The 54,898-nt window shown below is 70.7% G+C and carries 55 protein-coding genes (2 of these 55 cut by a window edge); 24 read left to right on the top strand and 31 right to left on the bottom strand.

Annotated elements, in window-relative coordinates; genetic code table 11:
* The 4 genes in view from K8625_RS03590 to K8625_RS03575 are tightly spaced (at most 59 nt apart) and all read left to right on the top strand, a layout consistent with a single transcriptional unit that may run on beyond the window.
* On the top strand, positions 1-690 hold the 3' portion of the coding sequence (locus K8625_RS03590) for a CarD family transcriptional regulator (RefSeq protein ID WP_223781827.1). Its footprint begins 279 nt before the window's first position; 690 of the gene's 969 nt are visible here — the last part of the coding sequence; its start codon lies beyond the left edge, outside the window; its stop codon occupies positions 688-690.
* Positions 691-749: 59 nt separating this feature from the next.
* A complete protein-coding gene (locus K8625_RS03585) occupies positions 750-1,262 on the top strand; it encodes a hypothetical protein (protein WP_046715518.1) in 513 nt (170 codons plus the stop codon).
* The gene (locus K8625_RS03580; protein WP_223781826.1) at positions 1,249-2,199 is read left to right on the top strand and encodes a hypothetical protein; all 951 of its coding nucleotides are present in this window, start codon (positions 1,249-1,251) and stop codon (positions 2,197-2,199) included. Before K8625_RS03585 ends, K8625_RS03580 begins: the two co-directional genes overlap by 14 nt.
* Positions 2,196-4,040, top strand: a complete 1,845-nt coding sequence (locus K8625_RS03575) for a glycosyltransferase family 39 protein (RefSeq protein ID WP_223748262.1) — start codon at positions 2,196-2,198, stop codon at positions 4,038-4,040. Before K8625_RS03580 ends, K8625_RS03575 begins: the two co-directional genes overlap by 4 nt.
* A gap of 58 nt (positions 4,041-4,098) precedes the next feature.
* Here K8625_RS03575 and K8625_RS03570 read toward each other — a convergent pair whose 3' ends face one another.
* Both K8625_RS03570 and K8625_RS03565 read right to left on the bottom strand, forming a co-directional pair.
* Entirely contained in the window at positions 4,099-4,575 is a 477-nt protein-coding gene (locus K8625_RS03570) for a hypothetical protein (protein ID WP_223748261.1), read from the bottom strand.
* Positions 4,576-4,721: 146 nt separating this feature from the next.
* Positions 4,722-5,450 carry an HAD family phosphatase gene (locus K8625_RS03565; protein ID WP_223748260.1) on the bottom strand — a complete coding sequence of 243 codons (729 nt, stop codon included), beginning with the start codon at positions 5,448-5,450 and terminating at the stop codon, positions 4,722-4,724.
* A 331-nt stretch (positions 5,451-5,781) separates the two neighbouring features.
* Between K8625_RS03565 and K8625_RS03560 the strand changes: the two genes are divergently transcribed.
* Positions 5,782-6,432, top strand: a complete 651-nt coding sequence (locus K8625_RS03560) for a hypothetical protein (RefSeq protein ID WP_223748259.1) — start codon at positions 5,782-5,784, stop codon at positions 6,430-6,432.
* 13 nt (positions 6,433-6,445) lie between these two features.
* On the opposite strand, the gene K8625_RS03555 is transcribed toward K8625_RS03560, so the two are convergent.
* Positions 6,446-7,057, bottom strand: coding sequence for a TetR/AcrR family transcriptional regulator (locus K8625_RS03555; RefSeq protein ID WP_223748258.1), 612 nt, complete (start codon positions 7,055-7,057; stop codon positions 6,446-6,448).
* 118 nt (positions 7,058-7,175) lie between these two features.
* Between K8625_RS03555 and K8625_RS03550 the strand changes: the two genes are divergently transcribed.
* From K8625_RS03550 to K8625_RS03535, 4 genes are all read left to right on the top strand, one after another.
* On the top strand, positions 7,176-8,372 hold the full coding sequence (locus tag K8625_RS03550) for a macrolide family glycosyltransferase (protein ID WP_223781825.1): 1,197 nt from the start codon (positions 7,176-7,178) through the stop codon (positions 8,370-8,372).
* 74 nt (positions 8,373-8,446) lie between these two features.
* Complete coding sequence (locus tag K8625_RS03545; protein WP_223748256.1) at positions 8,447-8,941, top strand: hypothetical protein; 495 nt, start codon at positions 8,447-8,449, stop codon at positions 8,939-8,941.
* 17 nt (positions 8,942-8,958) lie between these two features.
* Positions 8,959-10,239 carry an Nramp family divalent metal transporter gene (locus K8625_RS03540; RefSeq protein ID WP_223781824.1) on the top strand — a complete coding sequence of 427 codons (1,281 nt, stop codon included), beginning with the start codon at positions 8,959-8,961 and terminating at the stop codon, positions 10,237-10,239.
* Positions 10,240-10,432: 193 nt separating this feature from the next.
* Complete coding sequence (locus tag K8625_RS03535; protein WP_223748254.1) at positions 10,433-11,029, top strand: hypothetical protein; 597 nt, start codon at positions 10,433-10,435, stop codon at positions 11,027-11,029.
* Between the two features lie 180 nt (positions 11,030-11,209).
* Here the strand turns inward: K8625_RS03535 and K8625_RS03530 are convergent, their stop codons facing one another.
* Genes K8625_RS03530 through K8625_RS03520 form a run of 3 tightly spaced genes read right to left on the bottom strand, consistent with a single transcriptional unit; the run spans position 11,210 to position 15,406 of the window.
* Positions 11,210-12,394, bottom strand: coding sequence for an iron-containing alcohol dehydrogenase (locus tag K8625_RS03530; RefSeq protein ID WP_141325637.1), 1,185 nt, complete (start codon positions 12,392-12,394; stop codon positions 11,210-11,212).
* Positions 12,395-12,417: 23 nt separating this feature from the next.
* On the bottom strand, positions 12,418-13,884 hold the full coding sequence (locus tag K8625_RS03525; RefSeq protein WP_223781823.1) for a glutamine synthetase family protein: 1,467 nt from the start codon (positions 13,882-13,884) through the stop codon (positions 12,418-12,420).
* 31 nt (positions 13,885-13,915) lie between these two features.
* The gene (locus K8625_RS03520) at positions 13,916-15,406 is read right to left on the bottom strand and encodes an aldehyde dehydrogenase family protein (RefSeq protein WP_223748252.1); all 1,491 of its coding nucleotides are present in this window, start codon (positions 15,404-15,406) and stop codon (positions 13,916-13,918) included.
* Between the two features lie 106 nt (positions 15,407-15,512).
* Between K8625_RS03520 and K8625_RS03515 the strand changes: the two genes are divergently transcribed.
* The 5 genes from K8625_RS03515 to K8625_RS03495 all read left to right on the top strand — a co-directional run bounded on the left by K8625_RS03515 (position 15,513) and on the right by K8625_RS03495 (position 19,506).
* Positions 15,513-16,250: a glutamine amidotransferase gene (locus tag K8625_RS03515; protein WP_223782055.1), complete on the top strand. Its 738-nt coding sequence runs from the start codon at positions 15,513-15,515 to the stop codon at positions 16,248-16,250.
* Between the two features lie 20 nt (positions 16,251-16,270).
* A complete protein-coding gene (locus K8625_RS03510; protein WP_223748251.1) occupies positions 16,271-16,756 on the top strand; it encodes a hypothetical protein in 486 nt (161 codons plus the stop codon).
* 105 nt (positions 16,757-16,861) lie between these two features.
* Positions 16,862-17,653: an alpha/beta fold hydrolase gene (locus tag K8625_RS03505; protein WP_223781822.1), complete on the top strand. Its 792-nt coding sequence runs from the start codon at positions 16,862-16,864 to the stop codon at positions 17,651-17,653.
* A 14-nt stretch (positions 17,654-17,667) separates the two neighbouring features.
* Complete coding sequence (locus tag K8625_RS03500; RefSeq protein WP_046715531.1) at positions 17,668-18,123, top strand: hypothetical protein; 456 nt, start codon at positions 17,668-17,670, stop codon at positions 18,121-18,123.
* Positions 18,124-18,261: 138 nt separating this feature from the next.
* Positions 18,262-19,506 carry an AI-2E family transporter gene (locus K8625_RS03495; RefSeq protein ID WP_223748248.1) on the top strand — a complete coding sequence of 415 codons (1,245 nt, stop codon included), beginning with the start codon at positions 18,262-18,264 and terminating at the stop codon, positions 19,504-19,506.
* A gap of 15 nt (positions 19,507-19,521) precedes the next feature.
* Here the strand turns inward: K8625_RS03495 and K8625_RS03490 are convergent, their stop codons facing one another.
* Together K8625_RS03490 and rho are read right to left on the bottom strand one after the other, a co-directional pair.
* A complete protein-coding gene (locus K8625_RS03490; protein WP_046715533.1) occupies positions 19,522-19,833 on the bottom strand; it encodes a hypothetical protein in 312 nt (103 codons plus the stop codon).
* 27 nt (positions 19,834-19,860) lie between these two features.
* Complete coding sequence (rho, locus tag K8625_RS03485) at positions 19,861-21,495, bottom strand: transcription termination factor Rho (RefSeq protein ID WP_223781821.1); 1,635 nt, start codon at positions 21,493-21,495, stop codon at positions 19,861-19,863.
* 595 nt (positions 21,496-22,090) lie between these two features.
* Between rho and ligA the strand changes: the two genes are divergently transcribed.
* The 6 genes from ligA (at position 22,091) to K8625_RS03455 (ending at position 30,745) form a co-directional block, all read left to right on the top strand.
* Positions 22,091-24,109, top strand: a complete 2,019-nt coding sequence (gene ligA, locus K8625_RS03480) for an NAD-dependent DNA ligase LigA (protein ID WP_223781820.1) — start codon at positions 22,091-22,093, stop codon at positions 24,107-24,109.
* 19 nt (positions 24,110-24,128) lie between these two features.
* Positions 24,129-24,416: an acylphosphatase gene (locus K8625_RS03475; protein ID WP_223748245.1), complete on the top strand. Its 288-nt coding sequence runs from the start codon at positions 24,129-24,131 to the stop codon at positions 24,414-24,416.
* Complete coding sequence (locus tag K8625_RS03470; protein ID WP_046715536.1) at positions 24,413-24,856, top strand: DUF3052 family protein; 444 nt, start codon at positions 24,413-24,415, stop codon at positions 24,854-24,856. Before K8625_RS03475 ends, K8625_RS03470 begins: the two co-directional genes overlap by 4 nt.
* Before the next feature lie 553 nt (positions 24,857-25,409).
* The gene (locus K8625_RS03465; RefSeq protein WP_223781819.1) at positions 25,410-28,268 is read left to right on the top strand and encodes an Rne/Rng family ribonuclease; all 2,859 of its coding nucleotides are present in this window, start codon (positions 25,410-25,412) and stop codon (positions 28,266-28,268) included.
* 612 nt (positions 28,269-28,880) lie between these two features.
* Positions 28,881-30,269, top strand: coding sequence for a YhjD/YihY/BrkB family envelope integrity protein (locus tag K8625_RS03460; protein WP_370640359.1), 1,389 nt, complete (start codon positions 28,881-28,883; stop codon positions 30,267-30,269).
* Between the two features lie 125 nt (positions 30,270-30,394).
* On the top strand, positions 30,395-30,745 hold the full coding sequence (locus K8625_RS03455; protein WP_046715538.1) for an HU family DNA-binding protein: 351 nt from the start codon (positions 30,395-30,397) through the stop codon (positions 30,743-30,745).
* 7 nt (positions 30,746-30,752) lie between these two features.
* Here the strand turns inward: K8625_RS03455 and K8625_RS03450 are convergent, their stop codons facing one another.
* The 11 genes from K8625_RS03450 to K8625_RS03400 all read right to left on the bottom strand — a co-directional run bounded on the left by K8625_RS03450 (position 30,753) and on the right by K8625_RS03400 (position 39,676).
* Positions 30,753-32,828 carry a flagellar biosynthesis protein FlhA gene (locus K8625_RS03450; RefSeq protein ID WP_223781818.1) on the bottom strand — a complete coding sequence of 692 codons (2,076 nt, stop codon included), beginning with the start codon at positions 32,826-32,828 and terminating at the stop codon, positions 30,753-30,755.
* The gene (locus K8625_RS03445) at positions 32,825-33,874 is read right to left on the bottom strand and encodes a flagellar biosynthesis protein FlhB (protein ID WP_223781817.1); all 1,050 of its coding nucleotides are present in this window, start codon (positions 33,872-33,874) and stop codon (positions 32,825-32,827) included. Before K8625_RS03445 ends, K8625_RS03450 begins: the two co-directional genes overlap by 4 nt.
* On the bottom strand, positions 33,871-34,665 hold the full coding sequence (locus K8625_RS03440; protein ID WP_223781816.1) for an EscT/YscT/HrcT family type III secretion system export apparatus protein: 795 nt from the start codon (positions 34,663-34,665) through the stop codon (positions 33,871-33,873). Before K8625_RS03440 ends, K8625_RS03445 begins: the two co-directional genes overlap by 4 nt.
* A complete protein-coding gene (locus K8625_RS03435) occupies positions 34,662-34,931 on the bottom strand; it encodes a flagellar biosynthetic protein FliQ (protein WP_223748240.1) in 270 nt (89 codons plus the stop codon). The genes K8625_RS03440 and K8625_RS03435 overlap by 4 nt, the downstream gene beginning before the upstream one ends.
* Positions 34,932-34,935: 4 nt before the next feature.
* Positions 34,936-35,661 carry a type III secretion system export apparatus subunit SctR gene (sctR, locus tag K8625_RS03430; protein WP_223781815.1) on the bottom strand — a complete coding sequence of 242 codons (726 nt, stop codon included), beginning with the start codon at positions 35,659-35,661 and terminating at the stop codon, positions 34,936-34,938.
* Positions 35,658-36,071, bottom strand: a complete 414-nt coding sequence (locus tag K8625_RS03425; protein ID WP_223748238.1) for a flagellar biosynthetic protein FliO — start codon at positions 36,069-36,071, stop codon at positions 35,658-35,660. Before K8625_RS03425 ends, sctR begins: the two co-directional genes overlap by 4 nt.
* A gap of 8 nt (positions 36,072-36,079) precedes the next feature.
* Entirely contained in the window at positions 36,080-37,228 is a 1,149-nt protein-coding gene (gene sctQ, locus K8625_RS03420) for a type III secretion system cytoplasmic ring protein SctQ (protein WP_223781814.1), read from the bottom strand.
* A gap of 141 nt (positions 37,229-37,369) precedes the next feature.
* Positions 37,370-37,855 (bottom strand): hypothetical protein, encoded by a 486-nt coding sequence (locus K8625_RS03415; protein ID WP_223748236.1) that lies wholly within the window; start codon positions 37,853-37,855, stop codon positions 37,370-37,372.
* A gap of 17 nt (positions 37,856-37,872) precedes the next feature.
* Positions 37,873-38,676, bottom strand: coding sequence for a flagellar M-ring protein FliF (locus tag K8625_RS03410; protein ID WP_223781813.1), 804 nt, complete (start codon positions 38,674-38,676; stop codon positions 37,873-37,875).
* Between the two features lie 7 nt (positions 38,677-38,683).
* Complete coding sequence (locus K8625_RS03405) at positions 38,684-39,166, bottom strand: ATP-dependent helicase HrpB (RefSeq protein ID WP_223781812.1); 483 nt, start codon at positions 39,164-39,166, stop codon at positions 38,684-38,686.
* Positions 39,167-39,181: 15 nt separating this feature from the next.
* Positions 39,182-39,676, bottom strand: coding sequence for a hypothetical protein (locus K8625_RS03400; RefSeq protein WP_223781811.1), 495 nt, complete (start codon positions 39,674-39,676; stop codon positions 39,182-39,184).
* 207 nt (positions 39,677-39,883) lie between these two features.
* On the opposite strand from K8625_RS03400, the gene K8625_RS03395 reads away from it, so the two are divergent.
* A complete protein-coding gene (locus K8625_RS03395) occupies positions 39,884-40,210 on the top strand; it encodes a PilZ domain-containing protein (protein ID WP_223748232.1) in 327 nt (108 codons plus the stop codon).
* 3 nt (positions 40,211-40,213) lie between these two features.
* Here the strand turns inward: K8625_RS03395 and K8625_RS03390 are convergent, their stop codons facing one another.
* On the bottom strand, positions 40,214-40,621 hold the full coding sequence (locus tag K8625_RS03390) for a response regulator (protein WP_223748231.1): 408 nt from the start codon (positions 40,619-40,621) through the stop codon (positions 40,214-40,216).
* A gap of 385 nt (positions 40,622-41,006) precedes the next feature.
* On the opposite strand from K8625_RS03390, the gene K8625_RS03385 reads away from it, so the two are divergent.
* A complete protein-coding gene (locus tag K8625_RS03385; protein ID WP_223781810.1) occupies positions 41,007-42,476 on the top strand; it encodes a tetratricopeptide repeat protein in 1,470 nt (489 codons plus the stop codon).
* A 12-nt stretch (positions 42,477-42,488) separates the two neighbouring features.
* Here the strand turns inward: K8625_RS03385 and K8625_RS03380 are convergent, their stop codons facing one another.
* The 9 genes from K8625_RS03380 to K8625_RS03340 form a co-directional block, all read right to left on the bottom strand.
* Positions 42,489-42,857, bottom strand: a complete 369-nt coding sequence (locus K8625_RS03380) for a hypothetical protein (protein ID WP_046715551.1) — start codon at positions 42,855-42,857, stop codon at positions 42,489-42,491.
* A gap of 96 nt (positions 42,858-42,953) precedes the next feature.
* Positions 42,954-43,664: an SH3 domain-containing protein gene (locus tag K8625_RS03375; protein ID WP_223781809.1), complete on the bottom strand. Its 711-nt coding sequence runs from the start codon at positions 43,662-43,664 to the stop codon at positions 42,954-42,956.
* On the bottom strand, positions 43,661-45,529 hold the full coding sequence (locus K8625_RS03370; protein WP_223781808.1) for a BatD family protein: 1,869 nt from the start codon (positions 45,527-45,529) through the stop codon (positions 43,661-43,663). Before K8625_RS03370 ends, K8625_RS03375 begins: the two co-directional genes overlap by 4 nt.
* A complete protein-coding gene (locus tag K8625_RS03365) occupies positions 45,513-46,493 on the bottom strand; it encodes a tetratricopeptide repeat protein (protein WP_223748227.1) in 981 nt (326 codons plus the stop codon). The genes K8625_RS03370 and K8625_RS03365 overlap by 17 nt, the downstream gene beginning before the upstream one ends.
* Positions 46,490-47,551 (bottom strand): VWA domain-containing protein, encoded by a 1,062-nt coding sequence (locus tag K8625_RS03360; RefSeq protein WP_223748226.1) that lies wholly within the window; start codon positions 47,549-47,551, stop codon positions 46,490-46,492. The genes K8625_RS03365 and K8625_RS03360 overlap by 4 nt, the downstream gene beginning before the upstream one ends.
* On the bottom strand, positions 47,548-48,558 hold the full coding sequence (locus K8625_RS03355) for a VWA domain-containing protein (RefSeq protein WP_223748225.1): 1,011 nt from the start codon (positions 48,556-48,558) through the stop codon (positions 47,548-47,550). The genes K8625_RS03360 and K8625_RS03355 overlap by 4 nt, the downstream gene beginning before the upstream one ends.
* Positions 48,533-49,564 (bottom strand): BatD family protein, encoded by a 1,032-nt coding sequence (locus tag K8625_RS03350; protein WP_223781807.1) that lies wholly within the window; start codon positions 49,562-49,564, stop codon positions 48,533-48,535. The genes K8625_RS03355 and K8625_RS03350 overlap by 26 nt, the downstream gene beginning before the upstream one ends.
* Entirely contained in the window at positions 49,561-50,442 is an 882-nt protein-coding gene (locus tag K8625_RS03345) for a DUF58 domain-containing protein (RefSeq protein WP_141330729.1), read from the bottom strand. The genes K8625_RS03350 and K8625_RS03345 overlap by 4 nt, the downstream gene beginning before the upstream one ends.
* 18 nt (positions 50,443-50,460) lie before the next feature.
* Positions 50,461-51,450, bottom strand: coding sequence for a MoxR family ATPase (locus tag K8625_RS03340; protein WP_223781806.1), 990 nt, complete (start codon positions 51,448-51,450; stop codon positions 50,461-50,463).
* A gap of 183 nt (positions 51,451-51,633) precedes the next feature.
* Here K8625_RS03340 and K8625_RS03335 point away from each other — a divergent pair, with 183 nt between their 5' ends.
* Positions 51,634-52,542: an alpha/beta fold hydrolase gene (locus K8625_RS03335; RefSeq protein ID WP_223781805.1), complete on the top strand. Its 909-nt coding sequence runs from the start codon at positions 51,634-51,636 to the stop codon at positions 52,540-52,542.
* A gap of 140 nt (positions 52,543-52,682) precedes the next feature.
* On the opposite strand, the gene K8625_RS03330 is transcribed toward K8625_RS03335, so the two are convergent.
* Together K8625_RS03330 and K8625_RS03325 are read right to left on the bottom strand one after the other, a co-directional pair.
* On the bottom strand, positions 52,683-53,981 hold the full coding sequence (locus K8625_RS03330) for a M14 metallopeptidase family protein (RefSeq protein ID WP_223781804.1): 1,299 nt from the start codon (positions 53,979-53,981) through the stop codon (positions 52,683-52,685).
* Positions 53,982-54,110: 129 nt separating this feature from the next.
* Positions 54,111-54,548, bottom strand: coding sequence for a tol-pal system YbgF family protein (locus K8625_RS03325; protein ID WP_223748220.1), 438 nt, complete (start codon positions 54,546-54,548; stop codon positions 54,111-54,113).
* A gap of 169 nt (positions 54,549-54,717) precedes the next feature.
* Between K8625_RS03325 and K8625_RS03320 the strand changes: the two genes are divergently transcribed.
* Positions 54,718-54,898, top strand: the 5' portion of a protein-coding gene (locus K8625_RS03320) for a DUF2157 domain-containing protein (RefSeq protein ID WP_223781803.1). Its footprint extends 827 nt past the window's final position; the window shows 181 of its 1,008 coding nt (coding positions 1-181); its start codon is at positions 54,718-54,720; the stop codon falls past the right edge of the window.

Genomic DNA, 54,898 nt, shown 5'->3' with positions numbered 1-54,898 from the left:
AAGCAGCGCGCACGCACCAACCAGGAGCGCATGACCCAGGGCGGAATCCTGGGGCTCGCCGAGGTGGTCAAGGACCTCCAGGTCCTGAGCGAGCTGCGCCCCCTGCCGACCAAGGAGCGTGAGCTGTACGACAACGCCCGGCACCTGTTGGTGTCGGAGGTCGCCACCGCGCTCGGCACCGCCGAGGTCAACGCGGAGGACGCCATCGACCTGGTCCTCTTCCCGCCCGGCCGCGAGCGCCCCAAGCGCACCGCCGCCGAGTTCGCGAAGGGCGACGAGGACGACCTGGGGCTCGACGGAGACCTGCTGGGGCTCGACGGAGACCTGGACCTGCCCTCCGACGAGGAGCCGCAGTCCGAGTCCGACGAGGAGAGCTCCTCCGAGGAGGAGGGCGAGGAGTCGTCCGAGGAGAAGGGCGACGAGGAGTCCTCCGCGCCCAAGAAGCGCGGCCGTCCGCCCAAGGCCAAGCCCGCGGAGGCCGAGGGCGCCGAGCCCGCCGCGCCCAAGAAGCGCGGCCGTCCTCCCAAGCCGAAGCCGGAGGCGCCCCCCGAGGGCGCCGAGCCCGCCGCGCCCAAGAAGCGCGGCCGTCCTCCCAAGCCGAAGCCGCCCGAAGTGGAGGGAGCGGCGCCCGCCGCGCCCAAGAAGCGCGGCCGTCCGCCCAAGGCCAAGCCCGCCGACAGCGAGGACTGACCGCCAACACCATCCAGGGGGCCCTGACGCGGGCCCTCTTCGCGCCGAGGTGATTCCCCGTGATTCGCGTCGTGACGTTGGACCCCTTCGACGACAAGCAGCTCGCCAAGCTCAACCGCACGCTCTACACGGCGTTCGGCGTGGGCAGCGAGCACTCCGGCAGCGCCGAAATCCCCCCGGGGCTGGGCGAGCCGCTGGACGCCGAGAAGCTGCTGGACCAGGTGAAGGGCATCCGCGCCTATCAGGACGACAAGGTGCTGCTGCTCACCACGCGCAAGCTCAAGGAGCGCGAGCTGCCCAGCGGCGTGGCCCCCACCCCGGGCTTCGCGCGCCAGGGCAAGGACCGCTCCATCATCTCGCTGCAGCCGCACAAGGACCTGGAGACGGGCTTCAAGCCCGTGGCGCGGCAGGCGCTGCACCAGCTCGGCCACCTGTGGGAGCTGCACCACTGCCTGGACCCGCGGTGCTCGATGTATCCGCCCTGGACGCCGTCGTTCTCCCAGGGTGAGCCCATCTTCTGCACCTTCTGCCGGGAAAAGAGCGAGCAGAAGATTCGTCTTGCGAAGTCCTAGCCTCCCACGCGCGCTGCCCCTCCTGGAGCTGGGGGGCCTGCTGCTCGTCGCGCTCCTGTGCCTGCTCTTCCACCTGCGGCTGCCGGGCAAGCTCCCCACCGAGGAGGGCTATCGCGCGGTGGCCCGGCGGCTCCAGTCGCAGGCCCGCCCCGGTGACGCGGTGCTGCTGTTCCCCTGGTGGACGGAGCGCGCGCGCCTGTTCGTGCCTCCGGGCCTGCCCGTCTACGGCTACCTGGGCTCGGACACCGACGACCTGTCCGCGCACCCGCGCGTCTGGGTGCTGGGACAGCCGGAGCTGCCGCGCTCGGACGAGGCGGCCTTCCTGAAGGACTTCCTGCCGGAGCGCCGCGCCGTGGGTGAGCCCGAGCGCGAGGGCCCGCTGACGCTGACGCTCTACGAGAACGGGCGCCACCGGCCGCGCCGCTTCACCGCCTCTGACGTCGTCTCCCGCGCGCGCGTGTACCTGGAGTCGGACGACGGCGCGCGGCAGGCGTGCCCGTTCAGCGGCTCGGCGCACCGCTGCCCCGGCCAGGGCAATATCTACGTGGCCACCGAGTGGCACGAGGTCCTCTACGAGCCGCGCCACTGCCTGTGGATGCCCGCGCCGCCGGGAGACCAGAAGCTGGTGGCGGAGTTCGACGGCGTGCCCGGCGACGTGAGTCTCAGGCTCGAGGGCGGCATCATCTTCGAGTACGCCTTCCCCAAGGACGCGCAGCTGACGACGGCGCTGCTGGGCGTGGACGACGCGGCGAGCGGCGAGCGACTGCTGGACGTGGCGATCGCGCCGGGCCAGGAGGGCGTGAAGAAGGCCGAGGTGCGGCTGCCCCCGGGCGCGCCGCGCACGGTGAAGGTGTGGGTCCGCTCGCGCAATCCGGACCGGCGGCAGGTGTGTCTGGACGTGCTGGCGGTGGAGCCGGCGGTGGGAGTGAAGGGATGACGGGCAGGCCGGCGACCCGCGAGGAGAAGCGCTGGGCGTGGGCGCTGTGGGCCCTGGCCTTCGTGGCGCTGTGGTGGACCGAAGGCCACGTGGGCTTCACGCGCGACGAGAGCGTCTACTTCGCCGCGGCGGAGGGGTACGCGGGCTGGTTCCGCCAGCTGTTCCAGTCGCCGACGCGGGCGCTGACGGACGCGGCCATCGTCCGCGCGTGGGACTACAACCACGAGCACCCCGTCCTGATGAAGACGCTGTTCGGGCTGAGCCACCTGCTCTTCCACGACACGCTGGGGTGGATGCGCTCGGCCGCCGCGTTCCGGCTGCCGGCGTTCGCGCTGGCGGCGCTGGTGCCCGCGCTGAGCTTCCTGTTCGGCAGCGCGCTGTACGGCCGCGCCGCGGGCCTGTTCGCCGCGCTCGCGTTCATGCTGGTGCCGCGCCAGTACTTCAACGCGGAGCTGGCGTGCTTCGACGTGCCGGTGGCGGCGCTGTGGCTGCTGGTCGTGTACTGCTTCTGGCGCGCGCTGGAGGACGTGCGCTGGGGCGTGGCGTGCGGCGTGGCCTTCGGCCTGGCGCTGACGGCCAAGCACAACGCGCTGTTCCTCCCCTTCGTGCTGACGCCCTTCGCGCTGTGGCGCGCGTGGGAGGCGAGCGAGGCGGAGCCCCAGGCGCGCGGGTGGCTGCTGCGCTTCGTCGGCCTGTTCGCCTCGGTGGCGGTGCTCTACGGGCTGCTCATCCTGTCGCTGGGCGGCGGCGAGGGCTTCCAGCGGAAGTTCTTCCTGCTCAGCCCCCACACGCTGTTGTTCATGGGGCTGGCCGTCGGCGGCACGTGGCTGCTCAAGGGCGTGGAGAAGGTGAACGCGCAGGTGACGCGGGCGCTCGTCCCCATCGCGGCGATGGCGGTGCTCGGGCCCGTCATCTTCTACCTGCACTGGCCCTACCTCTGGCACCACCCGGTGGACCGCACCGCGTGGTACCTGGCCTTCCACGCCAAGCACAACCACTACGCCTGGTTCTACCTGGGCACGCTCTTGCGCGAGCCGCCCTTCCCGCTCGCGTACGTGCTGGTGAAGACGGCGCTCACGGTGCCCACCAGCCTCTTCGCGCCCATGGTGACGGGCTTCCTCGCGCTCGCGGGCCGCGGCGTGCTGGGGCAGATGGAGCGCACGCGCGCGTGGGTGCGGCCGGTGACGATGGTGGAGGCGCTGGTGGGAGTGAACGCGGTGACGTCCATCCTCATCATCAGCCACCCCCAGGTGCCGCACTTCGGCGGGGTGAAGCACTGGTTTCCGTCCATGGTGTTCCTGGGCCTGCTCGCGGGACAGGCGGTGTCGCGCGGCTCGACGGCGCTCCTGGAGCGGCTGCGCGAGAAGAAGCCCTCGGTGCCCGCGCTCGCCGTGCTCGCGCCCGTGTTCGCGGTGCTGCTGGCGCCCGCGCTGGTGTACTCGGCGCGCGTGTTCCCCTACGGGACGGCGGCGTACTCGGAGCTGGCCGGAGGGCTGCCCGGCGCGGCGACGCTGGGGATGCAGCGGCAGTTCTGGTCCAGCCACGTCACCGGCGTGCTGCCGTGGATCAACGAGCACGCGAAGCCGAACGCGCGGCTGTTCCTGCATGAGGTGCACGGCGGCTCGTTCCGCGACTACCAGCGCAACGGGATGCTCCGGCCGGACCTGCGAGCGGTGGGCAGCCCCTTCGAGGCGGACATCGTCGCGTACCAGTACCACCAGGAGTTCCGCGAGTACGAGTTCCAGACGTGGCAGGCGTTCAACACGCGCACGCCGGCGACGGGGCTGTACCTGGACGAGACGCCGCAGGTCATCGTCTACGTGCGGCCCGAGCCTCGCTGAGCCGCGACGAGGCCCCCGTGATGACCCACGGGGCCCTCGCTCACGGGTGACGCGGGCGCTACGGAGTCAGACACCCCGGGCCCGCCGAGCAATCCGAGCACCAGGCGCTGGACTCGTAGGACGATTGGCAGACGCCGTCGCCGCAGTAGCCACTGTACGGACAGTCCTCGGGACAGGACTGCGGCTCCAGCCGGAAGCACAGGCCGTTACCACAGACATCGATGAGCCCCTCCGGCTCACTTGGCCGCGCGGCCTCCGGCGCCAGACACCCCGGGCCCGCCGAGCAATCCGAGCACCAGGCGCTGGACTCGTAGGACGATTGGCAGATGCCGTCGCCGCAGTAGCCACTGTACGGACAGTCCTCGGGACAGGACTGCGGCTCCAGCCGGAAACACAGGCCGTTACCACAGACATCGATGCGGGCCTCCTGCTCCCCCAGTTCCTGCTCCAGCGGAGCCTGCGCATCCACACCACCACAGGCCGACAACACCGCGAACGACACCACGGCCATCCAGACACGAGTCCATCGCTTCATTCGACGCTCCTCGGGGTGAAGGGAAACAGTCCATCCTAACCATTGGACCAAGGACGACCGCAAACCCTCACACCCACGCCCGAAGCGCCTCCTCACCTCCAGCACAAACATCCAACCCGGATGCAAAAGCAACCCGGGAACACCCCTCACGCACTGGGCACACCTTCCCCACCCTGCTCCCCCGCGAGGAGCACCGGGAGCACATGCAGCACATCGTGCCGGTCGACCTGGCTCCACCCGCGAGTCACCGCCAGGTCGGCCAGCTCCGGTGAGGGCTCGAACGCCAGGGGGAAGCCCACCAGCGCGAGGATCTCCCCGTCGGAGAGGGAGTTGCCCATCGCGAGGGAGCGCTCCAGCGAGGCGCGGTGGAGCGACGCCAGCTCCTGGAGGATGCCCGGCTTGCCCCCGCTGCGGCCAGGCCCCTGGAGCACCTGTCCCGTATAGCGATTGCGTTGGATGGCCATCTGCGCGCCCCGGTACACGTCGATGCCCAGGTCCTCCGCGACCAGATGGACCATCTCGATAGGCCCTCCGGAGACCAGAGCCACCAGGAACCCCTCGGCCTCGAGCATCCGGAGCAGCGGCCGGACGAACCCGAACAGGTGACCTCGCGCCTGGGCCCAGACATCCTCCGCGGCGCGCTCGACGCTGGGGACCGCCACACCCGCGAAGAGCCGCTCCCAGCCCCGGTAGACATCCGCGACGGCGTCGAAGAAGTCCTGTCCGCCCACGTCATGGCGTTCGACCGCCGCCAGGAGTTCGCGCACGACCGTCCCATCACAGACACCGCGCGCCGTCAGCTCACGCACCAGCAAGGCCCCGAGCGTGTCCGGGGTGAGCGTCCCATCCAGGTCGAGCACCGCGAGCCTTCTCATACACAATCCTTCCTGTCGGGCAGGGCCCCTGTCGGAGTCCCTGGCTCCTCCACGAACCAGGACGGAGGACCTCCTCCCCTGGATGTCGGCTCGGAGCGCGGCGTGTTGCGCATCCGACGAGCAGCCCCGTCGAACACCGTCCTGGCGTCCGCGAGTCATCACCTGAGGCCTCCCAGGTGTCGCCCGGCACGATGCTGCGTCCCCTCGAGGATGGAACCCCCGTCTCCAGGGCGGGGCGGGCGACCCGGGCGCGGTGGGGACGACGTTGGCGGCCTCCGCCCCCCTGTCCACCTTCCGCGAGTCGGGCTCTCGCCCGGAGGGGGACATCCACATGCAGCTGTTCAGGCTTCCGTCGATTCTCGCCGTGTCCGCGGCGCTGTGTTTCTCGGTCGGCTGTTCCAAGCGGGGCTCGCAGTCCCAGGGCGCCGAGCCCCAGGCCAGCACGCAGCCTCCGGCCCCACCCCAGCCGCCACCTTCGATGGCGCAGGGCGCGCCGCCGCCCGACGACGCCCACGGCAAGCACCATGGCAAACACCACAAGGGCGTCTCCGAGGCCAACTGCCCCATGGCCGTCCCCGGCGCGGTGGCCCGGGCCGAGGACGTGCCCGAGGGCGTGGCGCTGGTCCTCAGCACGCCGGAGCCCACGCAGGTGGCGGAGCTGCAGCAGCGCAGCCGCCGCATGCTGCACGAGCAGGCCGCCAGCACCCAGCGCGCGCAGGAGACCTCCGTCCTGGACGAGGTGCAGCGCGAGGACCTGGGCGACAGCGACACCGAGGAGCAGTACGGCCGCGATGACAGCGGCACGGGAGGCGCCGGCATGGCGGGCGCGCCGACGATGCCCTCCAGCGCGAGCGTCCAGGACACGCCGGATGGCGTGGTCATCGTCTACACGGCGATGGACCCGTCCCAGCAGCAGCAGCTCAGCAGCGAGGTCCACCAGACGGCGAACGAGATGAAGCCCGGCCAGTGCCCGGGCATGTGAGCCGCGCCTTCTGTCAGCCCCTGCCCCCCGGCGACTTCCGGGGGCGCAGCGCGGCCAGGGCGTAGTCCACCACCGTGTCCGCGTAGGACTCGGAGAGCGGCGCGGTGCGCAAGAGCCAACGGTGGAACAGCGGGCCGAAGAACAGCTCCACGGCGACGTCCAGGTCCACGTCCCGGGCCACCTGCCCCGCCTTCTGCGCCGCGCGCAGCCGCTCCTTGGTGACCTCCAGGTTCGGCCGCAGCAGCGTGTCCACGAACTGCTTCGCCAGCGTCGGGTCCATCTGCGACTCCGCGGTGAGCGCGCGCGAGGGCACCTCGAAGCGCGGTGAGCCCAGCTCGGCGACGGTGGCCCGAATCACGCCCTTCAGGTCCGCCACCACGTCGCCCGTGTCCGGCAGCGGCGCGACGTCCCCGATGAGCGCGGCGAAGGCGTCCAGCACCAGCGCGCCCTTGGTCGGCCACCAGCGATAGATGGTCTGCTTGCCCACCCCCGCCCGCGCGGCGATGGCCTCGATGGTCAGCCGCGTGTAGCCCTGCTCCCCCACCAGCTCCACCACCGCCTTCAGGATGGCCTGGTGCGAGCGCTCACTGCGCCGCCCCGTGTCCGGCGTCTTCGCCTCACTCATGGGGCACACGCTAGCGGGGCGGTGGCGATACGCAACGTCTCGTCTTGACAACAAGCACCCCGGGCCTCATGGTGGCCAAACGAGACGGACCGTCTCGTCTCAATCCAGGAGCCCTTCCATGAAGCGACGCGCCCATATCGCGATGGTCAGCATCCCCGCGCACGGCCATGTGAACCCGAGCCTGGAGGTCTTGCGAGAGCTGGTGGCCCGGGGCCATCGCGTGAGCTACGCCAACGACGCCTCCTTCGCGGAGCCCATCGAACAGACGGGCGCGAAGCTGGTGCCCTATCCGTCGACGCTGCCGCGAGAAGGCGTCGCGGACCGGCAGTGGCCGGAGGACACGATTGGTCAGCTGGAGGTGTTCCTGAAGGACGCGAAGGAGCAGTTGCCCAGGCTGCGCGCGGCCTGGGAGCAGGACCGGCCGGACCTGTTCCTCTACGACATCGCGGGCTACACGGCGCGCATCCTCGCGGAGAACTGGGGGAAGCCCGCCCTCCAGCTCTCCCCCACGTTCGTCGCGTGGGAGGGCTACACCGAGGAGATGGCGCCGATGATGGAGGCGCTGCGCGCGGCCCCGGGTGGCGCGGACTACTACCGTCGCTTCTCCGAGTGGCTGAGGGACTGCGGCGTGGCGGAGACGGACTCCACGCTGTTCGTCGGTCTGCCGCCGCGCTCGCTCGTGCTCATCCCGCGCGCGATGCAGCCGAACGCGGACCGCGTGGACACGCGGCGCTTCACCTTCGTGGGACCGTGTCTGGACGAGCAGCGCGCCCACCAGGGGACGTGGAGCAGGCCCGCGCACGCGAAGAAGGTGCTGCTCATCTCGCTGGGGTCCACGTTCACGAACCAGCCCGCGTTCTATCGCCAGTGCATGGCGGCGTTCGGAGATTTGCCCGACTGGCACGTGGTGCTGAACATCGGTCGACATGTCCAGCGCTCGGAGCTGGGGGAGGTCCCCGCCCACTTCGAGGTGCACGCGTGGTTGCCGCAGCTCTCGGTGTTGAAGCAGTCGGATGTCTTCTTCACCCACGCGGGCATGGGCAGCACGCAGGAGGGGCTGTGGTGCGGCAAGCCGATGCTGGCCGTGCCCCAGGCCACCGACCAGTTCGCCAACGCGGACCGCATCGTCGAGCTGGGCCTCGGCTTGCGGCTGGACACGGAGCAGGCCACCGCGGCGGCGCTGCGCGAGGCGTTCCAGCGACTCACCACGGAGCCCCGCTTCGCCGAGCGGGCCGCCGCGATTCAGCGTGAGCTTCGCGACGAGGGAGGGGCGAAGCGCGCCGCGGACCTCATCGAGCAGGCGCTCGGTGGGTGAGGCGCGACGTGCTCCACCGGGCGTCGCCGTGACTCCCGACACGCGCGACGACGAGTCGTGGCAGACTTGTGGGCATGGACGCGCGGGACATCCATCCGAAGTGGGTCGTGAACCTGGTGGATGAGCCGCGGGAGCTGTACCTGTGGCTCGGCTGGTCCTCGCTGGCGGAGCTGCTCGAGGCGATGACCGAGCTGTCGACGACCCCCAACACCTACTTCCGCTTCACCTTCTCGGAGAGCACCCTCGCGAGCCTGGGTGAGCTGCTCGCGCGCGTCGAGGACTGTCATGCGACGCCGGAGCCCTACCGGGCCCACCCTCGTCAGCTCAGCGTCGAGCGGCTCGCCAGCGCGGCGAACGAGGTCCACCAGCAGGCACAGCGTCTCCAGGACAAGCTGGCCGAGCCCGGTTTCGCTCACTCGCTCGCGCTCCAGAAGGTGTTGGCTCCACGAGCCTTCCTCGATGCGTGGGCGACGATTCTCCGCCAGCTCGGCTCGGGGGGAGACGGCCCGCGACCTCCTCTCCTGGGCTGCACGGGTGACGTGGACGTGTCGCTCGAATGGGGGTGGTAGCCTCCTGCGCCACCGCCATGGAAAGCAACGCACCGTCCTCCGCGCAGCCGCTCGCCAGTGACAAGCCCGGGCTGTTCGCGCGCTTCGCTCCTGGCATCCTCGTCGCCGCCACGGGTGTCGGCGCTGGAGACCTGCTCACCGCCAGCCTCGGAGGCTCCGCGGTGGGTGTGTCCATCTTGTGGGCCGCCGCCGTGGGCTCGGTGCTCAAGGGCTTCCTCAACGAGGGCGTGGCCCGCTGGCAGCTCGCCACCGGGACCACCGTGCTGGAGGGCTGGGCCCGCCTGGGCGCGGGCCTGCGCTACGTCTTCTTCATCTACCTGCTCGGCTGGAGCTTCTTCACCGGTGGCGCCCTCATCTCCGCGTGCGGCGCGGCGGGGGACGCGCTGTGGCCCCTGGCCAGTGACCCGGAGACGTCGCGCCGGATGTGGGGCGTGATTCATTCGTTGGTGGGCCTGGCGCTCGTGGGCCTGGGCGGCTTCCGGCTCTTCGAGAAGCTGATGGCCGCCTGCATCGCGTTGATGTTCGGCGCGGTGCTCTTCACCGCGCTCGCCTCGGAGCCGGACTGGGCCGCCGCCGCGCGCGGACTCGTCGTCCCCTCGCTGCCGGACCAGGGCGCGCCCTGGGTGCTGGGGCTGCTGGGCGGCGTGGGCGGCACGGTGACGATGCTCTCCTACGGCTACTGGATTCGGGAGAAGGGGCGCGAGGGCCCGCGCGGTCTGCGCATCTGTCAGACGGACCTGGCCGTGGGCTACGCGCTCACCGGGATGTTCGGCGCCGCCATGGTCATCATCGGCTCGACGCTCCAGTTGGAGGGCACGGGCCTGCGGGTCGCCACCGTGCTCGCGACGCGGCTGGAGGCCATCATCGGGCCGGTGGGCTACTGGGTGTTCCTGGCCGGCTTCTGGGGCGCCGTGTTCTCCAGCCTGCTGGGCGTCTGGGAGGGCGTCCCCTACCTCTTCGCGGACTTCCTGCGCATCCAGCGCAGAGAGGCCCGGGGCCTCGTGGATCTGCGGACGACGCGCGCGTGGAAGCTGTATCTGGTGGCGCTCTCGCTCGTGCCCCTGCCCATGCTCTGGGCGCCGCTGCAGCGCGCACAGCTCGCGTATGCCGTGGTGGGGGCGCTGTTCATGCCACTGCTCGCCGCCACCCTTTTGTGGATGAACAACCGGCGGGACTGGGTGGGCTCGCTGCGCAACGGCTGGCTCGTCAACGCCGCGCTCGTCGCCACGCTGGTGCTGTTCGTCATCGTAGGGTTTGACGAAGCGGTCGACGCGCTGCGCAAACTGAGGATCCGCTGAGAGCGGTGCGCGCGGCGGGACACTGGAATGAACGAGGGTTCGGGCTCCGGTGTCGAAGCGCACGGATGTGCACTTACGGTCTTTGTATCGCGCGGCCTCCAGGCGGGCGGGCGACAGCCCATCCCCCGAGCATGACGCTCGGAGTAGGCTTTCGAACGCGGATGGTGGATCTTCCACGCCCCGGGAGGGACACATGAAGCGCTGGAGCATGGTGCTGGCAGTGGCGGCGATGAGCGTGGGTTGCCAGAACGGCAAGAAAGAGGACCGCGGCACACGGGCGCAGGTCCGCAAGACGGGGCCCGCGACGATGGAGGTCATCCCCTCGGCCGGACAGCTTCCGTACTGCATGCTCTACACGGTGTCGGAGAAGGGCGTCATCCGTCAGCTCACGCTGACGCGGGAGAACCGCTCCATCCGCTGCGACGCGAACAAGCCCGTCGCCAACACCAGCTTCCGCGTCCCGACACAGGAGGGGAAGGTCAAGGTCTACATCTTCTTCTCCGACGAGCGCATCCCCGCGGGCCCCGTCGCGCAGCAGCTCTACGACCTGCGCGGACAGGACCGCATCAGCGCCATGGACCTGCGGCTGCCGGGACGCGTGTTCGTGGAGACGATGGACTTCGTCCCGGAGGAAGGCACCGCGGAGATCACCGGCGCGGTGGTGGGCACCCACGGCGAGGTGACGGACTCGGGCTCCGGCGCCGCGCCGGACCAGGACCTGGGCGCCACGGTGCTCGGCGACGGAGGCACCGCAGGCGCACAGCCGGCGGCCGCGGACGAAGGGACCTGAGCCCGGCACCGAGGAGGACGCGAGACCTCCTCGACGCGTGTCGCGCGTGTCACACCGCCTGAGCGCCACGCGAGCCGGACGCAGACCGGCTCGGCGCGTATCGCTCACGTCGAGCCACACGGGCGCCTGGGCACATCACCCGAGGAGGACGCGAGACCTCCTCGAGTCACCTCCCCTGAATCACCAGGCCTCGCGGGCCATGGCCAACAGGTCGGCCTCCGTCACCTTGCGCGGGTTGCTCAGGTGCGAGGCGTCCAGGAAGCCCTTCTGCGCGATGAGCGGCAGGTCCTCCTCACGCACGCCCACGTCCCGCAGCCGCGCGGGGATGCCGATGGCCGCGTTGAGCTTGCGCACCTGCTCGATGGCGTTGCTCGCGAGCACCTCCTCGCGCGCGTTGGACGTATCGCCCATCGCCACCGCCACGCGGGCCAGCCTGGCCGTGCTCGCCGCGCGGTTGAACTCCATCACCACCGGCAGCACCACCGCGTTGGCCAGGCCGTGGTGCACGCCGGAGATGGGCGTCAGCGCATGCGCCAGCGCGTGACACGCGCCCAGGCCCTTCTGGAAGGCCATGGCCCCCTGCATCGCGGCCACCATCATGTCCGTGCGCGCCGCCAGGTTCGTCCCCTCGCGCACCGCCGTCACCAGCGAGCGGCTCACGCGGTGGATGCCGTCGATGGCCACCGCGTCCGCCAGCGGGTGGAAGCCCTGCGACAGGTACGCCTCCAGGCAGTGCGTGAAGGCGTCCATGCCCGTGGCCGCGGTGACCCCCGGAGGCAGCCCCAGCGTCAGCTCCGGGTCCACGATGGCGGCGCCCGGCAGCAGGTGCGGACTGAAGATGACCGTCTTGCGCCCCGTGTCCTCCAGCGTCACCACGCCCGAGCGCCCCACCTCCGAGCCCGTGCCCGCGGTGGTGGGAATGGCGATGAGCGGCGGCAGGTCGTCCTTCACGTACTGGTCGCCGCCCTTGGCGTCGTCGTAGCGGCTGAGCGGCGGCTCGTGCGTGGTGAGCAGTTGCACCAGCTTGCCCGCGTCCAGCGCGCTGCCTCCACCCAGGGCGATGAGCCCGTCGCAGTCGTTCTTCCGGTAGACCTCCAGGCCCGCGAAGACGTCCTTCTCCGTGGGGTTGGGCTCCACCTTGTCGAAGACCGCGCACGGCAGGCCCGCCGTCTTGAGCACCTCCAGCACGCGGGAGACCAGGCCCGCCTTCACCACGCCCGCGTCCGTCACCAGCAGCGGGCGCTTCATCTTCAGCCGCTGCGCCTGGGCGGGCAGCCGCTGGAGGGCCCCCGCGCCGAGGACGATGCGGGTGGGCCACGCCATCTCGGTGACACGGGGCTCGGTGGGGATGTCGAACGGCTTCATCTCGGGTTCCTCCCTCGGGCTCATCAGATGAGCTCCAGGTAGCGCTCCAGCTCCCAGTTGGTGACGGCGCGCTCGTACTGGCGCACCTCCCATTCGCGCGTGCGCACGAAGTGGTCCACGAAGCCCTCGCCCAGCAGCTCCCGGGCGCGCTCGCTCTGCGTCAGCAGCGTCACCGCGTCCTTGAGGTTGCGCGGCAGGGGCGCGGCCTCGTGGGACGCGTACGCGTTGGCGTTGCACGCGGGTGGCGGCTCGATTTCGTTCTCGATGCCCCACAGGCCCGCGGCCAGGCTCACCGCCATGCCGATGTACGCGTTCATGTCCGCGCCCAGCTGGCGGTACTCGATGCGCATCGCCTTGGCGCTCTCGCCGATGACGCGCACCGCGCAGGTGCGGTTCTCCAGGCCCCACGCCGCGGTGGTGGGCGCCCAGGTGTTCTCCACGCTGCGCTTGTAGCTGTTGATGGTGGGCCAGTAGAGCGCCGTCAGCTCCGGCATCAGGGCAATCTGCCCGCCGATGTAGTGCCGCATCAGCCGGCTCATCCCGTGCGGCGCGCCCTCTTCATGGAAGAGGTTGCGCTCACCCTTCGGGTCCCACAGCGACTGGTGCACGTGCCCCGAGCAGCCCGGCAGCTTCGCGTTCACCTTCGCCATGAAGCACGCGGACAGGCCCTGGCGCGCGCACAGCTCCTTCACCACCGTCTTGAAGAGCGCCGCCTTGTCCGCCGAGCGCTCCACGTCGTCATACCGGATGGCCGCCTCGAACACGCCGGGGCCCGTCTCCGTGTGGAAGCCCTCGATGTCCAGCCCGAAGCCGTTGCATCCGTCGATGAGCGAGTGCACCAGCGGCGCGTTGAGCGACGTGCGCAGCCACGAGTAGCCGAACATGCCCGGCGTCAGCGGCGTCAGCTCCTGGAAGCCCTTCTCCCGGAGCGTGTGCGGCTGCTCCTTGAAGATGAAGAACTCGTACTCGGCGCCGAAGCGCGGCAGGTAGCCCTGCTCCCGCGCACGCGCCGCGACCTTCTGCAGCAGCTGCCGCGGGCTCGCCTCGAACGGGGTGCCGTCCGGGTTGACGAAGTCCAGCAGGAACGCCGCGGTGTCCGGCTCCCACGGAATCATCCGCCCCGTGGACAGGTCCACCGTGGCGTGCGCGTCCGGGTAGCCGGTGTGCCAGCCCGTCACCTGCGTGTTGTCGAGCAGTTCGTCGCTCAAGTCCCAGCCGAAGACGACGTCACAGAAGCCCAGCCCGCTCTTGGCGGCGCTGAGGAACTTGTCCACGGAGATGTACTTGCCGCGCCAGACGCCATCGATGTCGACGGCGCCGACCTTCACCTTCTTCGCGCCGCGCTCGTCCAGCCAGCGCCGCATCGAGTCCGCGCCACCCGAGTCCCGGGGCACGGCGGCGCCGCGCACCGGCCCCCCGCGCTCCTTCGCGCGAGCCCTGCGAGCCACGGCCGGGTGCGTGAGTACCTTCGCCTTGGAACGGGTCGGCATCGGGACCTTCCTTCGTGGGGTGAGGGAATGCTCAGGTGTCCGTGGGCAGCTTCGTCCACACCGCCTTCGTCTGGAGGTAGCCCTCCAGCGCGTGGTGCGACAGGTCACGGCCCCAGCCGGACTCCTTGTAGCCGCCGAACGGCGCGGCATCGTCGAACTCGTTGAAGCAGTTGATCCACACCACGCCGCTCTTCACCTTGCGAGCCAGCGCGTGTGCCTTCGCCACGTCGCGCGTCCACAGCGACGCGGCCAGCCCGTAGAGCGTGCCGTTGGCCAGCTCCAGCGCCTGCGCGTCGTCCTTGAAGCGCATGCACGCGAGCACCGGGCCGAAGATCTCCTCCTGGGCGATCTTCATGTCCGGCTTCACGTCGCCGAAGACGGTGGGCTTCATGAAGCAGCCCTTCGCCTTGGCGCTCTCCGTGTCGCGCTCGCCGCCCGCGAGCAGCCGCGCGCCCTGCTGACGCCCGCTCTCCACGTAGCCCAGGATGGTGTCGAGCTGCTTCTGGCTCACCTGCGCGCCCATCTCCGTGGACGGGTCCAGCGGGTCACCCACGCGCAGCTTCTTCGCGCGCTCGGCGAGCCGGCCCACGAACTCGTCGTAGACGCTGTCCTGCACCAGCACGCGGCTGCCCGCGTTGCACGTCTCACCCTTGTTGCCGAAGATGCCCCAGAAGCACGCCTCCACCGCGCGGTCCATGTCGGCGTCGGCGAAGACGACCTGGGGGCTCTTGCCGCCCAACTCCAGCGTCAGCTTCTTCAGGTTGCTGCCCGCCGAGGCCTGCATCAGCCGGCGCGCGGTGCGCCCCGAGCCGGTGAACGAAATCTTGTCCACGTCCGGGTGGCGCGCGAGCGCCTCGCCCGCGGGGTCTCCGTAGCCGGGCACCACGTTGAGCACGCCGGGCGGGAAGCCCGCCTCCAGCGCGAGCGCGCCCAGCTTCATCGCCGTGAGCGGCGTCATCTCGGAGGGCTTCACCACCACGGTGCAGCCGGCGGCGAGCGCGGGGCCCAGCTTCCAGCACAGGATGCACGTGGGATAGTTCCAGGGGACAATCAGGCCCGCCACGCCCACCGGCTCCTTGAGCACGTAGGTGTGGAAGGGCCCGTCGACCGGCAGCACCTCGCCATGCACCTTGTCCGCCCAGTCCGCGAAGTACGCGAGCGTGCCGGCGCCCGGCGCCACGTCCCCACGGATGGCGTCGCGGAACGTCTTGCCGTTGTTGAGCGACTCGACGAGCGCGAACTCCTCGCGCCGCTGCCAGAGCAGGTCGGAGAGCTTTCGGATGAGCTTGCCGCGCTCACGGGCGGACATCTTGCTCCACGGGCCGGACTCGAACGCGCGCCGGGCGGCCTTCACCGCGCGGTCCACGTCCGCCGCGGTGGCGCTCGGCACGTCGCACACCTTCTCACCCGTGGCGGGGTTCACCACCGGGAAGGTGCCCCCTTCGATGGGGTCCACACCCTGTCCGTCGATGAGCAGCTGCAGGACGGGAAGCCGTGGGGAGAGGGAGCGTGCATCAATCATGGGGATTCCTCGGGGCGCACGGGGGCGTTCCAGACGGATTGGCCAGGAGCGAACACAGGTGGCACGACAGGGTAGGAATGACGTCCAGACGCGGCAACCTGCGGCGGTGAAGAACGTCTTGTTGCTGAAAGCCGGCGAGGCGGCCGTGTCCGTGCGCCTCAGTGTGGGTGATTACGAGCAGTGGTTCCTGCGCACCATTGGACTGGAGGGTCATCGCTTCGACATCCTCCCCGTGCACCGCGACGCGCCGCTTCCCCGCGACGCGCGCGCGTATGACGCGGTGATGATGACGGGCTCACCGCTGTCGGTGACGAAGCTGGAGCCCTGGATGGAGCGCGCCGCGGACTTCATGCTGAGCGCCGCCGAGGCGGGCACGCCGGTGCTCGGCGTGTGCTTCGGTCACCAGCTGCTCGCGCATGCGTACGGCGGACAGGTGGCGCGCAATCCGCGCGGCCGGGAGACGGGCACCGTGCAGGTGCGCCTCACCGAGGAGGGACGCCGGGACGCGCTGTTCGACGGCGTGCCGGAGCTCTTCGCCACCCAGGCCACGCACGAGGACATCGTCACGTGCATGCCCGAGGGCGCGCGGGTGCTCGCGGGCAACGACAACACGGCCACGCAGGCGCTCGCCTTCCGCCCCAAGGTCCGGGGCGTGCAGTTCCACCCGGAGGCGAGCCCCGAGGCGCTGCGCGCCGTCATCGACGCCCGGCGCGACGGGCTGGAGAAGGAGGCGCTGGCGCGAGGGCGCGTGCCCGGCGAGGAGGTGCCGAGGCTGCTGGCGGGCCTTGCTCCCACTCCCTTCGGGCGCCGAATCCTGATGAACTTCCTGGAGCGCTTCACCTGACCCGCTTCCCGAGGCCTCCCTTGCCGCGCATCCTCCTGTCCTTCCTGCTCGCCCTCCTCGTCACCTCCTGCTCGGATGGGAACCCGTGCGACCAGGCGCCCCGCTGTGACGAGGGGGAGGCGCTCAACTGTGAGACGGCCTGCACCGTGGGCCCCTGCTCCACCGGCCCCGTCTTCCAGCAGTGCGACCGGGGCGCCACGTGCACCGTCGTCGCCGGAGACCGGAGCGACGCGCGCTTCTATCGCTCACGGGCCGTGTGCGCGCTGAGCCTGACGGCGTGTGACCCGGCGACGGCGCCCGAGCCGGTGTGCGAGGACGGGCGCTTCGTCACCGGCTGCGGCGCGCACCGCCGGGACATCCGGGTCTTCTGCTCGCAGTCGGCGCTGTACTTCGACCAGGTGCCCGCCTGCTGCATCACCGGCCCCGGGGATGGTGGCACGGACGCGGGGACGGGGGATGGTGGGATTCCCGACGCGGGCCCGGGAGGCGCGGACGCGGGACGTTGAGCAGATAGCGTTCGCGGTTCGCGAGCGCCCCGCACCGCCTGCATCGGGTGGCGGGAATCCACAGGTTGAGCCCGGACGGCGCCTCGCGCGTCGCTCGGGTGCGCCATGAAACGTTTCCTGCCGCGCTATCGCCGGTGGAGCCGCCGGCTCAAGAGCCTCATCGGCCAGCTCCACCTGGACGCGGACGCCAACCGCATCGTCCGGAGGACGGACTTCGCCCACTGCCCCAGGCCCGTGCTGCTGCTCTATGGCTTCTTCAGCACGCGCCGGGTGTTCGAGGTCCTCGAGCAGCGGCTGCGGCGCGAGGGCTACGCCGTGTGGTCCATCCACCTGGGCGGCGCGCTGGACCGCTTCAACACGCACGGCATCGACGCGCTCGCCGAGAAGGTGCGCGAGAAGGTGGAGCGCATGTACGCGCGCTACCCGCACATGGGGCCCTTGAGCATCATCGGCCACTCGAAGGGCGGCCTCATCGGCACGTACTACGTGAAGCGCCTGGGTGGAGACCAACGGGTGCAGAACCTCGTGACGCTGGGCACGCCGCACCAGGGCTGCCCCCTGGCGTACCTGGGCTGCGCGACGCTCGGCTGGTTCAGCCGCAGCATGTGGCAGCTCACGCCCGTGTCCCCCTTCCTGCGCCAGCTCTCCACCGGCGCGTTCCCCCGGAACGTGCGGGTGACGTCGCTCTACTCACGCACGGACGAGGTGACGCCGTGGACCTCCGCGCGTCTGAAGGTCGACGGGCAGCCCAATGTCTTCAACCACGAGCTGCCCGACGCGGGCCATGGGGAGCTGCTCACGCGCAAGTCCGTCTACCAGGTCATCCGGCGCGAGCTGGCCGCGGGGTATGGCGAGCACGCCCCGGCGCTGCGCGCGCTGCCGCCCTCCGCCTCTTGAGGTAGAGAGGGGACATGCCCTCGCGGTGGGACCATCTCTTCGACCTGAAGCCCGTCACCCTCCTGGAGCACCTGGTGGAGGAGGTGGCGAAGCTGCTCGCGCAGGACCTGCAGCGCTGGCCGCCGCCGGTGCAGGAGGTGGACCTGGACACCGGAGGCCACTTCGCGCCCCTGTTCACCGAGCCCCGTCCCCGCCCCTCCCCCGCCGTCTACACGGAGGCCCTGCGGCTGACGCGCTGGGAGCTGTCCCACGAGACGGACGCGTATGACGACTACATGCGCCACCAGCGCTACCTGGAGCGCGGCCTGGGCCCCGACGACAGGCTGGCCCTGCTGTTCCTGTCGCGCTGGCTGACGGAGCAGATGCACGGGCTGGGCGAGGCCACCGAGGGGCGGGTGAAGCGCAAGCACATGCACGAGTGCCTGGACCGGCTGGAGCGGAAGCTCCGCCTCCAGCAGCCCTCCGCCTGAGCAGCCCCGCCGGTTGGACCGGGGATGGGGGAAACTTTCCGTCACCCCGGCACCCGGGCGAGCCCCTGCTTGGGGCACGAACGAGAACGTGGGCGAGCGGGCCTTGTCAGCGCGCGGGCGGTGCCATAAGCCCGAGACATGTCGCCGCAGCCCGTGGACTCTCCGCCTCCGACGCCCATCGTCGACCGTCGCCATCGCCTGTGGGTGCTGGGGGCCCTGTGGCTCGTGGTGGCCCTGGTCCTGGTGACGTTCCGCTCGGTGGTGATGCCCTTCGCGGGCGCGGCGCTCATCGCCTATCTGGTGCAGCCGCTGGTGTCGCGAATCACGCGGGTGAAGGTGGCCGGGCGGCAGGTGCCGCACTGGGTGGCCATCCTGCTCATCTACGCGGGCTTCTTCGTCGGCGTGTACCTGTTCTTCGTCGCGCTGGTGCCCCAGCTGTACCGGGAGATGGCGCGCGTGAGCCGCGACCTCATGGCGCTGGCCAACACGCTGACGCCCGAGCAGGTGCAGGTGCTCGCGCAGCGCGCGGAGACGTGGCTGAGTGCCCAGGGCATCCCCGTGGCGCTGTCCAACCGCGCGCTGGAGGGCGCGGACGCGGCCGGCGCGGGGCAGTTCAGCCTGGCGTTGGATTTGGAGCAGCTCATGGGGGACGCGGTGAAGCGCGTGGCGTCCCTGGTGCAGGAGAACCTGGGCGACATCGTCAACGTGTCGCGCCGCATCGTCGCCAGCGTGGCCGCGGGCGTCTTCATGCTGTTCTTCATCCTGATGGTGGCGGCCTTCTTCTCCATCGACGGGCAGGCCATCCGCCGCTACTGCGGCACGCTGGTGCCTCCCGAGTACGCGCAGGACGCGCGGCAGCTCGCCGAGCGCCTGGACCGCTCGCTGTCCGGCGTGGTGCGCGGCCAGGTCACCATCTGCGTCGTCAACGGCGCGCTGACCTTCGTGGGGCTCCTGCTCTTCGGCGTGAAGTTCGCGTTCCTGCTGGCGACCATCGCCACGTTCTTCAGCCTCATCCCCATCTTCGGCACCATCCTGAGCTCGGTGCCCATCGTCCTCATCGCGCTGGCGGACGGCTTCCAGAAGGGCGTGGCCATCCTCTTGTGGATCATCGGCATCCACGCGGTGGAGGCGTACTTCCTCAACCCGAAAATCATGGGCCAGGCCGCGCGCATCCACCCGGTCATCGTGGCCTTCTCGCTCATCGCGGGCGAGCGGCTCTTCGGCCTCATCGGCGCGCTCTTCGCGGTGCCCATCACCGCCATCCTCGTGGCGTGCTTCGACTACGCGCGCCTCAAGGCGCAGCCCCAGGCTGTGGTGACGCTGCCGGGCGCCGAGCCGCAGCCGGCCGTCGCCACCCCGGGGCAGCAGACGCCCGCGGCCTGAGGAAGAGGCACGGCCTCACTGACAGGCGGCGGCGCAGCGGTCTCCGCGGCAGATGGGCATGCAGCGCCCGCAGTCGATGGAGCCCTCGGGGCAGCCGCTGGTGCAGCTCACGCCGCGGCAGTTGGGCCCCTCGTCCGCGTGCGTGACGGCCGTTCCCAGCCCGCAGCACGCGTCCGCGACGCAATCGTCGTCTGTGTAACAGGTGCGGCTGGACAGCACCGGCGGCGGGTCCAGCAGTGGCCCCAGGGGGTCCACATCGCATCCCACGGTTCCGAGTGTCACCCCCACGAGGAGGGGAAGCAGGCGGACGAGCATGGGACCCAACATGGGTCCTCCCCGGGCCAATGGCTACCTCTAGCGGTTCATCGAGCCGAGGAAGTCGGCGTTCGTCGCCGTCGGGCGCATGTGCTTGAGCACGAACTCCATCGCGTCGATGGGGGTGAACGGGTGCAGCACCTGGCGCAGCGCGGTGATGCGGACCAGGTCTCCGGGCCCCAGCAGCAGCTCCTCCTTGCGCGTGCCGGACTTGTTGATGTCCAGCGTGGGGAAGATGCGCTTCTCCATCAGCTTGCGGTCCAGGACGATTTCGGAGTTACCCGTGCCCTTGAACTCCTCGAAGATGACCTCGTCCATGCGGCTGCCGGTGTCGATGAGCGCGGTGCCGATGATGGTCAGCGAGCCGCCCTCCTCGATGTTGCGCGCGGCGCCGAAGAAGCGCTTGGGCTTGTGGAGCGCGTTGGCGTCCACGCCGCCGGAGAGGATCTTGCCGGACGCGGGCACCACCGTGTTGTAGGCGCGCGCGAGCCGCGTGATCGAATCCAGCAGGATGCAGACGTCGTACTTCTGCTCGACCAGGCGCTTGGCCTTGTCGATGACCATCTCCGCCACCTGCACGTGGCGCGTGGCGGGCTCGTCGAAGGTGGAGGAGACCACCTCGCCGCGCACGCTGCGCTCCATGTCCGTGACTTCCTCGGGGCGCTCGTCCACGAGCAGCACGATGAGGTAGACGTCCGGGTGGTTGCGGCTGATGGCGTGCGCGATGTTCTGCAGCAGCACCGTCTTGCCGGCCTTGGGGGGCGCCACGATGAGGCAACGCTGGCCCAGGCCGATGGGGCAGAACATGTCGATGATGCGCGTGGTCATCTCCGACGACTCGTGCTCGAGCTTGAGCTTGCGCGTCGGATACAGCGGCGTGAGGTTGTCGAACAGGATGCGCTCGCGCGCCGCGTCCGACATCGGGTCCGTGAAGTTGACCTTGTCCACCTTCTGGAGCGCGAAGAAGCGCTCGCCCTCGCGGGGCTGGCGGATGGGGCCCGTCACCGTGTCGCCGGGCCGCAGGTTGAAGCGGCGCACCTGCGACGGGGACACGTAGATGTCGTCCGGGCTGGGCTGGTAGTCGCTGTCCGCGCTGCGCAGGAAGCCGAAGCCGTCGCTGAGCAGCTCCATCACGCCCTCGGCGTGGACCTCGAAGCGCTTGTCCGCGATGCCACCCAGGAGCGCGAAGATGAGGTCCTGCTTCTTCAGCCCCTGGTAGTTCTCGATGCCCACGTCGTGGGCCATCCGGGACAGGTCCGTGATCTTCATCCGCTTCAGGTCATTGAGCTTGATGACCTGCATGGGAGCGCCGTCGCGGCTGACCTCCGTGATGGTCGGGGCCTCGGGGGCCTCCGGCGGGGGCGGCAGCGTGGCCGCGGGGGACTCGTCCTCACCGGAGATGCGCGCCTCCTGGAGGTCGTCGTCGCGGACCGGACGGGAGATCGGCGTCAGCACGGGGCGGGGCGGCTCGGCGCTCGCCTCGGCGGCGTCGCCCTCCGCCTCGGTGCCCGTGTCCTCGTCACGGCGAGGGGCGCGGCGCGAACGGGACGGCTTCTCGGCTTCCTCCCTGTCGGCGGTCTTCGCCGCCGCGCGCTTGCGACGGGGCTTGTCGTCGGCCTCGACTGGAACAGCGACGTCGGCGGCCTTCTCTCTCGAAGTACGGGCTTTGCGCATGGCTGGGAACGCTTGGGGAGGTGTGGGGTGCCCGAGGACTCGGACGCTCGATTGCCGGGGGAGATGTCCGCTCGGCCTCGGAAGCACCTTCTCCAGTGAGGAGCGACCCTTACCGGAATCCCTGGAGGGGACTGCGCGGGCGCGGGCCGATTGGTTTTGGGGAAGAGATGGCGCCGTCGAAATTCCTGCGCCAGTGAACCGCCGAGGGACGTTATTGACCCCCTCCAGGCCTGTCAAGGCATCTTGAGGGCCACCCTCCGGACTCTTCCTGATGAGCAACATGAGCCCGGCGGCGGACATTTCCCACCCGCCACGGGGCGTCGTGGCTCCCCACGCCAGGACCCGACGAGTCTCTTCGCTGGGGGTGGGCCCGCGCGGGCAGGACTGACGCCCCCCACCCCGCCCCGCACGAGGGGCATCACGCGGGCGCGCCTCACCGCCGGCATGAGGCGGGGCCTACGTGGCGGGGCGTGTGGCCCCGTGCACGCGGGGGACATGGCGGGAGGCAGTCGACGCGATGTCGGGGTGTCGCTCTAGATTGCGCGCCATGGACACGCCCTCACGCGGGGGCGTTTTGGGGTAAGGACCGCCCACCGTGGACGACTTCCAGAAAGCCGAAGCCCGAGCCCGCGAGCTCCGTCGTGAGCTGGCCCACCACAACCACCGCTACTACGTGCTCGACTCGCCGGAGATCAGCGACATCCAGTACGACACGCTGATGCGCGAGCTGCAGGGGCTGGAGGAGCAGCACCCCACCCTGCAGACGCCGGACTCGCCCACCCAGCGCGTGGGCGGCCAGGCCGCGGACGAGTTCGGCCAGGTGGTCCACCGCGTCCCCATGCTGTCGCTCGCCAACCTCTTCGAGGACGAGGGGCTGGTGGAGTTCGACGAGCGCATCCGCAAGCTGCTCGGCATCCCCGCCGTCCACTACGTCTGCGAGCCCAAGCTGGACGGGCTGGCGATCGCCCTGCGCTTCGAGAAGGGCCTCTTCGTGCAGGGCGCCACCCGCGGCGACGGCACCACGGGCGAGGACGTGACGGGCAACCTGCGCACCATCCGCAGCCTGCCCATGGAGCTCTTCCCCCAGGACGGGGTGAAGGTGCCCGAGGTGCTGGAGGTGCGCGGCGAGGTCTTCATCCGCAAGGCGGACTTCCAGAAGCTCAACGAGAAGCGCGAGGAGGAGGGCGAGCCGCTCTTCGCCAACCCGCGCAACGCGGCCGCCGGCAGCCTGCGCCAGCTGGACCCGAAGGAGACCGCGCAGCGTCCGCTCTCCGTCTACCTCTACGAGTGTGTCCCCACCGAGGGCGTGCCCGCCTTCAAGACGCACATCGAGAAGCTCGAGTACCTGAAGTCGCTGGGCCTGCCCATCAACCGCTACGTGCGCGCGGCGGGCATCGACGGGGTGCGCGCCGCCTATGACGCGTCCCTCAAGGGCCGCCACGAGCTGCCCTTCGAGGTGGACGGCATGGTGGTGAAGGTGGACGACGAGGACCAGCGCAAGCGCCTGGGCCAGGTCTCCAAGAGCCCGCGCTGGGCGGTGGCGTACAAGTTCCCGCCCGAGGAGGAGTCCACGCTGGTGCAGGACATCGGCATCCAGGTGGGCCGCACCGGCGCCCTCACGCCCGTGGCACACCTGAAGCCCGTGAAGGTGGGCGGCGTCACCGTGGCGCGCGCCACGCTGCACAACGAGGACGAGCTGCGGCGCAAGGACGTGCGCAAGGGCGACACCGTCTTCGTGCGCCGCGCGGGGGACGTGATTCCGGAGATCGTCTCCACGGTGCTCTCCAAGCGCCCCGAGGACTCCAGGCCCTTCGAGTTCCCCAAGCACTGCCCGGTGTGCGGCGCGGTGGCGGTGAAGGACGAGGACGGCGCCGTCATCCGGTGCACCGGCGCGTCCTGCCCCGCGCAGCTGGTGGAGAAGATCCGCCACTTCGCCAGCCGCATCGCCATGGACATCGAGGGCCTGGGCGACAAGCTGGCCGCGCAGCTGGTGGCCACCGGCACCGTGAAGACGTTCGCGGACCTGTACGCGCTCACCAAGCCCAAGCTGATGACGCTCGAGCGCATGGGCGACAAGAGCGCGGAGAACCTGCTGGCCTCCATCGAGCGCTCCAAGACGACCACCCAGCGCCGCTTCCTCTACGCGCTGGGCATCCGCCACGTGGGGGACGCCACCGCCAAGGCGCTCGCGGAGGCCTTCCCCCAGGTCAAGCAGCTCTTCGACGCGTCCCTGGAGGACGTCTCCCGCGTCAAGGACGTGGGCGCGGTCATGGCGCAGGTCATCCACACCTTCTTCCAGGAGCCCCAGAACCGCGAGGCCATCCTCGCGCTGCTCAACGCCGGGGTCGCACCCGCCCCGCCCCAGGTGGCCACGGGAGGCCCGTTCATTGGTAAGACGGTGGTGCTCACCGGCTCGATGACGGGTATGACGCGGGAGCAGGCGAAGGAGGAGGTCGAGCGGCGGGGTGGGAAGGTCGCCGGAAGTGTCTCGCGCAAGACCGATTTCGTGGTGGCCGGCGACGATGCGGGCAGCAAGCTGAAGAAGGCCCAGGAACTCGGGGTAAGAATCCTGGATGAGGAAGCGTTCCTCGGGCTGTTGCGAGCGGACGCCTAGAGGGTGAGGCATTCGGTTCATGAGCGGTTCCAGGCGGGTGTCCCTGCGCATCCAGGGCAAGGTGCAGGGCGTCTTCTTCCGGGAGAGCGCCCGCGTGGAGGCCTCGCGGCTGGGGCTGTCGGGCTGGGTGAGGAACCGCTCGGAGGGCTCGGTGGAGGCGGTGGCGGAGGGAGAGCCTGAGATGCTGGAGGAGTTCATCCGGTGGTGTCACCGAGGTCCCGAGCAGGCGCGCGTCACCGGCGTCGAGCGCACGGACGGCGAGGCCACCGGCGAGTACCGTCACTTCATCGTGGAGCGCACATCATGACGCCCTACGCGCTGGCATCCCTGCCGGCCATGCTGGGCATCCGGGCCGGGTCCAAGGTCTCCGTCATCAACCCGCCGCGCGGCTTCGTGCAGAAGCTCAATCCGCTGCCGGACGGGGTGGAGTTCCTCATCACCGCGCAGACGGGCCTGGATGTCATCCTCTTCTTCTCCCAGGACGCGACGGAGCTGGTGCAGCGGCTGCCCGCCCTGGCGCGCGCCATGGCCCTCACCGGGGGCATCTGGGTCTGCTGGCCCGGCGGCGAGGGCGTCAAGACGACCCTCTCCGAGGACTTCGTGCGCCAGGCGGCGCTCGACATCGGCCTGGTGGACAACAAAATCTGCACCATCGACGCCACCTGGACGGGCCTGAGGCTGGTGCGCAGGCCCCGCGGGCGGCTGGACAAGCCCGAGGGCCGCAAGCAGGCCCCCGCCCAGGCCTGAGACCTGCCAGGGAGGCACCCGGCATCTGCCCGACAGTGGATGGATGCCGTTTCTCGGCTTTACACGTGTGCCGGGGGCGTGAAAAACTCCCCGTGTTTCTGGGCGCTTGTGTGACGCTCCGCATTGGCGAAGGTCACGCCCAGTCTTGAATTTTTGACGGGTTGCGTTCCCGGATACCTCCGGGCGCGTCGGCTGCGCCGGGGCTCCAAGTCGCCCCCCCAAGGTGACCCACTGCAGGGCACCGACCGGGTGTGGAAGGAAGGAGCGGGCGGCACGCGCGTGGTGGAGGACCTCGAACGCGGTTGAAGACAAGGCTCCGCCCGGCAGGGTGCCGGTGGCAAAGCGGAGCAATTGAACTCGGAGGAGCAGGCGGTGGTCCCCTTGGCCCTCGACAGCGTGACGTGTGCCGTTCCCGGACAGACCGGGGAGGACGTCCTGACTGGAGGGCCTCCGGAGGCCGCCTCTCCTTTCGCAGCGTGCACGCAGGCGCGGCGTCTTGCCGCCTCCCGTCCGGTGAGGTCCGCCCTACCGCGCGCGCGTCCAGGATTCGTCCATGAGCAGCATCCTCGTCATCAACGCCGCGGGTCGGGAGACCCGCGTGGCGCTCGTCGAGAACGGGCACATCGCGGAGTTCTATCTCGAGCGTAAGAAGGACAAGGGCGTCGTCGGCAACATCTACAAGGGTCGCGTGGTCCGGGTGCTGCCCGGCATGCAGGCGGCCTTCGTGGACATCGGCCTGGAGAAGGCCGCGTTCCTCTACGTCAGCGACGTCGTCTACGACCCGGACTTCGCCCGGGCGCAGTTCGAGCTGACCGAGGGCGAGCACGAGGACGCGCCCGACGTTCCCACCGAGTCCGAGGCCGAGGCCGCCGAGGCCGCCGCCCGGAACGGGGGTCCGCAGCACCACCACCCCGTGGAGCACGCGGCGGAGGCGGAGGTCGAGGAGCTGTCGGCCGAGGCTCCCGCGCACCTCGAGGGCCTGCCGAAGGACACCCGCCTGGAGCTGGCGGCGAACGCGCCGTCGGTGGAGGTGGCTTCCGGGACGGAGTCCGCCGTGGCCGAGGCCGCGCCGACGACGTCCGAGGCCGCGCCGTCCGCCAGCGAGCCTTCCGTGACGGTGGTGGCCAGCGAGGTGTCGGTGTCCGTGGAGGGCGCGACGGCCTCGGTGGAGACCGCGTCCGTGGCAGTGGCGGTGCAGGAGGTCCCCTCCCCCGCGTCGGAGTCGGCCGAGGCCGCGTCCCAGGCGCCGGTGTCCGAGGACGGTGTGGCGGCGGCGCAGCAGCAGCCCGAGCCGCCGCCGGCCGCGGCCACCGCGCTGAGCGAGCTGATTCCGCCGCCCGCCGGTGAGGAGGGCGCGCTGGCCGTGGCCCGTCCCGCCGAGGTCTCCGGTGAGCGCCGCACGCCGCGCGAGGCCCGGGAGGCGCGCGAGCCGCGCGGCCGGGAGAAGGAGAAGGACAAGGGCCGTCACAAGCAGGACGAGAAGCGCCGCGACAAGCGCGATGACGACGGCAACGGCAAGGAGAAGGTCAAGCAGCGCCGGACGGACAAGATCGAGGACTTGCTCAAGGTGGGCCAGGAGGTGGTGGTCCAGATTTCCAAGGACCCCATCGGAACCAAGGGCGCGCGGCTCACCTCGCACATCTCGATTCCGGGCCGTCAGCTGGTGTTCATGCCCACGGTGGACCACGTGGGCATCAGCCGCCGCATCTCCAACGAGAAGGAGCGCCGGCGGCTGCGAGAAATCGTGGACCGGCTGCGTCCGCCCGGCACGGGCTTCATCGTGCGCACGGTGGCGGAGAACGTTCCGCAGGAGAAGCTCGAGAGCGACATCCGGTTCCTCATCGAGGTGTGGAACCAGGTGGTGCGCAAGAACGAGAAGCGGGGCGGCCCCGGTCTGTTGCATCCGGACCTGGACCTCATCCTGCGCGCCACGCGCGACTTGTTCGCGCACGACGTGGAGAAGCTCGTCGTCGACGACCGCGAGGAGTACGAGCGCATCCTGGGCTTCGTGACGGCGCAGGACCCGGCGCTGCGCGACCGGGTGGCGCTGCACGAGGGCGACGACACCGTCTTCGACGCGTACGGCATCGAGCAGGAGCTGCAGCGGGCCACCCAGCGCAAGGTGTGGCTGAAGAGCGGCGGCTACCTCATCATCGACCAGGCCGAGGCGCTCACGGCCATCGACGTCAACTCGGGACGCTACGTCGGCAAGAAGAGCCTCGAGGAGACCATCACCAAGATCAACGTCGAGGCGGCCAAGGAGATTGTGTACCAGCTCCGGCTGCGCAACATCGGCGGCATCATCATCTGCGACTTCATCGACATGGAGAAGGCGCAGAACCGGGACAAGGTCTTCAAGGCGCTGCAGGAGGCACTGGGGCGCGACAAGGCGAAGACCAACGTGCTGCGCATCTCCGAGCTGGGCCTGGTGGAGATGACGCGCAAGCGCGTGCGCGAGTCCATCGGCCGGGTGCTGCACGAGGACTGCCCGTACTGCGACGGCAACGGCTTCGTGAAGACGGCGACGACGGTGGCGTACGAGATCTTCCGGGAGATTCGCCGGGAGGCGCCGGGCTACAAGGACTCCACGCTGGTCATCAACTGCAACGCGGAGGTCGCGCGCCTGCTCCAGGGCGAGGAGCGCAACGAGCTGCGGCACCTGATGGACCGCTACAACAAGTCCATCCAGGTCAAGGCGCAGCAGAACTACCACCGCGAGCAGTACGACATCTACGGTCGCTCGGCGACGGGCCCCGAGCACAAGGTGGCCTCGTCCCCGGGCTCGGGTGACGGCGAGCTGGCGATGCAGCAGCGCAAGCCGGACAGCGGCGGCTTCGGGCGGCAGGACCAGAACCGCCGGGGCGGTGGTGGCGGCAGGGATCGCGACAGGGACCGGGGTGGCGGCGGTGGTGGTGGCGGCGGAGACCGGCGCGATGACCGCCGTGACGGCCGTCGTCCGGACCGTGGCGGAGACCGTCCTCGCGGTGAGCGCGGTGACCGGGGCGAGCGCGGTGAGCGTGGTGACCGGGCCGGTGAGCGTGGTGGCGGTGAGCGCGGTGACCGGGGCGGTGAGCGCGGTGAGCGTGGTGGCGGCGAGCGTGGTGACCGGGGCGGTGAGCGCGGCGACCGGGGTGGTGAGCGCAACGAGCGCGGTGAGCGTGCCGACCGTGGCGGTGAGCGCGGCGAACGCGGTGAGCGTGGTGACCGCGGCCCACGGGGCGAGCGCGGCGAACGCGGTGACCGTCCTCGCGGCGAACAAGGCGGCGAGCGCGGTGACCGGGGCGGCGAGCGTGGCGAGCGCGGTGGCAACCAGGGCTCCGCGGGAGGCAACGGCGGCGAGAGCAGTGGTGGCTCGACGCCTCCGGCATCGGGCCAGGGTGGCTCGGAGCCGTCGGGCGGTAGCTCGACCTGATTCCGCGAGGTGAGGCGGGGCGGCGCTTAGGTGACCGCCCTTCTCACCCAGGCATCAGCCATCCCATGGAAGCCAAGTGGAGTGGGCTCCGTAGTGGCCCACTTCCTCACCCTCGGGATTGGAACGGCAGCACCCTCCTCTGGCATCACGGACTGGAACTGCCGCCCCTTCATGGGTGCGAAGTGGTCTGGGCCCGGTGCCAGGTCCGGACCGCTGGGAGGGGCCAGCCATCAGGCTCCGCGTCACCCCAATCCTCGGCCAGGAGCCGGAAGAATCGCGCTTGTGGGAGCAGGCACCGTCGAATCACGCATGACGTCCCGTGACGGATGCGCGCGCCTCCCTCTTCTCAACGATGAGGCCTGCGTCCGGCCCTGGCTCGCACGAGGCCTCCTGGATGTCGGTCAATGTGCCGCGACAGGCGCCTATCCACGGGAGGTGGGCTGGCCCTGGAGGTACAGGTTTGGCTAGCCTTGCGACTCCATGTCGCGGAGCGTCGTCGGCTCCCGGTCTGCTTCCGCCCCGGATGACACCCACCTCCGCTCCACTCCAGCACCCTCACCATCCACCGTGCCACCGCGCGGTGCGCCAGCGCATGGGCAGGAGCGCCTGAGGTTGGCCACGCCCTCGACTCCAGCGTCGTGGTGGCGGAGCACGCGCGAGCGTGCCCGTGACTGGGCGCTGCGCGTCTGGGAACCCGTGCAGGGAACCCAGGTGGGCCGCTTCGCGACCGACACGTTCCTCGCCGCGAGGACCGTGGCCCAGGGCTTTCGCGGAGAGAACCTCCGACTCCGCGCCGCCGCGCTCACCTACATCAGCATGTTCTCGCTGGTGCCGCTGCTGACGGTGGGCCTCGTCCTGCTCAACGCGTTCCACCAGGACCGCTTCGAGGAGCGGCTGCGCTTCGTCGTGAGGGAGATGCTCGCCCCCGGCGTCCAGGAGAAGTCCGCCGCGGTGCTCAACCAGCTCCTCGAGCAGAGCAACTCCGTGGCCATCGGCAGCGTCGGCTTCCTGGCCATCCTCCTGTCCGCGGGCTCCCTGTTGCGCCACATCGACGGCGCGGTGAACGAGCTGTGGGGCATCCGCCGCCAGCGCCCCTGGGGCACCCGGTTGCTCATCTACTCGGGCCTGCTCCTGTTGGGCCCCGTCTTCCTCGCGGCCTCGCTCACCGGGACGCGGGCCGTGCGCGGCGTCCTCCAGAGCCTGCCCTTCGCCAGCGTCCTCATCGCGCTCGGCACCACCCTCATCGCCGTGGTGGGCCTGACGCTGCTCTACTTCTGGACCCCCTACGCCCATGTCCGGGTCCGCTCCGCCCTGGCGGGGGGGCTCGTCGCGGGCCTGGGTTGGATCCTGGCCAAGTCGGTGTACGCCGAGTTCGCCGCGCGCAGCTTCCGCTACAACCTGCTCTACGCCTCGCTGAGCGCCCTGCCCCTCTTCCTCGCCTGGGTCTACGTCAGCTGGCTCGTGCTCCTCTTTGGAGCGCGGCTCGCCTACGCCGTCGAGCACACCGCCTTCCGCGACTCCCTCTTCGCCTTCGGCACCCACCCACGCGCCCATGAGCTGGTCGCCTCGCGCATCGCCCAGGAGACGACGCTGACGTGGGTGGACGGAGGTCCAGCTCCCACGCCCCGGGTGCTGGCGACCCGGCTTCGCGTCCCCGAATCGCTCGTCCACGAGGTGGTCGACCGCATGGTCACCGCCGGCCTCCTGGAGCGCCTGCGCCGGGGGGGCTTGAGGCCCGCCAGGGACCCCGCCTCCCTCACCCTGGCCGACACCACCCTCGCCGTGCACGGGGTGATGATCTCCGGCGGGGCGGACACCTGGGATGGCCCCAAGGCCACCGGCTTCGAGCAGGTGGAGCACTTCTTCCAGGAGGCGGACTGCCTCGGCGTCGAGCGCCTGCGACGCACGCGCTGGACGGACCTGGTGGCGCCCCTGCGGCCTGAAGTCGCCCAGGAGGCCCCCTCGGAGCCCCCCCGAATGGCAGCCAGCGGAAATCCGTAAAGTTTCTAGGTGGTTGGGAGTCCACCCTGCTTGCAGTGCCGGCGCGTTCTGTTATGTTTTCCTGATTCGACCACGGGCCAGAGTGCCCTGTTGCGAAGGGGTCACCGGGTTTGCGGGAGCGTCCGATGCTCAAGTCCGATCTGATCAACATCCTCGTGGCCAAGCGGGGCGTGACGCAGAAGCAGGCTGAGGCCACCATCGAGACGATTTTCGAGTCGATGAAGGATGCCCTCTGTCGCGGCGAGAACATCGAGATTCGCGGCCTCGGTGCCTTCCACGTGAAGAACTACCAGGGCTACCAGGGTCGCAACCCGAAGACGGGCCAGGTCATCCCGGTGAAGCCCAAGCGGGGCCTGCTCTTCCGCACGGGCAAGGAGCTGCGCGACAGGGTCAACCGCCCCGCCCCCCAGCAGGCCCAGGCGGACCTGGCGTCCCCCGAGAGCAAGGGCCCCGGCAGCACCGGCACCGGCCTCTGACCCACCCTCACATCCCATGGGACACCGGCGACAGCCGACCGATGGGACGAATCTGCAGGGCGCCATCCAGCTCGCCGTACGTGAGCACCGCCACGTCCGGGAACGCCCCCTCGCACAGCCTGCGCAGTGACCTGCGCACATCCGGCGCGGTGAGCAGCACGGCCTTCCCGCCCGTCGCGACCTGACGCACCCCCTCCAGGATTTCCGCCACCCGCTCCGGGTCCGGCGAGAGCCCCCTGGGCCCGGCGGCCCGGAGAATCTCCTCCACCTCGGGGTCCACCAGGTAGGCATACAGCGGCCCCGTGGGCGCGAACTTGTGGCTGAGGTAGCGACGCAGGGCCTGTCGGCAGCGCTCGGCGAGCGCGGTGGCGTCCCCCTCGGTGGTGGGTGACACGAGCGCCTCCAGGATGGCCCTCAAGTCCCGGATGCTCACGCCCTCCTGGAGCAGCTTGCGCAGCACGTCCGTCAACAGCGGCAACGGCACCTTCTGGAGCGCCTCCTTCACCAGCATCGGCGCACGCGGCTCCAGCCCCTCCAGGAGGCCCTGGACATCCTGGAGCCCCAACAGCTCCGCCGCCCGGCTCCGCAGCACAACGCGCAGGTGCTCGGCGAGCAGCGCCTCGGGGCGCAGCACCTGGACCTGGGCGAGCTCCACCGGGCCGCGGCCCGACTCCGGAATCCGACTGATGCTCCTCCCCGTCGAGGGCTCCACCGCCGGCTCCGCCTTCACCTGGAGGAACGCGAGCTCGTCCGGAGGCGCCAGGGCATAGAGCACGCCCGGGGTCAGCTGCCCGCCGCCCGCGGGGACCTCGTCCACCAGGATTCGATACTCCCCCGGGGACAGATAGGCGGCCTGGGTCCTCACGCGGATGCCGGGGACACGGATGCCCAGCTCGAAGAAGAGCTCGTCCCGAACCGCGTTGAGCTGTTCATGCACGAACGCGCCCCCGGAGGACTGCGTCAGCACCGTCAGGTCCGGCGCGAGGTCCAGGGTGAGCGGGGACACACCCACGGGGAGCGCCGCGCTCATCGGCGGAGCCGCTTCCTTCCCGGAAGCCCCCGCCTTCTCGCCCGACGCCTCCGACTCGCTTGCCGCCGCCACCGGACGGGCCGCGCCGCGTGACAGGGCATACCCGAGTCCCGCCAGGGCCGCCGCCAGCACCAGGAACGTCAGGTGCGGCATGCCCGGCATCAGCGCGAGGACGCCACACAGTCCCGCGACGACCCAGAGCGTCCGGGCCTCGCCGAAGAACTGCGCGCCGATCTCCGCGCCCAGCGAGTCCTCCTCGCGCTCCGAGGCCACCCGCGTGACGACGAGCCCCGCCGCCACGGTGATGCAGAGCGAGGGTACCTGCGACACGAGCCCGTCACCGATGGCGATGAGCGCGAACGTCGCGGCCGCCTCGGAGAGCGACAGCCCTCCCTGCAACACGCCGATGAGCGAGCCACCGAGCAGGTTCACCGCGACGATGACGAGGCCCGCGATGACGTCGCCCTTCACGAACTTCATCGCGCCGTCCATCGCGCCGAACATCTGCGACTCGCGCTCCAAATCCCTCCGGCGCTTGCGGGCCTGAGCCTGGTCGATGGCCCCCGCGCGCAGGTCCGCGTCGATGGACATCTGCTTGCCTGGCATCGCGTCCAGGGTGAACCGGGCGGACACCTCCGCGACACGCTCCGCGCCCTTCGCCACCACCAGGAACTGCACCAGCGAGAGGATGGCGAACACCACGCCGCCGACCACGTAGTCCCCCTGCACCACGAACTCACCGAACGCCTGGATGACGTCGCCCGCGTGCCCCTCCGCGAGCGCCAGCCGCGTGGACGAGACATTGAGCGCCAGTCGGAACAGCGTGGTGAACAACAGCAACGTCGGGAAGGACGTCACCTTCAGCGCGTCCTTCGCTCGCAGCGCCGCCACCAGCAGCGCCACGCCCGCCGCAAGGTTCAGCGCCAGGCCCGCGTCCAGCAGCCACGCCGGCAGGGGGATGATGAGCGCGCCCAGCACGGCGGCCATCGCCACCGCGAGCACCAGGTCCGATGAGCTCTTCACCTTCGACAACCACGACGTCAGGGCCTTCATGAAGTCCGTCTCCGAGATGATTCGTCCGCGTCCCGCGCTTCCATCGCCGTGCGGAGGACGACCGCCGCCGCCTGGTACAGCTCCTCGGGGATGGGCTCCCCCAGGTCGTAGTGGATGAGGCTCCGCGCCAGCGGCACGTCCCGCACCACGGGGATGCCGAGCCGACGTGCCTCCTCGCGCAGCGCGAGCGCCTCCTCCTCACGCGCCTTCGCGACGAGGTAGGGCGCCTCGCACTCCTGGGTGTCGTAACGGAGCGCCACCGCGAGATGCGTGGGATTGACGACCACCGCGGTGGCCCGGGCCACGCCCCGAGCCGGTCCGCCCTGCGCGAGCTGCCGGTGCAACGCCTTGCGCTGTCCCTTGTGGCGCGGGTCTCCCTCGCTCTCCTTGTGCTCGCGCTTGAGCTCCTCCCGGCTCATCCGCAGCTCACGAAAGTGGCTCCGTCGGGCGAGCAGGTAGTCCCCCACTCCCAACACCACCAGCACCCAGGCCAGGGTGTGCACCAGCCCCTCGATGCGCCCCAGCAAGAGCGGCAGCCCCTCGCCGCCCGCGAGCCACGCGGTCCGCAGCACCTGCGGCCCCAGTTCCTCCACCTCGCTCCACACGAACATCGCGACCAGGGCCACCACGACCAGCGCCTTGCCCAGCTCCAGCCACGGCTTCACGCTGAACAGCCGCTTCATCCCAGCCGCGGGGCTGACACGCTCCCACTGGGGCGCCACGTGCTCGGGATTCATCTCGAACCCCACGGTGGCCACGCTGACGCCCAGCGACGCGATGAGCGCGCCGCCGAGCACGGGCCCGCTCATGCCCATGAAAATCCAGAGCCCCTCCTCCCAGGCGCCCGCCCCCTGCTGCTCGAGGAACAACCGCGACGTCCAGTCCCGCAGCCGCGCCACCTGCGGCGCCGAGCCCGCCATGAAGCCGAGCACGCCTCCCAACGTCACCGCGCTAGAGGACAACAGTCGGCTGCGCGGAATCTGACCCTTGCGGCGAGCCTCGCGCAGACGCTTCGCGGAGGGCTGCTCCGTCTTCTCCCCACTCATCGGGCCAGCTCCCCCAACACCGAGAGCGCCCCGCCCGTGGAGACGACTTCCGCCAGCAATCGCTCACACAACACGCCTGTCCCCAACCACAACACCGCGCCACCCCCCAGGATGCGCAGCGGCGCTCCCAGCTCCTGCAGGTTCAGCTGCGGCGCCGCGCGCGACGCCATCGCCAGGAAGCAATCCACCGTCAGCATCGCCGCCGCCATCGGCGCGCCCACCGCCAGGCCCGTGGCCAGCGCGCCTCCCGCGAGCACGACGACGTGCAGCGTCGCGGCCTCCGTCGGCACGAAGGCCCCCAACCCCACCACGCCGAACCCACGCACCCAGGCGCCGAACATGAGCGGCGCCACCGCGCTCGACATCACCAGCCCCAAGAGCAGCTGATGCAGCCCTTCGCCCGTGGCGGACTCGCGGCTCCCCGACACCGGCAGGCTCGCCTCCGCGGACGTGCCCCTCAACAGGTCGATGAACCTTCCCCCCATCCGCGCCGCGTCGAACGGCAGCGCGGAGACCATCCCCACCGACACGCCATAGGCCAGCTCCCGCAGCAACCAGCCCGCCAGCGTCCACGACGACGTCACCGGCGCCGGCAACTCCACGCCTCCCTCTACTCGGAGGAACAACGCCAGGGACAGCACCAGCCCCAACCGCACCGTCGGCGGCGTGGCCTGTCCACCCAGCACGGGGCACAGGAAGGCCACGGGCACGAGCCGAGCGCAGCACAGCGCCACCACGGCGGCGTCCGGCCCGAGCGCCTCCAGCGACGAGCGAACCAGCTCCAGGTTCATACCGAGACCTCCGCGATGAGCGTCAGGAGCTGGTGGGTGAAGCGCGTGAGCTGGGCGGCGATCCACGGCCCCGCGAGCACCAGGGCGAACACCGCAGCGCACAGCTTGGGTACCACCGACAGGGTGCTCTCCTGCAGCTGCGTCGTCGCCTGGAACAGCCCCGACAGGAAGCCCACCAGCAGGCTGGCCCCGACGGGCGGCAGCGACGCGAGCACCATCAACAACAAGGCCTCACGGCCCAGCGACAGCAACACGTCCTGGGTCATCGCGTCACCGGTATCCGAGGATGAGGCCGCGCGCGAGCAGCGACCAACCATCCACCGCCACGAAGAGGAGGATCTTGAAGGGCAGGCTCACCTGGCTGGGCGACAGCGTCTGCATCCCCAGCGCGAGCAACACGTTGGCGATGACCATGTCGAGCACCAGGAACGGGAGGAAGACGAGGAAGCCAATCTGGAAGGCCTCCTTCAGCTCGGTGATGACGAAGGCTGGGATGATGACGAAGAGGTCCGTCTCCTGGACCGCCTCCGCCTCCTCCGGCGGCCGCAGCTCACGCGCCAGGTCCACGAAGCGGGCCCGCTCCTCGGCGCTGCCATGCTTCACCAGGAACTCGCGCAGGGGCTCGGCCACCCGAGCGGCCGAGTCGAGAATCCGCGCACCGGAGCCGGACTCGAGCTCCTGGTAGGCGAGCTGTCCCGCGTCGTACATCCGCTCCATCACCGAGGCCATGATGTGGCCCGTCAGCACCGCCGCCAGCCCCGTCAGCACCAACGTCGGCGGCGCCTGCTGCGTCCCCATGGCCGAGCGCGCCAGCGACAACACCACCGCGATTTTCGAGAAGCTCGTCAGCATCAGCACCGCGAACGGCAAGAGCGACATCAGCGCGAGCATCCCCATCATCGACAGCGGACTGCCCGCGAAGGACTGCTGACCGAGCATCCCTTCCGGGGACGCCGCGGCGACCAACGGCACGAGCCACCCCAGTCCGCCGCTCATGACCGCATCCCCCTGCGCATCCCACGTCCCGGACGGGGCCGACGGGCCGGCGCCAGGACGAACGGAGCCGCCTGTCGCCGCTCGGGCAGCGCATGCACGTGCGCGAACGCATCCCCGAAGGTCACCAGGAAGTCGCGCCCCTCCACCTCCACCAGCGCGAGACCACACCGCGGTGACAGCCCCGCCCGGGAGACGACCTTCAAGCGCTCGAGGCCCGCCGCGCTCGTCCCCCTCGCCCTCCGTCTCCACCACCATCCAAGCCCCCCCAGTGCGCCCACGAGGAGCACGCACCGGGCCACCGAGACCATGGACACCCCTCCCATCGGCCCCAGCAGGGCCAGCGCGAGCACCAGGAGCGTCGCCACCTGCAAGCGAGCGCGCGGGGAGAACGAGAACCGACGGGCATTCATGGGCGCGCTCACGGCAGCAGGGCCAGGATGCGGGCACCAACCTCGCCCTCGATGTCCACCAGCTCGGCGCGCGCCACCACCCGGTCGCCCACGCGCAACAACACCGGCGTGCTCGCGTTGATGTGCAACGGCAGCACCACGCCCGACTTCAACGCCGCCAACTCCGAGAGCGGCACGAGCACCCGCGTCAGCTCCACCTCCACGTCCACGGGGAGCGGGGGCATTGCGTCGCTGCTGCGTTCATTCGAGGCCTGCATGTTCGACTCCGGGAAGGGCGCACGGACCTGCGCGCGCGTCAGACAGAAGCCCTCGGGATGGAACGTCCCCGCGAGCGAGAAGCCACGGCCCACCAGCCGTCCGTCTCCCAGGAGGCGCGCGTTCTCACGGCGCACTCCCTCGAAGACCACCACGTCCCCCACCGCGAGCGCGTCCAGCGCCTGGTTCGTGAGCGGCATGCGCCCCACCAGACACCTCAGCTCGAGCGATGCGGCGAGCACCTCGGGCGCGACACTCGCGCCGCGCTCCACCGGGTACTCCAGGAACACGCTCTGGAGCAGCGGGGCCGGCAACAACAACCGGGCCCCCGCGCTCACCTGCCCCACCGTGACACGCAGCTCCACGCCCACCAGGGGCTGCCGGCCCCGCAGCCGGGCCGTGATGTCCTCGCCCCGCATCGTCAGCGCGACCAGGCGCGGCGCCAGCACCGGATACAGCTCCGACCGGGCACGCACCGCCGAGAGCCCCACCAGCACGAGGTACGCCAGCGTCGCGTCCTCCAGACGGGACAGCTCCGTCACCACACCAGCCCTGCCACCCGCGCCCGCGATACGCTCCAGCGCCGCGATGGCCAGCGCGGGCTCCAACTCCAGCACCGCCACGCCGCCCACCGCCGACAGCTCCAACAGGACGAAGACCGCCGGCCGCATCAGCCCACCAAGCGGAGAGACCACCGCGTCCAACAACCGGGCCTCGGCCGTCACGGAGCAACCCAGCTCACGGCCGAGCGCCTCGCAGACATCCCCCAAGGCCTGGCGCCCCTGGTTCGCGACACGGGGACGCGCGGCGAGCACGAGGTGCGCCCGGCTCATCCTGCGTGCCCCCAGCCGGCGCAGTCTGCGCGGCTCGGGTGGAATCGACGGTTCGGTGTCCAGGTTCATCGAAGAAGGCTCTTGGGGGGAGTGAGACGACGCACCCCTCTCGTGCACGGCCCCCGCCAGGAGGCCGTGTCGTGAAGTCGCGGAGTTGGACGGTGTTGGAATCCGGGCTCGGGATGCCCGGTACGCAGAACAGGACGGACGTCAGCGCGTGGCTTCGCGGATGAGCCGCTCGGCCAGTGAAGTCAGCAGCGGCGGCGCCAGCGGGTCCACCGGCTCCACCACCCTCCCGGGGAACAGGGTGCGGTGATAGGGCGGCAGGCGCCGGAACACCTCCTTGCGAAGCGGCTCCGGCGCCTCCTCCATCAAGGCCTTCAACCTCGCGGCGGCGTCAGCCCGCTCACCAAACTCCAGCGCCACCTTCGCCTGCCGCCGCGCCGAGGGCATCGCCGCCAGGGTCCGCAGGTGCACCTTCGCGCGCCGCATCGCCCCCGTTCCCAGCCCCTCCAAGAGCTCCCCTGCCCGCTCCCGCCCGAGCACCCACGCCACCAGCGCGTACCGCTCCAGGGGAACCACCAGGAGCGGGCGGTGCACCGTGGCCTCCAGGTCCACGGGCGGCGGTGGCGGCGCCACGGGCACCTCCTCCTTCCGCGCCGGACGACGCACCCGCCCCACACGTGTCGCTTCCATGTCGAGTGTCCCTCCTCTCAGGCGACCTTGCGCGCCGCACCCGGCGACAACACGGGCCGCGCGGGCACGGGCGGAACCACGGGCGTCGCACTCAGCTCGCGGAAGTGCCGCATCCGCAGCGCCACCCAGACGAGGGCTCCCGACAGCCCCGTCACCAGCACGCCGAGCACCGTGAGCAGCACCCGCAGCCGCCATGGCGAGGACAGGCCCTGCGCCGCGGCCACCTCGCCCCTCGCGGGAACCTCGTCCACCAACAGCGACACCGACTCGGTGGACAGCCCCTCCACGCCTCCGGCCACGAGCGCCTTCAGGACCTCCGAGCCCTGCCGCACCCTCGCCGCCTGGCCGGGCATCACCCGCACCATCGCCGACGCCTTCGATGGCATGGGCGCGACACCCGGACGCGGCGGCGGGGGCACCACCAGATGGACTCTCGCCAGCAGCACCCCCTCCATGGACTGGAGCGTCTTCTCCAGGCCCCGCTCCAGCACGCGCACGCGGCACAGCCCCTCCTCCGTGGGCGTGCGCACCAGCCCGCTCCCACCGAAGACGTCGCAGCCCACCTCCGCCGCGGGCCTCGGCAACCCCAGCTCCGCGAGCACCCTCACCGCCTCCGTCGACTGGTCGCCCATGACTTCGATGGACCACGAGGGCTTCTTGCCCGCCTCCAGGACCTTGCGCGCCTCCACCCCTCGCTGGATGAGCACCGTCTGGAGCTCGTTCGCCTGCCGCTCATCCAGTCCGTGCTGGATGCGCTCTCGACACGCCGCCGTCCCCAGGAGCAACAGGACGGCGAGCCACCTTCGGGAAGTCGATGACATGGCGCGCTCAAACCTGCGTCTGGAGGACCTGCTTGACGCCGCCGGTCGCCTTCTCGACGACCTTGCCGGCGAGGTCGAGCTCCTGGCTCGCCCGATAGACCTGCGCCTGCAGTGACAGCAGCTCCGCCGACGAGAAGTCCCGGCCCGACTCCGCCAGCCCCAGGATGTGGTCCAGTCGCTTCTGCGCCTGCCCCACGCGCTCCACCACCTGCGCGGCCTGCTGCTCCCTCGCCGACTGGACCGAATCCACCCGCTCGCCCGCCTGCGCCCGCGCACACCCCGCCTGCGCCCGCGCCCCCGTGCCCTCGGCCCGGACCACGCCCGCGGAGGCCTCGCCCACCGGACGCGTCGCCCCCTCCACCGACACGGGAGGCCCTCCGCTCGGTCCAGGGTTCCGGGCCCCCTCCAACACCTGACCGAACCGCTCGCGCCCGGGCGCCACGGGCGACAGGCCCGGGCCCCCCACGGCGCCCACTTTGTCCACGCTCATGGCTGCCATGCCCTTTCAGCGGATGTTGTTGATGGCGGCCTTCGCCGAGTCGTGGCGGACCTTCATGATGTTGGAGACCGCGTTGTGCTCACGGCTCTCGCGCTGCATCTCGTTCTGCAGATGCAGATAGGCCGCATTGAACTTCTGGCCCTCCGCGCTGAGCTCCTTCTGCGCGTTCAACAGCTCCCACGCATCGGTGCTCCCCGACGACGTGCCTCCCGTTCCCAGCGAGGCGCTCGCCGTGGAAGCCGACGCCGTGGAGGCCGACGCCGTGGACGCGAAGTCGGACGTCTTCATGGGCGCCACCTGCGCCACCGCCAGCTTCGTGCTGGAGACCGCCGCGCTCAGGATGGCGCCGGTCGGAATCATCCCGCCCACCACGCCCGCCCCCTTGTTCACGACGGTGTGCGCCGCGTGCGCCAGCACCGTCCCGAAGTCGTTGCGCGGCGTCTGCCGAGGCAGGGTGTGGGTGGTGCTCAACAGGTACGGGCTGCGCTGACTCGGTTCCAAGCAAGACCTCCGGCGATGGGTGCCGGAAGCCCCTGTTCAGGGGCCATGCCAGGAGAAATCCCGAGCAATCCCGCCTGCCTCGGCGCCCACCGGACTCCACCCGCCGGGAAGAGCGTCCGGACGATGGGATGGGCGGACGGGACGGAAACTTGCCTCGCACGCCAGGTGCCTCAGAGTTGTCGCACCCTGTCGCACGCGGAGGAGCAGATGCAGACTTCCAATGGTGGCCCCCACATCGCCGAGCGCTTCCACCCGCGCGTCGAGGCGGACATCGCCGTGAAGGTGCTCCTGCCGGGACGCGCCGTCATGGCCCGGGCCCGCGATGTGTCCATGGCGGGCCTGTTCCTGCTGGCCCACCCGGGCGACTCGCAGCGTCAGCTCACCCTGGCCCTGCCGCTGCCGGGGGACCGCGAAATCGTCACCACCTGCACCATCCGCCGCCGCGAGGCGAACGGCGTGGCGCTGGAGTTCGGCGAGCTGGACTGGGACGACCTCATCGCCCTGGCGCGCTTCCTCCACCCACGCCTGCCCTGAAGCTCAGGCCGGCTCCGAGCGGGGCGGCGCCATGCGCAGCCGCTCCACCAGCGCCATCAGCTCCGCGCCTCGGAAGGGCTTGTGGATGTAGCCGTCCGCGCCCGCCAACGTGGCGCTCTCCATGTCCGACTTCTTCGCCTTCGCGGTGAGCATGTAGAGCGGCACCGCCGCCGTGACGGGGTCGCTCTTCAGGATGCGACACGCGGAGATGCCGTCGAGCTGCGGCAGGACGACGTCCATCAGGATGAGGTGGAAGGTGCGGCTGCGCGCCAGCTTCAGCCCCTCCAGCCCGTTGGCCGCGCACACCACGTCCACCGTGCCGTCGCTCAACATCGAGCGCACCAGCTCCCGGATGACGGGTTCATCCTCCACGAGCAGGATGTGAAAGGGTGCCTGGGACATGCCAACCATGTTTCTCCGGCGCGACGCTGGACGACTCGAGGGCGATGACTCGCGGGCGCGCCACCCCCACTTCCGGTGCCACCTGCCGCGCGCGGTATAGCCCCGCCGACACCACGCGCACCAGGGTTGCCATTCATTTGTGTGGAGCACCACGCATCCGACATGTCTGCCTGGGATTCACGGGGAAATCCGCCCTTCGTCTCCGAGCCCCGGCCGGCCGACCGCTCCCCGGGCCAGCAGGCCCTCCGCGCCACCCGCGCCCCTCGGAATTCCACCCCACCAGGTCACCTCCTGCACGCCCCTCCCTCCAAGGCTTCGGTTCTCCGTTGTCCCGGAGCGCTATGATGGGCCTGAAATGGCTGCAAAACTAGAATGTCCTGAGTGCCGAGGCACGGTGGGGCGAGACGACTTCCAGTGTGAGCACTGTGGGTTGCTCCTGGACCCGGAGCAGGCCAGCGGGGAGTACGTCGTCACCGAGCCCACCATCGTCCGGGCCATGCTCTCTCCGCCCCAGCGCACCCGGACCATGGAGCTGCCCCGGCCGCCGCCGCAGAAGCCCGCGGCCCACCACCTGGCCACCGCGCGCTTCACCATCCCCATGGATGCGCAGACGGTGCCGCGCCTGCGTGCCGGGTTGGACATCGCGCTGCAGCCGCTGCATCCCTTCGAGGCGCATATCGCGTCGTTCGTCGATGGCGTCCTCGCGGTGCCGCAGCTCGCGCTCGCGGCGCGGCTGCCCGAAATCGAGGTGAAGGTCGTCCTCAAGGGCCTGCTGGAGCGCGGCGTCGTGGAGCTGCGGCGCGAGCCGGCCCCGCCGCCCAAGCGCAGCCTCACGGCCGAGATGCCCGTGCTCGACGGCTCCGAGTTCCTGGAGCCCGAGCCGCTCGGCGCGGACGAGGAGGCGGAGCCCTTCACCCTCCGGGACGTGCAGGTCCCCACCCTCTCGGGTGAGGCTCCCCTGCCGCCGATGGCCCTGGGTGACGAGGACGACCTGACGCCCATGGCGCTCGGTGACGAGGAGCCCATCGAGGACCGTCCGACCCGACGCGACAGGCCCCTGGATACACCCTCGCATGACGCGCCCGCGAAGCCCTCGCGGGGCTTGCGTCCCGGAGCCGCGCCCCGTGGGGCCTCGAGCCCCGCTCCCGGGGAGCGCCCCCTGCCCGCGGGCCTGGCGCGACCGCCAGCCTCTCGGCCCGGCGCATTCATCGGAGCGACTCCCTCACGGCCAGGGCCCCTCGAAGGAGCGGCGCACGCGTCGCGGCCCGCCGCCCCGGCGAGCCCTGTCATCCCCTCGGATGAAGCCCCCACGCTGCGAAGCTCGCATCCACAGTTGGGTGGCGCCTCGCGCGTGGTGCACCCCGCCGCTTCCGCACAGCCCGCCCGGACGCCCCCGCCGCTCGTCACGCCCAGCGGGGCGACCACCCTGCCCGCCGTCCCCTTCCCCGGGAAGGTGGCCCCCACGCCCGTCGAGCACGCCACGCGTCCCCAGCGTCCCTCGATGCCGCTGGATGCGCCGCTCCCCGGCGCGGCCCCGAATTCGCCCGAGGACCTCCTCCAGCGCGCCGTGCGCCTGGAGCGCGCCGGACACGTGGAGCGTGCCATCGAGGTCCTCACCAAGGCCATCGACCGCGCCCCCGACGCCGCCGCGCTCCACAGCAAGCTGGCCCTCATCCTCATCCACCAGCGCAAGGACTACGCGCAGGCGGCGCGGCTGCTGGAGCGCGCCGTGGAGCTGGAGCCGGGCAACACCGTCTTCCAGCAGAACCTGCTGAAGGTGACGGCGCTCTCCGCGGCCAACGCCGGCGAGCGCAAGGACCGCAAGCCCGGCCTCCTCGCGCGGCTCACCGGCAGACGCGGCTGAACACCGCGCCGCTCAGGGTCCTCCGCCGTCCAACAACCGCTCGGCCTCCTCCAACGAGAAGGCCAGATACGCGTCGTAGCCCATCTCCCGGCTGGTCCGCTCGAAGTGCAGCGCCGCTTCCACCGAGCGCCCCACCACCCGCACCACCCGACGGAAGCCTCGCGCCTTCGCGGCCTCCATGATGCGCCGCAGGTGCACCGTCCCCTCGTAGTCCAACGACGTCACGCCCTTCAGGTCCGACAACAGGTCGAACCGCGGACGCATCCGGTCGATGGCACTCACCGCGGCATCGCCGACGCGCTGGGCCTCTTCCTTGTCGACGTCTCCCCAGATGCGCACCACCAGCCGGTTCTTGCCGACGTGGACCTCGACCTCGAACACTGGGCACCGACCTCCAAGGAAAACCCGATATCCTCTGAGTCAGTCTACTCCTGCAGGAGCACCGGCATCCAGGCTCCTTCCAGGAAGCCCTGTCGTTCAGATTTCCGCGACGCCCTCGCGCTCGGCCCAGCCCTCCAGGCCGTTGGGCAGCCGGATGCGCACGAAGCGCCCCGTCTCCTCGAGCAGGCGCACCTTCAGGCCCGCATGCACCTCGAAGATGGAGCGCGCGCCGGGCTGCGGCAGCTCCCGGGCCACCAGGGTGGGAGCCAGCACCACCGCTTCATGCACCGTGTCATCCACGTGCGCGTGCGCGGCCAGCAGCACGCCCGAGGGAAGCGCCACGGCGAACAGCAGCGCCGCCAGGATGCCCACCACCGTGCGACGCCCCGGCGCGAGAAACCGCCACACCAGCACGAGCAGCAGCGCGCCCACCCACGTGCCCAGGAAGGTCCACGCCACCACGTTGCCGTCCGTGGCCGCCGTCACGCGCGGCAGGAACTCCTCCTCCGCCGTGGCGCCCACCACCTTGTCCACCTGTCGGGCGCGGGCCACGGCCAGGTTGGCCTCCAGGTCCGGCGCGCGGCCGCCCTGCTTGCGAGCCTGCTCCAGCGCGAGCACCGCCCGGCCCAGGTCCCCGCGCGCCAGGTGCGTGGTGCCCAGGTTGTAGAGGACGTCCGCCCCACCGTGGCCTCGGGACAGGAGCTTCTCGTAGCCCTCCTGCGCGGCGGCATAGTCCTCGCGCGCGTAGGCCTCGTTGGCCTTGAGGAAGACGTCCTGCGCCTCTTCCGGCGAGTAGTAGCCGCTCACGCCCAGCCCTCCATGGCGGCGAGCGCCGCGTCCATCACCTTCTGCCGCGCCGCCGCGTCACCCCCGCCGCCGTAGCGGCCCAGGTCGCACGCCTCCAGCACGTACAGCACCTGCCCGCGTCGCTCGTCCGCCACGCCCGCCGCCTTCATGCGCTCGCCGATGACATCGCGGGTGAGGCCGATGACGGGCCCCCCCAGCCGCGCGCCCAGGAAGCCCTGCAGCGCCTTCTCCACCTCGGCGTAGAAGGCCCCGGCGTCCGCGCCCGACTGGAGCTTCTCCGCCTCCACCAGTCGCTTGCGCGCGGCCTTCGCCTGCTGACGGCTCTTGTCCGACTCGGTCCGCGTCGCCAGCCGGCCCCGCAGGCCGCCGATGAGCGCCACGCCCGCGAGCAACCCCAGCGGCGCCAGCACCATCGGGACGAAGAAGCCACGCTTCCACGGCGGCTCGGACGGCGCCACGAAGCGCGCCTGGTAGCGCACCGGCCTGAGGCCTCCCGCCGTCAGCACGTTCTTCTGCTCGTTGGCCGCGTCCGCCACGTGCGCGGAGGACGTGGGCGGCGGCGTGGGGCTGCCCGCCGCGGACTCCACCGTGAGGGTGATGGGCTCGGTGCGCGCGACCTCGTAGGAGCGGGCGCGCACGTCGAAGAAGGGGAACTCCAACGCGGGCAGCGTGAAGGTGCCCGTGCGCTGCGGCATCACCAGGTACTCCACCACGCGGCGGCCCTGCACCTTGTTGCGCTGCGGCGCCACCTTGTCCGTCGTCGTGGGGTCATAGATTTTCAGCGCGGAGGGGCCGGTGAGCTTCGGCGGGGTGACGTTCTTCACGTTGCCCGTGCCCTCCAGGATGACCTTCACCGTGACGGGCTGGCCCAGCTCCACGCGCGTCGTCGACACGTCCGTGGACAGCCGCCACGCGCCCACGTTCGCGTTGGACATGCCCGGCGGCGCACCGGGCGGCAGCGGCGCCACCTTCACCTTGAGCCCATTGGACACGCGGTGCACGCGGTGGCCCGCGAAGAGGAAGCCCGTGGTGATGTCCGCCTCCGCCGGGGAGATGGCCAGCGAGCCGGCCTTCACCGGGAAGAGCGCGCGGCGGCGCAGCAGATAGGCGCGGTACGGCACGCCATCCACCACCTTCTGCTCGCCCGACAGCTGCGTGGGGCTCTCCACCTCCTCCGTCCAGAAGCCCTCCAGCTTGGGCATGGTGACGGCGTCCACGCTGGTGAGGTCCACGCGCGAGTAGATGTAGAGCGACAGCGTCACCTGCTCGCCCACGTAGACCTGGTCCCGGTCCAGGCTCGCGCGCAGGAACAGGTCCGAGTCGCCCCGCGGGATGCTCGGCGTGTCCTCCTCCTCGTCGTTGGCGAACGGGTCCGGCAGGCGCGAGGGGAAGTTGGCGAACGGGTCCGGCAGCCGCTGCGGATTGCGGCCCGACTGCGCGGGCGCGGGCCCCAGCTTCCCCGGCATCACCACAATCTGCACGGAGTCCGTGCGGTGCGTCTTGCCCCCCGCCGTCATCTCCGCGGGCGGAATCGTCAGCTTCCCCGTCCGGTTCGCCCGGAGCACCATCACGTACTTGGTGACCTCCTGGATGTTGGCGGGGCCACCACCGGACCAGGACACCGAGCGCTGGGTGCTGCGCGAGCTGTTGAGCACCTCGAAGTCGTCCGACTGCGGCAGCCGCACCTTCGCGTCCGGGGGCGCATCCGCCGTCACCACCGTGAGGCGGAAGGTGTCCTCGCTGCCGACCTCCTGCCGGTCCACCGTCTGGTAGAACTCGAGGCCCGCCGACCACGCCGGCCCCGAGACCAGCAGGGCCAGCACGGCCAACACCACCCCGGCGCCGAAGCTACCAGTCCTTCTCATTGGGCTTCCTCTGCTTCTTCTTCTGCTGGAAACGCCAGAGCTGGAGATTCTTCTCGTTCTGCTTCATCGCATCCAGCAAGCGCTCCGCTTCCTGCTGGTCCAGGTCCGACGGGCTCACGCCCGCATCCGCGCCCGACGACTCCGAGTCGCTCTCCGACTCGCTGCCGCCATCCGCGCCGCCATCCCGCGGGTCGCCATCTCCGTCATCGCCGCCGCCATCCGCGCCGCCGTCGCTGCCGCCATCGCCCTTCTGCGGAGGCCCCTGGTCGCCGCCGTCGCCGCCATCCGCGCCGCCGTCACCCCCGCCGTCCGCGCCCCCATCGCCGCCGCCATCCGCGCCGCCGTCGCTGCCACCATCCTCCGTCCCACCGTCGGCGCCACCATCCGCGCCGCCGTCGGTGCCGCCGTCCACGGGCGCGCCGCCGTCCGCCTTGGTGCCGCCATCCTCGCCACCATCCGGGCGCCCGCCATCCGTCCCGGAGTCTCCCCCACCGTCCATTCCTCCATCCGCCGCGTTGTCCTGCGGCGGAGGAAGGTTGCGCAGCACCACCTCGTAGTTGTGCCGGGCCTGCACGTCCTGCGGGTCCAAGGTCAGCGCGCGTCGGTAGGACTTCAGCGCCTCCACCCTGTCCCCGGTCGTGGCCGCGAGGTTGCCCAGGTTGTACCAGGCCTTCTGTCGCAGGTCGGGCCGGTTGGACTCCGTCACCCCGCGGAACACCTCCTGCGCGTCCTTCACCCGGCCCAGCTTCGCCAGCGCGTCGCCCCGGTTGAAGTCCACGGTCGGGTCGTGCGGCCGCTCCTTCTTCGCCTCGTCGAAGGCCTTCAGCGCCTCCTCGTAGTTCCCCGCGAGGTACGCCTCACGCCCCTTCTGGACCATCGGGTGGTCGCGCTCCAGCGGCCCGGCGCCGAGCGCCGTCCACGGCAGCATGAGCAGCCACGCAAGCCCCAGCCACCGCGCGCTCATGGCGTCGACCTCCGGCGCGTGGATGGCAGGAGAATCATTCCCAACACGAGCAGCACCAGGCCCGGCACCGCGAAGGTCTGGAAGCGCTCGTCGTAGCGGACCGTCACGCGGCTCTCCAGCTCGCTCTTCTGCATCTGGTCGATGCGCTCCACCACCTGCCCCATGGCCACGCCGCGCGGCTGGAAGAAGAACGCGCCGCCCGTGGCCTCCGCGATGGCCGTCAGCCCCGCGCGGTCCAGGCGCGTGATCACCGTCTCGCCCGCGCCGTCCTTCTTGTAGTCCACGAACTCGCCGCGCCGGTCATACACGGGGATGGGCTCGCCGGACTCGGAGCCCACGCCCACCGTCAGCACCTGCACGCCCGCTTCCTTCAGCGCGTCGCTGGCCTCGCCCACCTCGCCCACCAGGTCCTCGCCGTCCGACAACAGCACCACCACGCGCTCCTTCGAGCCGCGGTCCGCGTTGTCCAACACCTGCTTCGCCAGCCGGAGCGCCGAGCCCACGTTGGTGCCGCCCTGGGGCATCACCTCCGGGTCCACCGCGCGCAGGAACAGCTTCACCGCCGAGTAGTCCGACGTGAGCGGCGACTGGATGAACGCATCGCCCGCGAAGACCACCAGGCCCACGCGGTCGCCCTTGAGTTCATCCAGCAGCGTCGTCAGCTCCAGCTTGGCGCGCTCCAGGCGGCTGGGCTGCACGTCGCGCGCGAGCATGGACTTGGACGCATCCAGCGCCACCACCACGTCGATGCCGCGCCGCTTGGTCAACTCGCTCTTCGTTCCACACTGCGGCTGCGCCAGCGCGAAGCCGAACAGCATGAGCCCCAGGCCGTACAGTCCGCCCTGCGTGGCCGGACGCCACACGGAGATGCCCGGCGTGAAGCGCTCGGCGTGCCGCTCATGCAGCACCGCGCGCACACGCGAGCGGCGCCGCAGGGACAGCATGAGCGCGAGCAAGCCCAACAGGGCCCCCAGCAGCACCAGGCCGAGGAACACCGGCTGGGCCAGTCCCGCCTGATAGCCGAGCACGGTGAAGCGCCAGGGTTCCACGGGCGTCACGGGAAGACCCTCAGGAAGGTGGAGCGCAGCAGCAGCTCCAGCGCGAGCAGGCCGAAGGCGGCCAGCAGGAACGGGTGGAACTCCTCGCGGTAGGTGGCGGACGCGCCGCCCTCCATCAGCTTGGAGCGCTCCAGCGAATCGAGCACCTTCTGCAGGCCGCGCCGGAGGCCCTCCGGGTCCGTCGCGCGGTAGTACTCGCCGCCCGTGCGGTCCGCGATGTCCTGCATCAGCTCGGGGTTGATGGGAATCTCCGTCTCGCGCCACACGGTGTTGCCGAACAGGTCCGTGCCCTGCGGGAAGGGCACCTTGCCGCCCTTGCCCACGAGGATGGTGTAGATGGGCACGTGGAGCGCCTGCGCCATGTTCGCCGAGTCCATGGGCGACAGCTTCCCCGCGTTGTTGTCGCCGTCGGTAATCAGCACCACCACGCGGCTCTTCGCCTCCGAGTCGCGCAGGCGGTTGAGCGACGTGGCCAGCGCGTCACCAATCGCCGTGCCGTCCTCCAGAACGCGGGTGCGCAGTTGCTTGATGACCTCCTTCAGCACGCCGTAGTCCAGCGTGAGCGGCGCCTGCGTGTACGCCGCGCCCGCGAAGACCACCAGGCCGATGCGGTCGTTCACGCGGTTGGCGAGGAACTCGGTGAGCACCTCCTTGGCCACGTGCAGGCGGTTCTGCGGACGGAAGTCGCCGGCCTCCATCGACGTGGACAGGTCCAACGCCACCACGATGTCGATGCCCTCCACCGACAAGTCGCGCACGCGCGAGTCGCGCACCTGGGGCCGGGCGATGGCGAGCACCGCTGCCGTCACCGCCACCACGCGCAAGAGCGGCAACAACGGCAGCATGTACGTGCGCAGGCCCTTGCCGCTCCTGGCGAACACGTTCGCCGCGGAGAAGCGCAGGGGCGCGCGAGCGCGACGCTCCCGCCAGGCCTGCACCAGGAGGAGCGGGACGAGCAGCAGCCCCCAGAGCGCCTCGGGGTTATTGAACGCGGGGAGCGGCGGCATTGTCGGGAGCTTGAATCGGCTGGGGCGGAACGTAGGTCTTGTCGACGAGCTCGTAGCCGAACAGGAGCGCGTCACGGCAGCTCTCGGGCGAGGCGTCCGCCCGCGCGTATTTCACCATGTCCGACTCGGACACGAAGCGCATGAGCTTGTCCTCGGGGAGGTTCGGCGGGGCCAGGCGGCGCAGCGAGGACATCAGCTCGGAGCTGGTGCACTCCAGGGCCTCGAAGCCGTAGCGCTCGCCCAGGTAGCCACGGACGATTTCGGACAGGCGGAAGTAGTGGTCCTTCACGCGGCCGCGCGCGGGCAGGTTCTCCGCCTTGAGCGTGTCCAGCGCCTTGCGCGTGCGCACGTCCAAGGGCTGCGGGGGCGGCACGTACACGTGCTTGGGGCGGTTCTTCCACCAGCGCAAGAGCGCCCACGCCAACAGGCCCGCGGCGAGCGCGCCGAGCAGCGCCAGCACCAGGCGCCACGAGCGGATGGGCACCTCCTGCGGCGGCTGGATGTCGAACAGGTCCGCGCCCTGCCCCTCCGCCTCCGGAGGCAGCGTGGACGTCACTTCAATCTGCCGACCCGGCAGCGAGTACTGGCGCGGGCCCTCCGGCGTGGCCACGTCGAACGCGAGCGCGGGCACCTGCACCGTGCCCAGCGCGAAGGCCGACATGCGCACCGCGAACGTCGTGGTGGCCGATTCCGCGCCGTCCTGTCGCTGGCGCGTCTGGTCCAGGAACTCGAAGTCCCCCGTCTCCTTGGGCACCGCCAGCTCGTAGCGGTGGTCCTTCGGATGGGTGAGCACCACGTGGTACGTGAACGGGTCGCCGATGCGCACCTGCTGCGGGTCCACGCGCACCGACACGTCCAGCGGCTGCGTCTGTTCGTGCGTGGGAGCCCCGGGCGGGCTCGCCGCGGCGGGCGCGGTCCCCTGCGGCGCCTGGGCCCCGGCCGACGACGCGAGCGTCAGCGCGCCCACGCACAGCCCCATCGCGAAGCGCGCCATCCACCGGCTCATGCCGCCATCCTCCGGGCCCGCGCGCGGAAGAACTGCGCGAGCGCCTTGCCGTGGTCGTCTCCGGCGCGCAGCTCCACGTGGTCCAGCTCCAGCTTCTTGAAGAGCTTGCGGCGCTCGTCGCGAGCGGCCTGCATGGCGCGCGCGTAACGGCCCCGCACGCGCGGGTCGCTCGTGTCCACGACGAAGCGGTCCCCCGTCTCCGGGTCCTCCATCTCCACCAGCCCCAGGCGCGGGAAGGCCTCCTCCAGCGGGTCCTCCACCACCACGGGGACCAGGTCGTGCTTGCGCCCCACCAACCGCAGCGGCTTCTCGTAGTCGCGCGCCTGGAAGTCGGAGACGAGGAAGGTGACGGCCTTCCGCTTCGCCACCTGCGTCAGGTACGTCAGCCCCGCGGACAGGTTCGTGCCCTTGCCCGCGGGCTGGAACGTGAGGATGTCGCTCACCAGCCGCAGCACGTGCGTGCGGCCCTTGCGCGGCGGCACCACCTTCTCCACCCGGTCCGAGAAGAGGATGAGCCCCACCCGGTCGTTGTTGGCGATGGCGCTGAAGGCGATCTGCGCGGCGACCTCGGCCGCGATTTCGGCCTTGGTGCGCTCCTTCGAGCCGAACTCCTTGGAGGCCGACACGTCGACCAGGAGCATCACCGTGAGCTCGCGCTCCTCGGTGAAGACCTTGACGTAGGCCTCGTTCATGCGCGCGGTGACGTTCCAATCGATGATGCGAATCTCGTCGCCGGGCTGGTACTGCCGCACCTCGGAGAAGGCCATGCCCCGGCCCTTGAAGACCGAGTGGTACTGGCCCGCGAGCATGTCGGAGACCACCTTGCGGGTGCGGATCTCCAGCTTGCGGATGCGGCGGATGAGGTCCTTGGGCAGCACGGGGCGCTCGGCGGGAGGTCAGGGCACTTCGACGCGGTCGAACACCCGCTGGATGATCTTCTCCGGCGTGAGGTCCTCGGCCTCGGCCTCGTACGTCATCGCCACGCGGTGGCGGAGCACGTCGAAGGCGATGGCCTTCACGTCCTCGGGCGTGACGAAGGCGCGGTGGCGCAGGAACGCATGCGCGCGCGCGGCCTGGGCCAGGGAGATGGTGGCGCGCGGCGAGGCGCCGAACTGGATGTAGTCGGCCAGGTCCTTGAGGCCGTACTTGCCCGGCTCGCGCGTGGCGAAGACGACGTTGAGGATGTACTCCTTCACCTTCTCGTCCATGTAGATGTGGTGGACGAGCTCGCGGGCGCGCACCAGGTGCTCCACCGCGATGACCCGCTGGGCCCGGGGCGTGGAGCCTCCGGACATGCGGTCCATGATGATCTTCTCCTCATCCCGCGTCGGGTAGCCCACCTTCACCTTGAGCATGAAGCGGTCCACCTGCGCCTCGGGCAGCGGGTAGGTGCCCTCCTGCTCGATGGGGTTCTGCGTGGCCAGCACGAGGAACGGCGAGGGCAGCCCGAAGGTCTGGTCGCCGATGGTGACCTGGCGCTCGGCCATGGCCTCCAGCAGCGCGGACTGCACCTTGGCGGGGGCGCGGTTGATTTCGTCCGCGAGGACGATGTTCGCGAAGATGGGGCCCTTGCGGACGGTGAAGTTCGCGGCCTGCTGGTTGTAGATCATCGTGCCCACGACGTCCGCGGGCAGCAGGTCGGGGGTGAACTGGATGCGCATGAACGTGGCGCTGAGCGCGTCCGCCACCGTGCGCACGGTGAGCGTCTTGGCGAGGCCGGGCACGCCCTCCAGGAGCACGTGGCCGTTGCACAACAAGCCGATGAGGATGCGCTCCAGCATGTAGCGCTGGCCGACGATGACCTTGCCGGTTTCCTGGTTGAGGACCTCGACGAAGCTGCTTTCCTGCTGCACGCGTTCGGTGAGCGCGCGGATGTCCGTGTTCATGACGCCTCGGATGAGACTGGCGGCGGGCAGCCTAGGGTTGACCGGGTATCGGGCTCAACACCGCAGAAGCCCGGGCATTCCGGTAAGTTGGGTCCCCTTGTCCCCGAGGACCGTGTCCATGGCCCCATTGTCCCCCACTTCTCGTCCCGCCTCGCGAATTTCCAGGGGCCGTGGGGGGCGACCATGAAGCGCTCGGCCTGGGCCCAGGCGCCCTCGGCGGGGCCCGTGGAGGCGGGGCTGCTGGCCCAGTTGGCCCCGGCGGTGACGTCCACGGTGCACTGGCTGCCCGGAGGGGGGGCGCTGAGGGTGCTGGAGGGGGGCCAGGGCCCCACGGTGGTGCTCCTGCACGGGCGCGGCGGGGCGGCCTCCCTGTGGTTCGCGTACCTGACGGCGCTCTCGAGGGGGCACCGGGTGCTCGCGGTGGACCTGCCCGGCTTCGGGATGTCCTCGCCGACCGAGGGGCCCGTCCGCTCTGCGGAGGAGGGAGTGGGGTTCTTCACCGCGCCCGTGGAGGCGCTGCTCGAACAGCTCGCGCCGGGGCCCGTGTCCGTGGTGGGCCACTCGCTGGGGGGACTGGTGGGGGTGGAGCTGGCGCTGCGCTCGCGCGTGCCGGTGGAGCGGCTGGTGCTGGTGGACGCGATGGGGCTGGGGCCGGACATGGCGCGCAAGGCGCGGGCCTTCTTCCGCGCGGGACCGGAGCGACTGGCGCGCTCGCTGGGGCCTTGGGCCTGGGCGCGGATGATGCCGCCCGCGCCGACGCCGCTGGGGGAGCGGCTGGGCGCGCTCGACTACGAGCTGATGTCGGCGCCGGGTGGGCACGACGAGGCGGCGCGGGCCTTCGACAGCCTGGTGCCGCTGATGGGGCCGGTGTTCCACCGTCGGGAGCGGCTCGGTGAAGTCACGGCGCCGGTGCTCCTGGTCTGGGGTGAGCGCGAGGACGTGCTGCCCCTGTCGCTCGCCGAGGAGGCTTCCCGGCGCTTTCCGAACGCGAGGCTGGTGCGCGTGGACGCGGGCCACAGTCCCCATCAGGAGCGCCCAGAGCGCGTGCTCCCCGAGCTGAAGTCGTTCCTCGCCGCGAGCGGAGCGCCGTAGCGAACCGCGCCCGCGTCGATGCCGCGGATGCCCGTGGACATCCACGACGTGGTGGGGACGAGACGCGGAGGACGCCAACGAAGCGGGCGTCCTTCGGAGATGCGGACGCGCGCGAGTATCCTCGGAGCGACGTGTGCGGCTCACGGGTCGAAGCGGATGATGCGCTCGATGCGGTACGTGCCGGCGACATCCAGGGCCTTCACGAGCATCAGGTCGCCACGCTGTCCCAGGGACAGCGACTGACGCGCGGGCTGCGTGAGCCGGACCGTATCGCCCGGCTTCGCGCCCTTGCCGGACAGCGGCACCGCGAACAGACCCGCGCCATCCACGGTCTCGACGGCGCCGAGGACTCGCAAATCTCCCAGCTCTTCAATCTTCCCCACGTGCGCGAGCACCCGCTTCTTGCCCTTGGCGCGCACGGCCCGGTTGACGGCGATGCCCACGTCGCCGGTGAAGGACCTTCCATCCGCGCCGAACAGGCCGATGCCCCGGAGCAGCAGATGCACCATGCCGGAGCTCTCGTTCTGGGGGATGGACTCGTAGCGCGAGACATCCGCCGCCTCGGCCCGGCCGCTCGCGAGCGCATCGAGCGCCGTGGCCAGCGCGACGAAGTTGAGTCGCACCAGGGGCTCGTCCGGAGGCAGTGAGGTCCACGCCCCCGTCTCGATGAGCACCGAGGGGGTCCCCCATCGCGTCATGTTGTCGCCGAAGGCCCGCGACTCGAAGCTGTCGTCGTAGCGCCCCACCTGTCCGGGCGCGAGCGTCTCCACCGCGTCGCGAATCACCGCGCAGACCTTCTTCGCGAGCAGCCGCCCGGAGTTGTCGCTCCGCGCCTTGTCGAACGCGGCCGCGAGCACGGAGATGGACGCGGGCCGGCCCGTGTCCCCCACCCCATGTCGCCAGCCCTGGTTGTGCAGGTTGAAGCCGATGAACGGCTGGATTTCGTCGCGCAGCTTCTTGAGCGTCCTTGCCTCGGGCGTCTGGAGCGCGAGCGCATCGCGGTTGATGTCGATGCCCTGCGCGTTGCGGCGCTGGAAGCGCTCGGCGCCATCCGGGTTGAGCATGGGCACCGCGTGGAGCGTGAGCGTGGAGAGCAACCTCGCCACCCAGGGCTCGTCACGGTGGGTCCTCAGGTACTCGAGCAGGTCCAACAGCGCGGTGGTCGCCGTGGGCTCGTCCCCGTGCATCTGGGACCAGAGCAGGACGTGACGCGAGCCCGTGCCCAGCGCGACATGGTGGAGCGCGCGCCCCTCCACCGAGTGCCCCACGACCTCGAGCCGGAAGAAGTCGGGTGAGCGCGCCTTCAAGTCCTTCAGGTGTCGCTCCACATCGGCGTGCCGGACGAGCGGCGCCACCGGGAGCGCCGCGAGATGGACCTGGGCCCACCGCTCCGCGAGCGCGTGGGGTTCGGGGACGGTGACGACCGGAGAGGTGGACATGGGCGAGGCCACGGGCTGCGCGGTTCGAGCGAGGGCCGGTGCGGGCACCATCCCCCAACAACAGGCGACGACACGAAGGAGACGACTGCGTCCAACCTGGAACATGGCGCGCTCCTGGCCGCGGGGCCATCAGGACTTCTGGGCGGGACGCAGCAACGTCTCGAGGAAGCGCAGGTACTTCGGGTCCTCTTGCTCGAAGATCTCCTTGTCCGCGCCCATGAAGGCCCGTGCCAGCTCGTCACCGGCGCGCCGCAGGTCGCCCAGCTCGAACTCGCACTGCCCCAGCCGCAGGTGGATGAACGGGTTGCCCAGGCCATCGGGCGCGTGCACGGCGTCCTTGAGCGCGGCGCGGGCTCGCGAGAACTCCCCCATCTGGAAGAGCATGTCACCGATGGCCGTGCAGACCCACGTGGTCGCCTCGTACTCCATCCACGGCTCGGGGATGAGCTGGAACGCGGCCTTGAAGGACCGCAGCGCCGCAGCGGGGTCGCCCTTCTCGGCGAGTTCATCCCCCTCGGCGCAGAGCGCCTGGATGCGCTCGTGGACCTCGTCCGGAATCTCGGGCATGTGCACCTCACCACGGGCGGAAGACCGCCGTGCACGGCTGCGTATACCACCCTTCCCGGTGTGCAGCGCGCTGCACAACCCGTGGGCAGGCGGCCATCCCACCGCGTGTCCCCGCGCCTCGTGCCGAGGAGAGCCCCGGTCGGGTACGACTCTTGGATAGACTCCGAGCGTGCCGAAAGACCTGCTCGAACTCGATGCGACACCCGAGCGACTGCGCGCGCTCGCCGAGGCCCGCGTCATTCCTCCCGACGCCCTGGAGCGCGCGCTCGCGCTCTCCACGGCTACACCGACGTCCGACGCGTGGCGGCGCTTCGTCTCCACCGTGCTGCTCGGCCTGGGCGCGCTGCTGG

Source organism: Myxococcus sp. AS-1-15, from assembly GCF_020037055.1.
Lineage (GTDB): Bacteria > Myxococcota > Myxococcia > Myxococcales > Myxococcaceae > Myxococcus > Myxococcus fulvus.
Note: the sequence above shows the minus strand (reverse complement) of the source record. Positions and strands in the feature narration are given on the sequence as shown.

What these genes read in the sequence shown, in the direction of transcription:
- sctQ (WP_223781814.1), bottom strand. Translation starts at nt 37,228, where the DNA reads ATGAACCTGGACACCGAACCGTCGATTCCACCCGAGCCGCGCAGACTG.
- K8625_RS03520 (WP_223748252.1), bottom strand. Translation starts at nt 15,406, where the DNA reads ATGATTGATGCACGCTCCCTCTCCCCACGGCTTCCCGTCCTGCAGCTG.
- K8625_RS03530 (WP_141325637.1), bottom strand. Translation starts at nt 12,394, where the DNA reads ATGAAGCCGTTCGACATCCCCACCGAGCCCCGTGTCACCGAGATGGCG.
- K8625_RS03470 (WP_046715536.1), top strand. Translation starts at nt 24,413, where the DNA reads ATGACGCCCTACGCGCTGGCATCCCTGCCGGCCATGCTGGGCATCCGG.
- K8625_RS03335 (WP_223781805.1), top strand. Translation starts at nt 51,634, where the DNA reads ATGAAGCGCTCGGCCTGGGCCCAGGCGCCCTCGGCGGGGCCCGTGGAG.
- K8625_RS03465 (WP_223781819.1), top strand. Translation starts at nt 25,410, where the DNA reads ATGAGCAGCATCCTCGTCATCAACGCCGCGGGTCGGGAGACCCGCGTG.
- K8625_RS03575 (WP_223748262.1), top strand. Translation starts at nt 2,196, where the DNA reads ATGACGGGCAGGCCGGCGACCCGCGAGGAGAAGCGCTGGGCGTGGGCG.
- K8625_RS03415 (WP_223748236.1), bottom strand. Translation starts at nt 37,855, where the DNA reads ATGGAAGCGACACGTGTGGGGCGGGTGCGTCGTCCGGCGCGGAAGGAG.
- K8625_RS03560 (WP_223748259.1), top strand. Translation starts at nt 5,782, where the DNA reads ATGCAGCTGTTCAGGCTTCCGTCGATTCTCGCCGTGTCCGCGGCGCTG.
- K8625_RS03405 (WP_223781812.1), bottom strand. Translation starts at nt 39,166, where the DNA reads ATGAGCGTGGACAAAGTGGGCGCCGTGGGGGGCCCGGGCCTGTCGCCC.
- K8625_RS03535 (WP_223748254.1), top strand. Translation starts at nt 10,433, where the DNA reads ATGAAGCGCTGGAGCATGGTGCTGGCAGTGGCGGCGATGAGCGTGGGT.
- K8625_RS03540 (WP_223781824.1), top strand. Translation starts at nt 8,959, where the DNA reads ATGGAAAGCAACGCACCGTCCTCCGCGCAGCCGCTCGCCAGTGACAAG.
- K8625_RS03505 (WP_223781822.1), top strand. Translation starts at nt 16,862, where the DNA reads ATGAAACGTTTCCTGCCGCGCTATCGCCGGTGGAGCCGCCGGCTCAAG.
- K8625_RS03455 (WP_046715538.1), top strand. Translation starts at nt 30,395, where the DNA reads ATGCTCAAGTCCGATCTGATCAACATCCTCGTGGCCAAGCGGGGCGTG.
- K8625_RS03555 (WP_223748258.1), bottom strand. Translation starts at nt 7,057, where the DNA reads ATGAGTGAGGCGAAGACGCCGGACACGGGGCGGCGCAGTGAGCGCTCG.
- K8625_RS03500 (WP_046715531.1), top strand. Translation starts at nt 17,668, where the DNA reads ATGCCCTCGCGGTGGGACCATCTCTTCGACCTGAAGCCCGTCACCCTC.
- K8625_RS03355 (WP_223748225.1), bottom strand. Translation starts at nt 48,558, where the DNA reads ATGCCGCCGCTCCCCGCGTTCAATAACCCCGAGGCGCTCTGGGGGCTG.
- K8625_RS03395 (WP_223748232.1), top strand. Translation starts at nt 39,884, where the DNA reads ATGCAGACTTCCAATGGTGGCCCCCACATCGCCGAGCGCTTCCACCCG.
- K8625_RS03525 (WP_223781823.1), bottom strand. Translation starts at nt 13,884, where the DNA reads ATGCCGACCCGTTCCAAGGCGAAGGTACTCACGCACCCGGCCGTGGCT.
- K8625_RS03490 (WP_046715533.1), bottom strand. Translation starts at nt 19,833, where the DNA reads ATGTTGGGTCCCATGCTCGTCCGCCTGCTTCCCCTCCTCGTGGGGGTG.
- K8625_RS03325 (WP_223748220.1), bottom strand. Translation starts at nt 54,548, where the DNA reads ATGCCCGAGATTCCGGACGAGGTCCACGAGCGCATCCAGGCGCTCTGC.
- K8625_RS03410 (WP_223781813.1), bottom strand. Translation starts at nt 38,676, where the DNA reads ATGTCATCGACTTCCCGAAGGTGGCTCGCCGTCCTGTTGCTCCTGGGG.
- K8625_RS03435 (WP_223748240.1), bottom strand. Translation starts at nt 34,931, where the DNA reads ATGACCCAGGACGTGTTGCTGTCGCTGGGCCGTGAGGCCTTGTTGTTG.
- K8625_RS03390 (WP_223748231.1), bottom strand. Translation starts at nt 40,621, where the DNA reads ATGGTTGGCATGTCCCAGGCACCCTTTCACATCCTGCTCGTGGAGGAT.
- K8625_RS03330 (WP_223781804.1), bottom strand. Translation starts at nt 53,981, where the DNA reads ATGTCCACCTCTCCGGTCGTCACCGTCCCCGAACCCCACGCGCTCGCG.
- K8625_RS03545 (WP_223748256.1), top strand. Translation starts at nt 8,447, where the DNA reads ATGGACGCGCGGGACATCCATCCGAAGTGGGTCGTGAACCTGGTGGAT.
- K8625_RS03440 (WP_223781816.1), bottom strand. Translation starts at nt 34,665, where the DNA reads ATGAACCTGGAGCTGGTTCGCTCGTCGCTGGAGGCGCTCGGGCCGGAC.
- K8625_RS03475 (WP_223748245.1), top strand. Translation starts at nt 24,129, where the DNA reads ATGAGCGGTTCCAGGCGGGTGTCCCTGCGCATCCAGGGCAAGGTGCAG.
- K8625_RS03350 (WP_223781807.1), bottom strand. Translation starts at nt 49,564, where the DNA reads ATGAGCCGGTGGATGGCGCGCTTCGCGATGGGGCTGTGCGTGGGCGCG.
- K8625_RS03445 (WP_223781817.1), bottom strand. Translation starts at nt 33,874, where the DNA reads ATGAGTGGGGAGAAGACGGAGCAGCCCTCCGCGAAGCGTCTGCGCGAG.
- rho (WP_223781821.1), bottom strand. Translation starts at nt 21,495, where the DNA reads ATGCGCAAAGCCCGTACTTCGAGAGAGAAGGCCGCCGACGTCGCTGTT.
- K8625_RS03565 (WP_223748260.1), bottom strand. Translation starts at nt 5,450, where the DNA reads ATGAGAAGGCTCGCGGTGCTCGACCTGGATGGGACGCTCACCCCGGAC.
- K8625_RS03450 (WP_223781818.1), bottom strand. Translation starts at nt 32,828, where the DNA reads ATGAAGGCCCTGACGTCGTGGTTGTCGAAGGTGAAGAGCTCATCGGAC.
- K8625_RS03550 (WP_223781825.1), top strand. Translation starts at nt 7,176, where the DNA reads ATGAAGCGACGCGCCCATATCGCGATGGTCAGCATCCCCGCGCACGGC.
- K8625_RS03570 (WP_223748261.1), bottom strand. Translation starts at nt 4,575, where the DNA reads ATGAAGCGATGGACTCGTGTCTGGATGGCCGTGGTGTCGTTCGCGGTG.
- K8625_RS03370 (WP_223781808.1), bottom strand. Translation starts at nt 45,529, where the DNA reads ATGAGAAGGACTGGTAGCTTCGGCGCCGGGGTGGTGTTGGCCGTGCTG.
- K8625_RS03340 (WP_223781806.1), bottom strand. Translation starts at nt 51,450, where the DNA reads ATGAACACGGACATCCGCGCGCTCACCGAACGCGTGCAGCAGGAAAGC.
- K8625_RS03365 (WP_223748227.1), bottom strand. Translation starts at nt 46,493, where the DNA reads ATGAGCGCGCGGTGGCTGGGGCTTGCGTGGCTGCTCATGCTGCCGTGG.
- sctR (WP_223781815.1), bottom strand. Translation starts at nt 35,661, where the DNA reads ATGAGCGGCGGACTGGGGTGGCTCGTGCCGTTGGTCGCCGCGGCGTCC.
- K8625_RS03425 (WP_223748238.1), bottom strand. Translation starts at nt 36,071, where the DNA reads ATGAATGCCCGTCGGTTCTCGTTCTCCCCGCGCGCTCGCTTGCAGGTG.
- K8625_RS03495 (WP_223748248.1), top strand. Translation starts at nt 18,262, where the DNA reads ATGTCGCCGCAGCCCGTGGACTCTCCGCCTCCGACGCCCATCGTCGAC.